57 protein-coding genes and 1 riboswitch are annotated in these 55,117 nt (G+C 65.3%); of the genes, 25 read left to right on the top strand and 32 right to left on the bottom strand.

Features of this window, described 5'->3' with window-relative positions; all coding sequences use genetic code 11:
- The first annotated feature begins 126 nt into the window (after positions 1-126).
- Positions 127-732 (top strand): LPXTG cell wall anchor domain-containing protein, encoded by a 606-nt coding sequence (locus NQJ30_RS14830; protein ID WP_255770738.1) that lies wholly within the window; start codon positions 127-129, stop codon positions 730-732.
- A gap of 106 nt (positions 733-838) precedes the next feature.
- Positions 839-1,285 (top strand): VanZ family protein, encoded by a 447-nt coding sequence (locus tag NQJ30_RS14825; protein ID WP_255770737.1) that lies wholly within the window; start codon positions 839-841, stop codon positions 1,283-1,285.
- Positions 1,286-1,310: 25 nt separating this feature from the next.
- Here NQJ30_RS14825 and galU (NQJ30_RS14820) read toward each other — a convergent pair whose 3' ends face one another.
- The 6 genes from galU (NQJ30_RS14820) to NQJ30_RS14795 form a co-directional block, all read right to left on the bottom strand.
- Positions 1,311-2,201: a UTP--glucose-1-phosphate uridylyltransferase GalU gene (gene galU, locus NQJ30_RS14820; protein WP_255770736.1), complete on the bottom strand. Its 891-nt coding sequence runs from the start codon at positions 2,199-2,201 to the stop codon at positions 1,311-1,313.
- A gap of 81 nt (positions 2,202-2,282) precedes the next feature.
- Positions 2,283-3,194 carry a nucleotidyltransferase family protein gene (locus NQJ30_RS14815; RefSeq protein WP_255770735.1) on the bottom strand — a complete coding sequence of 304 codons (912 nt, stop codon included), beginning with the start codon at positions 3,192-3,194 and terminating at the stop codon, positions 2,283-2,285.
- Between the two features lie 9 nt (positions 3,195-3,203).
- Entirely contained in the window at positions 3,204-4,808 is a 1,605-nt protein-coding gene (locus NQJ30_RS14810; protein WP_255770734.1) for a polysaccharide biosynthesis tyrosine autokinase, read from the bottom strand.
- Positions 4,809-4,838: 30 nt separating this feature from the next.
- Complete coding sequence (locus NQJ30_RS14805) at positions 4,839-6,041, bottom strand: PqqD family protein (protein ID WP_255770733.1); 1,203 nt, start codon at positions 6,039-6,041, stop codon at positions 4,839-4,841.
- A 32-nt stretch (positions 6,042-6,073) separates the two neighbouring features.
- Positions 6,074-6,364: a PqqD family protein gene (locus NQJ30_RS14800; protein WP_255770732.1), complete on the bottom strand. Its 291-nt coding sequence runs from the start codon at positions 6,362-6,364 to the stop codon at positions 6,074-6,076.
- Positions 6,361-6,957, bottom strand: a complete 597-nt coding sequence (locus NQJ30_RS14795; protein WP_255770731.1) for a hypothetical protein — start codon at positions 6,955-6,957, stop codon at positions 6,361-6,363. The genes NQJ30_RS14800 and NQJ30_RS14795 overlap by 4 nt, the downstream gene beginning before the upstream one ends.
- 370 nt (positions 6,958-7,327) lie before the next feature.
- Here NQJ30_RS14795 and NQJ30_RS14790 point away from each other — a divergent pair, with 370 nt between their 5' ends.
- From NQJ30_RS14790 to NQJ30_RS14780, 3 genes are read left to right on the top strand one after another with little or no spacing between them, the layout of a single operon-like run.
- On the top strand, positions 7,328-7,720 hold the full coding sequence (locus NQJ30_RS14790; protein WP_255770730.1) for a cupredoxin domain-containing protein: 393 nt from the start codon (positions 7,328-7,330) through the stop codon (positions 7,718-7,720).
- The gene (locus tag NQJ30_RS14785; protein WP_255770729.1) at positions 7,717-8,124 is read left to right on the top strand and encodes a hypothetical protein; all 408 of its coding nucleotides are present in this window, start codon (positions 7,717-7,719) and stop codon (positions 8,122-8,124) included. Before NQJ30_RS14790 ends, NQJ30_RS14785 begins: the two co-directional genes overlap by 4 nt.
- 23 nt (positions 8,125-8,147) lie before the next feature.
- Positions 8,148-8,852: a CDP-alcohol phosphatidyltransferase family protein gene (locus tag NQJ30_RS14780; protein ID WP_255770728.1), complete on the top strand. Its 705-nt coding sequence runs from the start codon at positions 8,148-8,150 to the stop codon at positions 8,850-8,852.
- Between the two features lie 23 nt (positions 8,853-8,875).
- Here the strand turns inward: NQJ30_RS14780 and NQJ30_RS14775 are convergent, their stop codons facing one another.
- On the bottom strand, positions 8,876-9,661 hold the full coding sequence (locus NQJ30_RS14775) for a DUF4839 domain-containing protein (protein ID WP_255770727.1): 786 nt from the start codon (positions 9,659-9,661) through the stop codon (positions 8,876-8,878).
- A gap of 268 nt (positions 9,662-9,929) precedes the next feature.
- Between NQJ30_RS14775 and NQJ30_RS14770 the strand changes: the two genes are divergently transcribed.
- A complete protein-coding gene (locus NQJ30_RS14770; protein ID WP_255770726.1) occupies positions 9,930-10,154 on the top strand; it encodes a hypothetical protein in 225 nt (74 codons plus the stop codon).
- Here NQJ30_RS14770 and NQJ30_RS14765 read toward each other — a convergent pair.
- Positions 10,151-10,786, bottom strand: coding sequence for a hypothetical protein (locus NQJ30_RS14765; protein WP_255770724.1), 636 nt, complete (start codon positions 10,784-10,786; stop codon positions 10,151-10,153). The two genes, NQJ30_RS14770 and NQJ30_RS14765, sit on opposite strands and share 4 nt — an antisense overlap.
- A gap of 183 nt (positions 10,787-10,969) precedes the next feature.
- Positions 10,970-11,860, bottom strand: coding sequence for a UTP--glucose-1-phosphate uridylyltransferase GalU (galU, locus tag NQJ30_RS14760; protein WP_255770723.1), 891 nt, complete (start codon positions 11,858-11,860; stop codon positions 10,970-10,972).
- Between the two features lie 229 nt (positions 11,861-12,089).
- On the opposite strand from galU (NQJ30_RS14760), the gene NQJ30_RS14755 reads away from it, so the two are divergent.
- The 8 genes from NQJ30_RS14755 to NQJ30_RS14720 all read left to right on the top strand — a co-directional run bounded on the left by NQJ30_RS14755 (position 12,090) and on the right by NQJ30_RS14720 (position 17,818).
- Positions 12,090-12,416 (top strand): ArsR/SmtB family transcription factor, encoded by a 327-nt coding sequence (locus NQJ30_RS14755; protein WP_255770722.1) that lies wholly within the window; start codon positions 12,090-12,092, stop codon positions 12,414-12,416.
- Complete coding sequence (locus NQJ30_RS14750) at positions 12,413-13,132, top strand: cation diffusion facilitator family transporter (RefSeq protein ID WP_255770721.1); 720 nt, start codon at positions 12,413-12,415, stop codon at positions 13,130-13,132. The genes NQJ30_RS14755 and NQJ30_RS14750 overlap by 4 nt, the downstream gene beginning before the upstream one ends.
- Entirely contained in the window at positions 13,129-13,461 is a 333-nt protein-coding gene (locus tag NQJ30_RS14745) for a thioredoxin family protein (protein WP_255770720.1), read from the top strand. Before NQJ30_RS14750 ends, NQJ30_RS14745 begins: the two co-directional genes overlap by 4 nt.
- Positions 13,458-13,895 carry a helix-turn-helix transcriptional regulator gene (locus NQJ30_RS14740; protein WP_255770719.1) on the top strand — a complete coding sequence of 146 codons (438 nt, stop codon included), beginning with the start codon at positions 13,458-13,460 and terminating at the stop codon, positions 13,893-13,895. Before NQJ30_RS14745 ends, NQJ30_RS14740 begins: the two co-directional genes overlap by 4 nt.
- Before the next feature lie 10 nt (positions 13,896-13,905).
- A complete protein-coding gene (locus NQJ30_RS14735) occupies positions 13,906-14,307 on the top strand; it encodes a VOC family protein (RefSeq protein ID WP_255770718.1) in 402 nt (133 codons plus the stop codon).
- 101 nt (positions 14,308-14,408) lie between these two features.
- Positions 14,409-15,341, top strand: coding sequence for an ABC transporter ATP-binding protein (locus NQJ30_RS14730; protein ID WP_255770717.1), 933 nt, complete (start codon positions 14,409-14,411; stop codon positions 15,339-15,341).
- Between the two features lie 3 nt (positions 15,342-15,344).
- The gene (locus NQJ30_RS14725; protein WP_255770716.1) at positions 15,345-16,655 is read left to right on the top strand and encodes an ABC transporter permease; all 1,311 of its coding nucleotides are present in this window, start codon (positions 15,345-15,347) and stop codon (positions 16,653-16,655) included.
- Between the two features lie 38 nt (positions 16,656-16,693).
- Entirely contained in the window at positions 16,694-17,818 is a 1,125-nt protein-coding gene (locus NQJ30_RS14720; RefSeq protein WP_255770715.1) for an alpha/beta fold hydrolase, read from the top strand.
- Here the strand turns inward: NQJ30_RS14720 and NQJ30_RS14715 are convergent.
- Entirely contained in the window at positions 17,802-18,605 is an 804-nt protein-coding gene (locus NQJ30_RS14715) for an IclR family transcriptional regulator (RefSeq protein WP_255770714.1), read from the bottom strand. The two genes, NQJ30_RS14720 and NQJ30_RS14715, sit on opposite strands and share 17 nt — an antisense overlap.
- A 30-nt stretch (positions 18,606-18,635) precedes the next feature.
- Positions 18,636-19,964 (bottom strand): MFS transporter, encoded by a 1,329-nt coding sequence (locus tag NQJ30_RS14710; RefSeq protein ID WP_255770713.1) that lies wholly within the window; start codon positions 19,962-19,964, stop codon positions 18,636-18,638.
- A 271-nt stretch (positions 19,965-20,235) separates the two neighbouring features.
- Here NQJ30_RS14710 and NQJ30_RS14705 point away from each other — a divergent pair, with 271 nt between their 5' ends.
- Genes NQJ30_RS14705 through NQJ30_RS14695 form a run of 3 tightly spaced genes read left to right on the top strand, consistent with a single transcriptional unit; the run spans position 20,236 to position 23,042 of the window.
- Positions 20,236-21,663, top strand: a complete 1,428-nt coding sequence (locus NQJ30_RS14705; RefSeq protein WP_304664161.1) for an FAD-dependent oxidoreductase — start codon at positions 20,236-20,238, stop codon at positions 21,661-21,663.
- Positions 21,657-22,262, top strand: coding sequence for an EthD domain-containing protein (locus NQJ30_RS14700; RefSeq protein ID WP_255770712.1), 606 nt, complete (start codon positions 21,657-21,659; stop codon positions 22,260-22,262). The genes NQJ30_RS14705 and NQJ30_RS14700 overlap by 7 nt, the downstream gene beginning before the upstream one ends.
- A gap of 45 nt (positions 22,263-22,307) precedes the next feature.
- Positions 22,308-23,042: a GAF and ANTAR domain-containing protein gene (locus NQJ30_RS14695; RefSeq protein ID WP_255770711.1), complete on the top strand. Its 735-nt coding sequence runs from the start codon at positions 22,308-22,310 to the stop codon at positions 23,040-23,042.
- Between the two features lie 15 nt (positions 23,043-23,057).
- On the opposite strand, the gene NQJ30_RS14690 is transcribed toward NQJ30_RS14695, so the two are convergent.
- Positions 23,058-23,642 (bottom strand): helix-turn-helix domain-containing protein, encoded by a 585-nt coding sequence (locus NQJ30_RS14690; protein ID WP_255770710.1) that lies wholly within the window; start codon positions 23,640-23,642, stop codon positions 23,058-23,060.
- Between the two features lie 112 nt (positions 23,643-23,754).
- Here NQJ30_RS14690 and NQJ30_RS14685 point away from each other — a divergent pair, with 112 nt between their 5' ends.
- Together NQJ30_RS14685 and NQJ30_RS14680 are read left to right on the top strand one after the other, a co-directional pair.
- Positions 23,755-24,774: an NAD(P)/FAD-dependent oxidoreductase gene (locus NQJ30_RS14685; RefSeq protein ID WP_255770709.1), complete on the top strand. Its 1,020-nt coding sequence runs from the start codon at positions 23,755-23,757 to the stop codon at positions 24,772-24,774.
- A gap of 10 nt (positions 24,775-24,784) precedes the next feature.
- Positions 24,785-25,153 carry a VOC family protein gene (locus NQJ30_RS14680; protein WP_255770708.1) on the top strand — a complete coding sequence of 123 codons (369 nt, stop codon included), beginning with the start codon at positions 24,785-24,787 and terminating at the stop codon, positions 25,151-25,153.
- Between the two features lie 15 nt (positions 25,154-25,168).
- Here the strand turns inward: NQJ30_RS14680 and NQJ30_RS14675 are convergent, their stop codons facing one another.
- The 6 genes from NQJ30_RS14675 to NQJ30_RS14650 all read right to left on the bottom strand — a co-directional run bounded on the left by NQJ30_RS14675 (position 25,169) and on the right by NQJ30_RS14650 (position 32,399).
- Entirely contained in the window at positions 25,169-26,203 is a 1,035-nt protein-coding gene (locus NQJ30_RS14675) for a LacI family DNA-binding transcriptional regulator (protein WP_255770707.1), read from the bottom strand.
- 62 nt (positions 26,204-26,265) lie between these two features.
- Positions 26,266-27,915, bottom strand: coding sequence for a dipeptide ABC transporter ATP-binding protein (locus NQJ30_RS14670; RefSeq protein ID WP_255770706.1), 1,650 nt, complete (start codon positions 27,913-27,915; stop codon positions 26,266-26,268).
- Positions 27,912-28,790 (bottom strand): ABC transporter permease, encoded by an 879-nt coding sequence (locus tag NQJ30_RS14665; RefSeq protein ID WP_255770705.1) that lies wholly within the window; start codon positions 28,788-28,790, stop codon positions 27,912-27,914. Before NQJ30_RS14665 ends, NQJ30_RS14670 begins: the two co-directional genes overlap by 4 nt.
- Positions 28,787-29,740, bottom strand: a complete 954-nt coding sequence (locus NQJ30_RS14660; protein WP_255770704.1) for an ABC transporter permease — start codon at positions 29,738-29,740, stop codon at positions 28,787-28,789. Before NQJ30_RS14660 ends, NQJ30_RS14665 begins: the two co-directional genes overlap by 4 nt.
- On the bottom strand, positions 29,737-31,293 hold the full coding sequence (locus tag NQJ30_RS14655; RefSeq protein ID WP_255770702.1) for an ABC transporter substrate-binding protein: 1,557 nt from the start codon (positions 31,291-31,293) through the stop codon (positions 29,737-29,739). The genes NQJ30_RS14660 and NQJ30_RS14655 overlap by 4 nt, the downstream gene beginning before the upstream one ends.
- A 53-nt stretch (positions 31,294-31,346) precedes the next feature.
- Entirely contained in the window at positions 31,347-32,399 is a 1,053-nt protein-coding gene (locus NQJ30_RS14650) for an NAD-dependent epimerase/dehydratase family protein (protein ID WP_255770701.1), read from the bottom strand.
- A 359-nt stretch (positions 32,400-32,758) separates the two neighbouring features.
- Between NQJ30_RS14650 and NQJ30_RS14645 the strand changes: the two genes are divergently transcribed.
- From NQJ30_RS14645 to NQJ30_RS14635, 3 genes are all read left to right on the top strand, one after another.
- Positions 32,759-33,931 (top strand): Gfo/Idh/MocA family protein, encoded by a 1,173-nt coding sequence (locus NQJ30_RS14645; protein WP_255770700.1) that lies wholly within the window; start codon positions 32,759-32,761, stop codon positions 33,929-33,931.
- Positions 33,932-33,965: 34 nt separating this feature from the next.
- The gene (locus NQJ30_RS14640; protein WP_255770698.1) at positions 33,966-34,745 is read left to right on the top strand and encodes a VOC family protein; all 780 of its coding nucleotides are present in this window, start codon (positions 33,966-33,968) and stop codon (positions 34,743-34,745) included.
- A gap of 164 nt (positions 34,746-34,909) precedes the next feature.
- Positions 34,910-35,659 carry a GAF and ANTAR domain-containing protein gene (locus tag NQJ30_RS14635; protein ID WP_255770697.1) on the top strand — a complete coding sequence of 250 codons (750 nt, stop codon included), beginning with the start codon at positions 34,910-34,912 and terminating at the stop codon, positions 35,657-35,659.
- Positions 35,660-35,775: 116 nt separating this feature from the next.
- Here NQJ30_RS14635 and purU read toward each other — a convergent pair whose 3' ends face one another.
- From purU to NQJ30_RS14565, 14 genes are all read right to left on the bottom strand, one after another.
- The gene (purU, locus tag NQJ30_RS14630; RefSeq protein WP_255770696.1) at positions 35,776-36,630 is read right to left on the bottom strand and encodes a formyltetrahydrofolate deformylase; all 855 of its coding nucleotides are present in this window, start codon (positions 36,628-36,630) and stop codon (positions 35,776-35,778) included.
- A complete protein-coding gene (gene cycA, locus NQJ30_RS14625) occupies positions 36,631-38,130 on the bottom strand; it encodes a D-serine/D-alanine/glycine transporter (RefSeq protein ID WP_255770695.1) in 1,500 nt (499 codons plus the stop codon).
- Positions 38,120-38,953 carry a methylenetetrahydrofolate reductase gene (locus NQJ30_RS14620; protein WP_255770694.1) on the bottom strand — a complete coding sequence of 278 codons (834 nt, stop codon included), beginning with the start codon at positions 38,951-38,953 and terminating at the stop codon, positions 38,120-38,122. Before NQJ30_RS14620 ends, cycA begins: the two co-directional genes overlap by 11 nt.
- A gap of 34 nt (positions 38,954-38,987) precedes the next feature.
- The gene (gene lipA / locus NQJ30_RS14615; RefSeq protein ID WP_255770693.1) at positions 38,988-39,998 is read right to left on the bottom strand and encodes a lipoyl synthase; all 1,011 of its coding nucleotides are present in this window, start codon (positions 39,996-39,998) and stop codon (positions 38,988-38,990) included.
- Positions 39,999-40,011: 13 nt separating this feature from the next.
- The gene (locus NQJ30_RS14610) at positions 40,012-41,424 is read right to left on the bottom strand and encodes an L-serine ammonia-lyase (protein WP_255770692.1); all 1,413 of its coding nucleotides are present in this window, start codon (positions 41,422-41,424) and stop codon (positions 40,012-40,014) included.
- 149 nt (positions 41,425-41,573) lie between these two features.
- Positions 41,574-42,881: a serine hydroxymethyltransferase gene (gene glyA, locus NQJ30_RS14605; RefSeq protein ID WP_308215245.1), complete on the bottom strand. Its 1,308-nt coding sequence runs from the start codon at positions 42,879-42,881 to the stop codon at positions 41,574-41,576.
- The gene (gene gcvH, locus NQJ30_RS14600; protein WP_255770691.1) at positions 42,878-43,261 is read right to left on the bottom strand and encodes a glycine cleavage system protein GcvH; all 384 of its coding nucleotides are present in this window, start codon (positions 43,259-43,261) and stop codon (positions 42,878-42,880) included. The genes glyA and gcvH overlap by 4 nt, the downstream gene beginning before the upstream one ends.
- A gap of 282 nt (positions 43,262-43,543) precedes the next feature.
- Entirely contained in the window at positions 43,544-44,656 is a 1,113-nt protein-coding gene (gcvT, locus tag NQJ30_RS14595; RefSeq protein WP_255770690.1) for a glycine cleavage system aminomethyltransferase GcvT, read from the bottom strand.
- An 11-nt stretch (positions 44,657-44,667) separates the two neighbouring features.
- Positions 44,668-47,532, bottom strand: a complete 2,865-nt coding sequence (gene gcvP / locus NQJ30_RS14590; protein WP_255770689.1) for an aminomethyl-transferring glycine dehydrogenase — start codon at positions 47,530-47,532, stop codon at positions 44,668-44,670.
- Positions 47,533-47,694: 162 nt separating this feature from the next.
- Positions 47,695-47,792: riboswitch (glycine riboswitch) on the bottom strand.
- A gap of 199 nt (positions 47,793-47,991) precedes the next feature.
- Entirely contained in the window at positions 47,992-48,396 is a 405-nt protein-coding gene (locus NQJ30_RS14585; protein WP_255770688.1) for a LapA family protein, read from the bottom strand.
- A gap of 71 nt (positions 48,397-48,467) precedes the next feature.
- Entirely contained in the window at positions 48,468-49,061 is a 594-nt protein-coding gene (locus NQJ30_RS14580) for a histidine phosphatase family protein (protein WP_255770687.1), read from the bottom strand.
- A 108-nt stretch (positions 49,062-49,169) separates the two neighbouring features.
- Complete coding sequence (locus NQJ30_RS14575) at positions 49,170-50,291, bottom strand: cation diffusion facilitator family transporter (RefSeq protein WP_255770686.1); 1,122 nt, start codon at positions 50,289-50,291, stop codon at positions 49,170-49,172.
- Positions 50,288-50,659 carry an ArsR/SmtB family transcription factor gene (locus tag NQJ30_RS14570; RefSeq protein ID WP_255770760.1) on the bottom strand — a complete coding sequence of 124 codons (372 nt, stop codon included), beginning with the start codon at positions 50,657-50,659 and terminating at the stop codon, positions 50,288-50,290. Before NQJ30_RS14570 ends, NQJ30_RS14575 begins: the two co-directional genes overlap by 4 nt.
- A gap of 42 nt (positions 50,660-50,701) precedes the next feature.
- Positions 50,702-51,409 carry a PAS and ANTAR domain-containing protein gene (locus NQJ30_RS14565; protein ID WP_255770685.1) on the bottom strand — a complete coding sequence of 236 codons (708 nt, stop codon included), beginning with the start codon at positions 51,407-51,409 and terminating at the stop codon, positions 50,702-50,704.
- A gap of 276 nt (positions 51,410-51,685) precedes the next feature.
- Between NQJ30_RS14565 and NQJ30_RS14560 the strand changes: the two genes are divergently transcribed.
- From NQJ30_RS14560 to NQJ30_RS14550, 3 genes are all read left to right on the top strand, one after another.
- Positions 51,686-53,845, top strand: a complete 2,160-nt coding sequence (locus NQJ30_RS14560) for a heavy metal translocating P-type ATPase (protein WP_374113274.1) — start codon at positions 51,686-51,688, stop codon at positions 53,843-53,845.
- Positions 53,842-54,360 carry a hypothetical protein gene (locus NQJ30_RS14555; protein ID WP_255770684.1) on the top strand — a complete coding sequence of 173 codons (519 nt, stop codon included), beginning with the start codon at positions 53,842-53,844 and terminating at the stop codon, positions 54,358-54,360. Before NQJ30_RS14560 ends, NQJ30_RS14555 begins: the two co-directional genes overlap by 4 nt.
- 61 nt (positions 54,361-54,421) lie before the next feature.
- Complete coding sequence (locus tag NQJ30_RS14550; RefSeq protein WP_255770683.1) at positions 54,422-55,051, top strand: DUF305 domain-containing protein; 630 nt, start codon at positions 54,422-54,424, stop codon at positions 55,049-55,051.
- Positions 55,052-55,117 lie beyond the last annotated feature (66 nt).

Below are 55,117 nucleotides of genomic sequence, written 5' to 3'. Positions count from 1 at the left end.
CCTTTCGACAGTAGTGGTAACGTCTTTTTGGGATATTTATCCGGGATTTCCGTACAGGTCTCGTGCGGAGAGGAACCTCCTCAAGAAATCGGATACACAAACTTAAACGTCTCCGGGGGGACAACCATGAAAAAAGCACTCGCAGCACTCGCACTCGCAGGCTCACTGGCACTGGTGGGCACCGCGCCGGCCATCGCCGCCAACTACCCGGCCATTCCGCCGCAGGCCGCCGTTTCAGACGGAACTGTTGGCCCGGGCGAATCGTTCGTGTTCCGCGGCCGCGGTCCCTTCGCTGGTGAGACCCTCACCATTCGGGTAACCCCGGGCAACCCGCCTGCCGCCACAGGAGCCGCAGTCGGTAACCGATCAGTGAGCTCGAGGATCAACGTCGTTACCGAGCCGCAGACGCTCAGCACCCAGGCGGACGCCCAGGGCAACTTCTCGGTGCCGATCACCATCACCGAAGCCGGTACCTACTCGATCACCGCCACGGGCAACACCAGCGGTAACACCGTTGGTCCTGTCACCGTTGTGGTAGACCCGGCCTACGCCAATGGCGCTGGGCTGGCCAATACCGGCGGCGCTCCGCTTGCCAACACCGGCGGTCTCGCCAACACAGGCGCTGACTCGGGCCTGATCCTCTGGACGATCGTGGGCGCAGGCGCACTGGCCGCTGGCGCGGCTTCCGTAGTTGTTGTCCGCCGCCGCGCCAAGAATGAGGCTGCCGCGTAACTGCAGCACCTGCAAGTACTAAAGCCAGAGGGTGGTTCTCCGGAAACTGGAGAACCACCCTCTTGCCTTTAATCCGACAGGCTCAACCACCGAACCTTGGAGCTCCTTGAAATACATTGAGAGTTATGGGCTGTGGCGCAAGATCCTCGTCGCCATGTTGGTACCTCTGGCGTTCATTGCGTTTTGGCCCAGCCCCGTGGACCAGCCTGTCCAAGGCGATCTCGCTAGAATTCTGCATTTCCTCCATGACCACGGAATTCCGTCATGGTTCAACTATCAGTTCGTGGAGGCGTCCGCTAACGTGATGCTTTTCGTCCCCCTGGGCGCAGTCTCCTCACTGGCATTTGCCGAGAAACAGTGGTGGCAGATCGGGGCACTCGGTTTGCTGGTATCCGGGCTAATCGAACTCGGCCAGCAACTGTTTCTTCACAACCGGTTCGCGAGCCCGCTGGACATTGTCACAAATACCGCAGGCGCTGTCATTGGCGCCCTGCTGGCCCTAACCACCCTGAAACGACTACAGGCCCGCAGCCTGTCAGCGACGGGCCTGTAGGGGCACTAGAGAGTGGTAGAGGACCTCAGCCCACGAAGCCCTTCAGCCACGTCTTCAGGTCCTCGCCGAACTCCACACGCTCGGAGGCCAGTGTGATGACGGCCTTAAGATAGCTCAGCTTGTCGCCCGTGTCATAACGGCGGCCTTTGAAGACCACGCCGTAGACACCGGAGCCTTCGCCCTCGCCAGCAGCCAGAGTCTGGAGGGCATCGGTCAGTTGGATCTCTCCGCCGCGGCCCGGTGCCGTATTCTCCAGAACACCGAAGACGGACGGGTGCAGTACATACCTGCCGATGACGGCCAAGTTCGACGGCGCCTCGCCAACCGCCGGCTTCTCCACCAAGCTGTTGACCCGGACGTAGTCTTGGCCGTCGATGGCTGTGATGTCCGCGCAACCGTAGGCGCTGATCTGCGAGTGATCCACCTCGATCAAGGCGATCACAGAGCCGCCCGTCTTCTGCTGCACCTCCATCATGGTGGTGAGCAGATCCTCTACCTCGTCGATCAGGTCATCACCCAGCAACACTGCGAAAGGCTCGTCGCCCACGTGCTGCTGCGCGCACAGCACCGCGTGACCCAGGCCTTTGGCCTCGCCCTGACGGACATAGTGGATGGGGCCAAGATCCGAGGCCTCCTGGACCGATGCAAGGCGCTGCCTGTCGCCTTTCAGCTCAAGAGTCCGTTCCAAGCCGGGGGCGCGGTCGAAATGGTCCTCGAGGGCACGCTTGCTGCGCCCGGTGATCATCAGAATGTCGTCGAGTCCGGCTTTGACAGCTTCCTCTACGACGTACTGGATGGCCGGCCGGTCCACCACGGGCAGCATTTCCTTCGGCATCGCCTTGGTGGCGGGCAGGAATCGAGTCCCCAGCCCGGCAGCAGGAATGACGGCTTTTGTAATTGATTTCCCCATTGTCATGAGTGAACCTTACAAAATCGATGGACCATAGCGGCAATCACGGCTGATCTTTACGGGTTTCCACAACGGATTCAGACCGGTTCAACCACCGTGCCGGCGTCGACGAAGGTCCCTCACAATATGGGGTGCCGAATGCAAGAACCGGGACCACCTGGCGCGGTGGGACTTGAGACGACCTCGTAGGGACATGTCAGCGTAAATGTCCCGGGACAGATGCACTTCCGGTGCCGGGAAGACCGCCCGGAACAGCATCCCCGGCTTGTCCTGCCAAGGAGCCTGGGCAATAGCGATCAGCCGGGCACTGCCCGGCTCCTTGGCCAAGACACGGTTCCGCCATTCAGTGGACGCCTCCGGCCACTCGACGGCCACGTTCGGAGCAAGCAGATCCCCGAGGAAGGGACGCACGGCGGCCAGAGAGCCTGTGGCCTGGGCAAGGTCCAGGATGGCGGGAGCGTGCGCCTCACGTTCAGTGAGCTCCGCCAGAAACCTAAGTTCCGCATTGCAGGCCAGCAGGTGTGGCGAGCGCAGTGCATGGAGGGCAAGAAGGAGGATCCCCAGCTCCTTGGCCGGCACCCTTACCCCCTGCCCGGCCAGTCCGAGGACCTCGGTGTTCGCCCACATCACCTCATAGGAATCCTCAGGGGCATTCTCCATGCCGGGAAACCGGTAGTGGACATCGATGCAACAGGGCCACTCTGGGTGATGGACAGTCACCGAGTGCTTCGGAAAGGTCAGGCTGTCCAGATCCACCGGGCGCTCACGCCAGCCTCGTTCCTGCAACCCACCAACCATCGATTCGAGATCGGCCGGGTGCACAAAGACGTCCACATCACCGGATGTCTTGGGCATTCGTAGCCCTTGGACCACACTCGCTGGCCCCTTGATGAAAAATGCCCGGATGCCCAAGCCGTTCGCCACCCGTTGCACCATGGCATGGCCCAACAGGACGGCCTCAGGAATGTTGAGCTGCGTATCCGTACCTTCGTCTTCCATACGGAGGACCTAGACCCGGGCCCGGCGGCCGGACGACACCGATTCGTGGAGGCTTTCCTCCACGCCGTGCCGCTGGGGGCCAACAGTCGTCCAACGCGTGGCAGAGTCCGAGGCAAGCGACTCGATCGCCGCGGGGGCGGGCGCCGACTTGTACGTCCCGTAATAGGAGTAAGAGCCATTTCCCCGGGTGGGCACGTAGTTGAGGACCGCACCCAGGATCCGGCCCTTGACCTTGTCCAGGTTCCCCAGCGATCCTGCCAGCTGCTCCTGCGTGGTCCTGCCCGTCCGGATCACCACGATAGCGCCGTCAGCCGCGCGGGAAAGGACGGCGGCATCCGTCACCGGGAGCAGCGGCGGAGCGTCAATGAGGACTACAGCATTCTCGGCGAGCGTGTTCAGCATGTTCTTCATGGCACGGGACCCCAGCAGCTCACTGGGGTTCGGCGGGATGCGGCCCGACCCCAGGACCGAGAGGTTCGGCAGGGCACCCCACGGCTGGAGGACATCGTCCAGCGTTGCGGTGCCGGTCAGAACGTCGGTGACCCCGGCTCCCGGAACCAGGTTGAAGACGTCCACCAGCGTGGGGCGGCGGAGGTCGCCGTCGACCACTACTACGTTCTCGCCGGCGGCCGCCATGGTGACCGCGAGGTTGGCCGTCACCGTGGACTTTCCCTCTGACTGCACGGAGCTGGTGACCACAATGATGCGCGGCGGCTGGTCCACGTCCAGGAAGCTGAGGTTGGTGCGCAGTTCGCGGAGGGCCTCGGCCATTGCCCCGCCGGCGTCGTGGACGTGAGTGGCGGTCCCGGCGTCCAGGACGGTGCTTCTTTCATCCAGGCGGTGGTCCACGGGGAGGGTTCCGATGACGGGAACCCCGAAGAGCTGCTCGATCTCCACGGCGCCGCGGATCCGGTGGTCCAAGTGCCGGCGGACCAGCGCGTAGGCCGTGCCGAGGGCGAGGCCGACCAGCGCGCCAAGCGCGAGCGAGAGCTTCACGTTGGGCGACACAGGACTGGACGGCAGCACCGCTTTGCCCAACGGAAGCACCCGAACGGCCGACGCAGGGGCGGCACCTGATGCTCCGGCGTCGGGCGTTGCTGAGGTACCTGACTCCACAACAGTCGCGGCGGGAGGTGCCGTTTCGATGGCTTCCACCTGGGCGGCGAGGCCGTTGACCCACGCATCGGCCACACGCTGGGCGGTGGCCGGGTCAGCCGACTGGGCGGTCACCCTGATCTCCGCGGTGTCCAGGGGGACTTTCACACTGATGGAGCCGAGGAGGGCGTCTGCGGTCGTCTTGAGTTGCAGGTCTGCGATGACGCGGTCCGCGACGAGCCGCGACTTCGCCACGGACTCGTAGTTCTTGACCTTCGCCTTGGCCAGGCTGTCGCCGGCAAGGGAGAGGCTGACGTTGTCCGAGCCGGGCGTCACCACAATTCCGCTGGAATCGGAGGAGTAGATCTTGGGCTGCAGGACCGTCCAGCCGAACGCTGCGAGCGTGGCTAGCAGGGTGAACGCGATGATCGCCTTCCAGTACGTGCGGACCACGCGCAGGTAGTCGTTCAGGTCCAGGCCTGCCTGCGCCTCCCCCGGGGTGGCTGTTGTGACGCTCATGGTGGTCCCTATCGTTCAAGTTCGTGTTTGTTAGTTGCTGCCGAGTTCCAAGACTGATTTCGCAATGAGTTGATTGACTGCTTCGGAGACGGCGTCCCGGTAGCCTTCCGGGCGGCCGTGCACCTTGCCGACTTCTTCGGCGATCTGGTCCACCGTTATGGGGCCGGCGGTGGCTTCCCAGATGGCCGGCCCGGTACCGCTCAGCCGTAGGATCTCGTTGTCCAACATGACCAGCAGGTCGTCGCCGATGGTCACGGCGTCCTTGGCCGTCGCCCGGCGGATGTAGCTGGCCGGGATGTGACCGGCTTCGATTTCGAGTCCAGGCGCAGTCCACTCGGGCTGCGTGGGGAGCTGCTGTTTGAACAACGGCGCTATGACTTCGGGCAGATCGGCGGCTTCCGAATACGTCGCCTGCCAGACTCCCCCAACGCTGTCGATCAAGCGGCACAAGGACTGCAGCGGCTGGTCGATTTCCCCTTGCGAGGAGGAATCCGGGATCAGTGCGAGCAGGGCGTCGGCAAGTGGCACCTTGTTCAGAGTCGGGAGGACCGGGTGCGTACCTTCAACCCGGTCGAGCAGCACGATGGACTGGATGAATGGGTTGGCGGGCGCCGGCTGGAGTCCGAGTTCGTCCGGACCCAATTGGAGCTTCGGAACGACGTTCTCCTGCTTCACTGAGAGGGGCTTGGGGTACGGAACGACGGAGCCGTCGGGCCTGATGGCGACGGTCTCGTCCGTCACGTAACCGTAGTTTCCCGCCATCACGGAGGCCGCGGTGGTCTTGCCGGTCCCCGACCTGGCGACAAGCCCCACCACGGCTCCGGTGGACGGATCAGCCACACCGCACGCGTGCAGCATGGTGAGCTCGCCCGCATTGGCCAGAATCGCGGCGATGGTGAGGCGAGAGGTGAGGTCCTCAGCCAGCTCATCAAAGGAAGCGGCCTGCAAGGCAAACGTGCCGACGTCGTTCCTTCCGGAGTCAAAGGTGACGGACGCTGAGAATGGCTGCGAGCCATTGGGTTCCCTCGGCAGTGATGGAGGGTGCGGTGCCCTGTCACTGGCACACCGCGCCCACGCTGAGCGCATTCTCTCCCGCTGCTCCGCAGTCACCCCCCGGCCCCAGCGGACAGTGAACTCAACGCCCAAGACGTTCAGGCACAGCGGGTCCCGTCCGACCGGTATTTCCTCAAACTGCAGTGGCACCCAGGCCACTTGTACGTTGCTATCGCTCATGATTCCCCCCGAATCTGAAGCTGATGTTGTTATTAGCTGGCGGCGCTGGCAGGTTCAATCAGCTGCTGGGCTGCAAGGCTGGCCAGGAAGGCTTCAACCTGGGCATGAATTTGGCCGGTTGCGTCCTCGAAAGTCACTTCCAGCTCAGCGATGACGTCCGACTGGTCGCGCCGGCCGTCGATCAAGTCCCATATGGTCGCTGCCGTACCTTCGAGGACCACCGGCTGGTTTGCGTCGAGGTGCAGCAGGGCAACGCGGTTTGATGAGTGGGTGCGGACTTGGGCGACGTCGGCACTGCGGCGCCAGGCAACGTTAGTGGTCACTTCAGTTGCGGCAGCGTAATAGAAGGGCCCACCGGCTTCAGCTGTTTGGTCGCCGTACCCTGTTGAAACGTAATCAGCGAAGTCACATCGAACGTGCCTGAATCCTGCTTCTTGGCGCTGTAAATAAAGCCGCTCAGGTTGAAGGTGAGCACTGTTGCACCGGCCGGCAACGTGGACGAAAACGTGAAGGTGTTGCCGGACTTGCTAATGGACAGAGACGTTGACCCCACGTGGACCGTGGAAAGAGCGATGGTGCCTATAGCCAGCGCCTTCGGCGTAATGGTGAGTTGAACCTCGACATTGCCAGTTACGCCGACGAGGTCTTTCAAACTCACCGTGGCCGGCACCGTCACGCCTGGTCGATCGTGTGCGCTGCTCACACTGGAAGTAACAAGTTGGGTCCCTTCTGAAATTGACCCGGATGCTGCCGGAGGCGTTGGCGGCGTCGTCGGCCCCGGTGACGCCGACGCGGGCGGGGCCCCGACTGCAGCCACAATGACCGGTACCGTCCATGCCACACCGTTAAACACCCCGCGGCGGCTGACCTCGCCCTCTTCGACGTTTGCGACTTCTGCATTCAGAATCTCAGACAAATTGCGCCCCTAAGAAGTTTTCAACTGCGGCCCCCAGGGCCGCCAAGTGTTCGGCGCGTTGTCGCGACGAACCCACTCTTCCCAACGCGGCCCAAGGTTACGTCAACCGGTTTGCAAGATTCCGTCAAGTTATGCTCTCTTTTTCTTCAAGACGCTTTTGACCTGCGGCGATGCACCGACGCAGGCTGCCCCGCTGCAAACCTGAGCACCGAGGACTGCCCCACGTGGCACCCCGGCAGCCTTTTGAACCGGAAGCGGGCCACCGCCGTCGTACTGTTTACCCACAGGAGCCAAGTTGGCCCGGTGGGAGCACAATGTAGAGACAGGCAGGCCCACTCAGGCCGGCTTCCGGCGTCGAGGACGGTGCACCATGAAGGCGATTCAGTCCCGGTCCGCAGCACTGCTGATGGCAGCGCTCCTCCTAGGCGGCTGCGCCACCGGCGGCGGCAGTTCCGGCACCACCAGCTCCCCGGCGCCCGCGTCCGCATCAGGAGCGGCCGGTGCCACGACGTCGGCCGCCACCATCACCATCAAGGACTTCGGCTACAGCGCGTCCATCACGGTGGCACCAGGGACCGCGGTAACAGTCACCAACATGGACTCCGCGGCCCACACCGTCACGGCGGACCAGGGCCAGGCCTTTGACGCGAGGGTCGCAGGAAGCGGCGGAACGGCCACGTTCACGGCCCCCTCAACCCCGGGCACCTACCCCTTCCACTGCACCTACCACCCCAACATGCACGGGACGCTGACGGTCAAATGAGCATGGCCCTGCGGGTCCTGACAGCCCTCGGCCTGTTCATTGATGCCGGTGTTCATTTCCACCTCGCCCCGGGCTACCAGGCCGCCACCGCCGGCGGGATCGGGCAAGGCAACCTGTTCCTGCTCGAGGGCACCGCAGCGCTCCTGTCCGGGCTGTACGTCCTGATCCGGGGCAGCAGGGCCGCCTACGCCGTTGCCCTGGCCGTGGCTTTCAGCGGTTTCGTTGCCGTGGTGCTGTACCGCTATGTGGATGTTCCCGCGTTCGGGCCGTTCCCGGCGATGTATGATCCCGTATGGTTTTTCGAGAAGTCACTCAGCGCCGTCGCGGAGGGCGCGGCAACCGTCTTAGCCGCCATGGGCCTGGCCCGGTCCGCTCCCACACCACGGACGGTGAGGGCGCCCTGAATACTCTAGAGAGCGGGTCCGCGTTGCGTGCCTCGTCCGACGCGCTGACTGCAGTTGCCGTGTACGGCGCAGCGGGTGCCTGGCTGTCAGGCGTGACCTGGCCGGACCTGGGACTTCAATCTCTGGCGCTGGGCGCCGGCGCCCTGGTGATCGGGAACGCCGCCGCGGCCATCCTTCGCCGCACCCCGTGCTTCTCGACGCCGGCAGACCGGGTCACTCTGCTCCGGGCCGTCCTCGTGGCCCTGTGCGCCGTGCTGGCTGTTCCGGTGCTGCTGACAGGAGACCGGCCCGGCGCACTCCTGGTCATTATTGGTGGCGTTGCCTTCCTCATGGACGCCCTGGACGGGCCGGTGGCCCGGCGCACCGGCACAGCATCGGCGGATGGCGCACGCCTGGATACGTCGACGGACGCAGCCCTGGTGCTGGTACTCTCCGCCGCGACCGCGGTAACGGTGGGCGCGTGGACCCTCTGCATCGGGGCGCTCTACTACCTCTTTGTGGCCGCCGGCCGCCTCTGGCCCCACCTCCGCGGCCCGCTCCCGCCCCGCGCCGGCAGCAAAGTAATCGGCGCCCTGCAGCCCTTTGCGCTGCTCCTTGCCTTGACGCCGGGCATCCCGACGGCGGTTGGCATCGCGGCGTGCGGATTGGCCTTTCCGCTGCTCGTGTACTCCTTTGCCCGCGACGTAGTTGCGCTGGAACGGCTCCGCCGCGTCCCGGTGTCCGTCTAGTGGCAAGAATCAGGCCGACATACTCACCGTACTGTGGTCGAAACCGGCTTCAGAAAGAAAAGGCCTTGAACGCGGTTGAAACCTTCAACGCGAGCAATGATGTGAAGGTTATCTCCTTTGCCAACGCCATCGGGAATGTTCGAACCCGTCAGGTGCAGATCGGTAACTATGTTTACGTCCCTGAACTGGAAGTTAGGTCCTATCGCTGAGGTTGCGCTGTAGTTCCCAGCGCCAATCAAGATGTCGTACCTTGTCTTGTAGTCACCATGGTTGTTCATGTAGGAGATATTTCCATCGAACTCAATGGTTCGATCTTTGTATTTAGTTGCAAAGCCTTCGATACTGTCGTAGTCCGAATCTGACCCGGCAAGCAGAGCTGCAAGTTCCGAATTGTTCTGCACAGTCAGTGTCTGCTCAGCTGCTGACGCCACCGGTGTGGCCTTGGCCGGTTCGCTGGGCTGCGCTTTCTGGCTTGGCGTGTCAGACGGCCCATTTGAGGGCTGTTCGCTCTGCACCACCGGGGCGTTTGTCGGGGACGTGTTCGCCGCCGGGGTGTCATCCCTTTCCCGGGCGGCACCGACGGCCACGATAATGCCGATAAGCACGAGTGCCCCTGCCGCCGCCGGCAAGAGGTACCGGGGCCGCTTCGGCTTCAGGCGGCGGAAGGTCAATTTCGTCCGCAACAGCGGCTCTTGACTTTGGGTGACGAATTCCCAGCCTTCCTTCTCCCACTTCGCCATCGTCCTGGCTTCCATTCCGCGCACCGTCTGCACGGATTTGATCTCGTAGCTTGCGTCTTCGCCAGCCATGAGGCTCCCCCACTCCTTATAGGACCCATTGATTTTGGAGTCTGCCACTCCTAGTGACGACCCGACCCCGCCGCCGCCTTCGACCACGGGGCCCATCGAATATACCCGGATTTGGCCCTACCAATTTCCCCTGGTCGTGAGGTTACGCCGGCGCAGGTTGGAGCCATTCCCCCCACCCCCGTCACAGAAAAATCACCGGCCGGAAACGCCCCGGCAACCTGGCCACGGCATGCTGGGGCCCAAGGGGACAACTAACAGGGGACAAACCATGACAACGCAGCAGGCAGAAACCGCACCGATCCAGGTGGACGACTACATCCAGGCGTGGCACAACGGCAAGCTCTTCCACCAGGGGCGCGTGACCGACGTCGTGCGTTCACTGGAACTGATCTGGATCCTGGACGCGGATACCGGCGTCCGGAAGCTGCTGGATCCGGAAGCGCTGGAGATCGTCCGCGTTGCGGGGCCCCTCCTGCAGGGCCCGCGCATCTAGCTCCGGGTCACCTGCGCTGCCGGCTCTTGGATCCCGGTACCGCCGGCGGTTTCGGGAACGCTCCTCAGCATCCAGACGGCGAGCCCGGTGATGGCCACGGCCAGACCCACCAGACCCAGCTGCAGCACCATTTCCGGAAAGACGGTACGGAGCGCTATGGGAATGACACTCGCGGTGTAGAGGACCACCAGGGCCTTCGGCACGCTTGAGCCGCGCCAGAGCGCCAGCATAAGGACCACCGTCCCGAGCAGGAACAGCATGGAGACGGCGGTCAGGGCGATCCCCAGCGGGCCGGCGCGCAGGGCAGCGTTAACACCGGGATCAACATAGGGAAATACCAGGTTGAGCACAAACTCAACCCCGACCAGGCCCGCGAGCGCCACGACCGAGATCACGGCACCTGCGGCCGCCAGTGCGCCGGCGCGGCGCGAGACCAGCACATAGATCCCGAGCACCAGCCCGATGGCGGCGAGCTGGGCTACGGGTGCAGCCAGCTGGGTGAAAGGTGATGTGGGTATGATTCCTGCCCGTTTGGCGGCGTTCACCAGCAGTATGGCTGCCGAGAGGAATCCCGCGAGGGCGAAGATCTTAACGAAGGCGGCAGGCAGATCAACCTGAATTCTTGAGGACATCAGAGGCTCTTGACTGTGAGGCTATGCACGAAGCGGCGACGGCTGTGGCCCAATCGCCGCGACCCTGGAAGGGTGCCGGGGACACTTCGAAGCTACGGCCGGGCAGGGTGATCGGGCGTCACCACATGGGGTGATTGAGTGGGTGACCCGGCTGCCGGTGCAAGGCCCACGAAAACCGAGGGATCAGTTGACGAAGCCCTTCAGCCAGGTCTTGAGATCCTCACCGAACTCCACACGCTCGGACGCGAGGGTGATCACGGCTTTCAGGTAGCTGAGCCTGTCACCGGTGTCGTACCGGCGGCCCTTGAAGACGACGCCGTAGACGCCGGAGCCTTCGCCCTCACCGCCGGCCAGGGTCTGAAGTGCGTCCGTCAGCTGGATCTCGTTGCCGCGGCCCGGGGCGGTGTTTTCCAGGACGCCGAACACTGCCGGGTGCAGCACGTAACGGCCGATCACGGCCAGGTTGGACGGCGCCACACTGGCAGCTGGCTTCTCCACCAGGCTGTTGACGCGCACGAAGTCCTTGCCCTCAATGGCCGTGATATCACCGCAGCCATAGGCACTGATTGCTGCAGGCTCCACCTCCATCAGCGCGATGACCGAGCCCCCGGTCTCCTGCTGCACTTCCATCATGGTTGCGAGCAGTGTGTCGGCTTCATCAATGAGGTCATCGCCCAGCAGCACGGCGAAGGGCTCATCACCCACATGCCTTTTTGCACACAGCACAGCATGACCCAAACCCTTGGCCTCGCCCTGGCGGACGTAGTGGATGGGGCCCAGCTGCGAGGCGTACTCCACCTCTGCAAGCCGGGCCGTATCGCCCTTGAGCTGCAGCGCGCGTTCCAAGCCCGGTTCGCGGTCAAAGTGGTCTTCCAAGGCCCGCTTGTTGCGCCCCGTGATCATCAGCAGGTCGGTCAGGCCTGACCTCACCGCTTCCTCCACCACGTACTGGATTGCAGGGCGGTCCACCACCGGCAACATTTCCTTCGGCATGGCCTTGGTGGCGGGGAGGAAGCGCGTCCCCAGACCGGCAGCAGGAATGACGGCTTTGGTTACGGCTTTCCGCTTTGTCATAGGTTGAACCCTAAAATCCGTGGAGAACTCAGGCAATCAGACCCGCCAAGTCCTGCGGACTTTCGGCGGTTCCGGTGGATTCGGCGGGCTCTCTCGCTTGGACTCCACAGCAGAAGGGCGCGTCAGGACACCGCAGGAGCTCGCCACCTGTGCCGGGATCGTGGGGGATCGGTGTCCCGGCCATGAGTACACCCTCGCCTGAATACATCATCGGATGTACCATCGTTCCATGGAGACACTCACGCACGCCCCGGTCCTGGCGCGGTTCGGATACGCCGTCTCGGACCCGACGCGCGCCCGGATCCTACTTGCCCTCGCCGACGGGCCCGGCTATCCGTCGGACCTGGCGGACAGCCTCGGCGTGTCCCGGCAGAGCATGTCCAACCACCTGACCTGCCTGCGCGGCTGCGGCCTGGTGGTGGCTGCGCCGGACGGCCGCCGCACCCGCTACGAACTCGCCGATGCCCGGCTGGGCCATGCAGTCAAGGACCTGCTCGGCGTGGTGCTCAGTGTTGATCCCGCGTGCTGCGCCCCGGACGGGACGTGCCTGGTATGACCACTCCCCTCCTGCTCTCCCCCAACGCCGGGCGCCGGGCCGTCCTGAGCCGCCGCATCCGGATCTTCGCCGCGCTGACCATCACCTACAACGTCATCGAAGCGGTGGTGGCGCTGTGGGCCGGCAACATCGCGGATTCGTCGGCGCTGATCGGCTTCGGGCTGGACTCCATCATCGAAGTGGCGTCCGCCGTCGCGCTTTCCTGGCAGTTCGCCGGCGCGGACCCGGAACGCCGTGAACACCTCACCCTGCGGATCATCGCCGTCTCCTTCTTCGCGCTGGCGCTCTTCGTCACTGCGGATTCGGTCCGGTCCCTCGCCGGCGGCGGCGAGGCCCAGCACTCCATGCCCGGCATCGTGATCGCCGCCCTGAGCCTGGCCATCATGCCGGTCCTGTCCTGGCTGCAGCGCCGGGCCGGCCGCGAGCTCGGTTCCAGGACTGCCGTGGCCGACTCCAAGCAGACCCTCCTGTGCACCTACCTGTCCGCCGTGCTGCTCGCGGGCCTGATCCTGAACAGCACGCTGGGCTGGTGGTGGGCCGATGCCGGCGCCGCCCTGGTCATCGCCGGCATCGCCGTCCGCGAAGGCCTCAACGCCTGGAATGGTGACGTCTGCTGCGCAGTGCCGCACGCCGCCGTCGGGCTTTCCCTTGACAACAAGAAGAACGACGGCGGCACGGCGGGATGCTGCGACGGGTGCGGGAGGGAATCCTCATGAAAGTTGAACTCCTGTACATCGAGGACTGCCCGAATTCGGACGAAGCGTACGCACGGCTCCGCGCGGCGGTCAGCGACGTGGCCGGGCCGGGCATTGACGTTGTCCGGACAGTGGTCCTCGACGCGACAGGGGCCCCGGCGTTCGCCGGCTCGCCCACCATAACGCTGGACGGCGTGGACCTCTTTCCCGGCGCGACCCCGGTGAACGAACTCTCCTGCCGCATCTACCAGACGCCGGACGGCCTCGCCGGGTTGCCCACCCAGGAGCAGATCAAAAAGTCCCTGCAGAACCGGGGAGTGTCACCGGGCCGCCGTAGAATGGCGTCATGACACCGCAGGAGATCGCCAACCTGGCGCACCTGCGCCGGGCCCGTGACCTGATCGACCGCGAGTACGCCAAACCGCTGGACGTGCCCACCATGGCCGCCGGCGCGCTGATGTCCGCCGCGCACTTCTCCCGCCAGTTCAAGGCCGCCTACGGTGAGGCGCCGTACAACTACCTGATGACGCGGCGGATCGAACGGGCCATGGCGCTGCTCCGCGCCGGCGCCAGCGTCACCGATGCGTGCATGGAGGTGGGCTCCACGTCGCTGGGTTCCTTCAGCTCGCGGTTCACCGAGATCGTGGGGATGACCCCCAGCGCCTACCGCGCCCGCGAGCACCACGCGGCCAAGGCCATGCCGTCCTGCATCGCCCGGCAGCGCACCCGGCCCGCGCGGAAACCGAGCAGGATTGAAGAAGCGCCCGCGCCCGCGCTGAAATAGCGTGGAACCCATGAACATTTCACTGAAATACGCACAGGTCACCGTCACCGACGTGGACGAGTCGCTCAAGTTCTACCGCGACGCGCTCGGCTTCGAAGTGAGGAACGACGTCGGGTCCGACGGGCAGCGCTGGGTCACCCTCGGCAGCGACGCCCAGCCCGGCCTCGAACTGGTCCTCTCCCCGCCGCACGCCGGCCGCTCGCAGGCCGACGGCGACGCCATCCAGGAACTCCTCACCAAAGGCGTCATGCCCATGTACGTCTTCACCACCGACGATCTGGACGGCGCCTTCGAAAAGCTCCGCGCATCCGGCGCCGAAGTCCTCCAGGAACCCATCGACCAGCCATGGGGCCCGCGCGACTGCGCCTTCCGCGATCCCTCCGGCAACATGATCCGCATCAACCAGGGCTAGGTTCCGCCTCCTCACCAGCGGAAACGTACGACGCCGGCACCCAACTTGGGTGCCGGCGTCGTACGTTCTGCGTGTCAGTGCAAGCGGTTAGAGTGGTGGGCATGACGCTGGACGGTGCGGCCGGGGAGCCGCTTGTGCACATTCAGGACTTCCGGATGGATTTCGGGGACACCACGGTCATCAAGGACCTGTCCTTCGATGTCCGGGCCGGGGAGACCTTCGGGTTCCTCGGCAGCAACGGCTCCGGGAAAACCACCACCCTGCGGGCGCTGCTGGGGATCTACCAGCCCACCGCCGGGACCCTCCACATCGGCGGCCGGCCCTTCACCGCACGCGACGGCGCCCGCCTCGGGTATCTGCCCGAGGAACGCGGCCTGTACAAGAAGGAATCCGTCCTGGACGTGATGGTGTACTTCGGCCGGCTCAAAGGCATGGACAAAACCCACGCCAAGAACTGGTCCCGCGAATACCTGGAACGGGTGGATCTGGCCGACAAGGCGCACATGCGGATGGACAAGCTCTCCGGCGGCCAGCAACAGAAGATCCAGCTCGGCGTGACCATCATGAACAACCCCGAACTGCTGATCCTGGACGAACCCACCAAGGGCTTCGATCCGGTCAACCGGCGGCTGCTGATGGACATCATCGAAGAGCGCAAACACGCCGGCGCCACCGTCATCATGGTCACCCACCAGATGGAAGAGGTGGAACGGCTCTGCGACCGGGTCATCCTGCTCAAGGACGGCACCTCCCGCGCATACGGCACCGTGGAGGAGGTCCAGGAACAGTTCGGCGGCACCGTGTACCGGCTCGCCTACGACGGCGCCCTGCCCGCCTCGGACCTCTACGACATCGTCAGCGCCGGCGGCGGCCACGCGGAACTCTCCCCCCGCCCCGGCGGCGGCGAGTCCACCGTCCTGCGCGAACTGATCGACGGCGGCGTGGCCGTGCGCTCCTTCACCGCGGCCAGGACGTCCCTGGATGAAATCTTCATCCGGGTCTACGGCGAAGACCACCAGATGGCGGAGGCATAACCCATGACACAGCCAACAGCCACCAAGGCCTCCCCCGCTCCCCAGCCGCAGGCCGTCCCGGCGCCGCCGAAGCGCCCGTTCGCGCAGCACAACCTCCGCACCGTGATCGGGTTCGAGTTCACCCGCACCCTGAAAAAGCGCGGCTTCTGGATCGCCACCCTGGCCATCCCCGTGGTGATCGGCATCGTGTTCGCCCTGGTCTACCTGAGCAACTCCTCCACCGCAGCCAGCGCCGACGCCCAAAAGACCGCGGCCCTGTCCTTCACCTACACCGATAGCTCCGGCCTGATCGCGGACAACATTGCCAAGGCCATGGGCGGGGTGAAGGCGGCAGACCCCGGGCTGGCGTTGGAAGACGTGAAAACAGGCAAGTCCGACGCCTACTTCGTCTACCCCGCCGAGCCGGCCACCCAGACAGTGAAGGTCTACGGCATCGACAAGGGAATCTTCGAGAACGGCAAGTACGACGCCGTCGCCAAGCAGCTGCTGACCGCGTCGGCGCAGGCCACCGTGGGCTCGCCGCAGCTGACGGCCGCTGCCAGCGGTAACGTCAAGACCGAGTCCGAGGCCTTCAAGGACGGCAAGGCGACCGGCGGCTTTGGCGCCGCGATCCCGCCGCTGATGTTCCTGGTGATCTTCTACGTCTCGATCATCCTGCTCTCCAACCAGATGCTGAACAGCACGCTGGAGGAGAAGGAAAACCGGGTCACCGAGATGATCCTCACCACCCTGAACCCCACCACCCTGATCATCGGCAAGGTGGCCGCCCTGTTCATGGTGGGCCTGGTCCAGGTCCTGGTCTTCCTCACCCCGATTGTGGTGGGCTACCTCTTCTTCCGGGACAGGCTCTCCATCCCCGACCTGGACCTGTCCACCATCAGCTTCGAGCCCGTAACCATCATCGTCGGGGCGCTCCTGCTGCTGGGCGGCTTCACCGTCTTCACGGGCGTCCTGGTGGCGATCGGGGCCGTCATGCCCACCGCCAAGGACGCCGGCACCATCTTCGGGCCGCTGATGGCCCTGATCTTCGTGCCGTTCTACGCCATCAGCCTGATCATCTCCGACCCGCACGCGCCCATCGTGCAGGTCTTCACCTACTTCCCGCTCTCCGCCCCGGTCACCGCGCTGCTCCGCAACGCCTTCGGGTTGTTGACTCCGGTTGAATCCACCATCGTCATCGTGGAACTGTTCGTCATCGGCTTCCTCATCCTCCGCCTGGCCGTCCACCTCTTCCGCTACGGGTCGATCCAATACTCCAGGAAGCTCTCCATCGCCGGCACCTTCCGGAAGCGGAGCCCGCTGACGGGGAAGTAGTGGGGTCAGCGCCGTGGGGGCGGTACTAAAATGTCGCCATGCCGCTGCGCTTCTTTTCCCGCCGCACGCGTTCCGTCCCGGAGGGTTCAGTCACCGACGGTTCATTGCCGGTGCGGAAAGGCCGACGTCGGGTGCTGCGGTTCTTTGCCATTCTGATGCTGGTGCTGCTCGGGCTGGTGGTGGTGTCAACTGCTGCGAATGTCCTCCTCGAGCGCGTGGAACGAGCCAACGCCATTCCGTACGGGGAACGGGTCCGGATCGATCAGGGCACTATCAACGTCTCCATTTCCGGGGACAGCGGCCCGATGCTGGTGCTGCTCAGCGGGCTGGGCACGGCCGCGCCGGGGCTCGATTTCGCCCCTCTGGTCCGGGCACTGCCCGGCTACCGGACCGTGGTGGTGGAGGGGTTCGGCTACGGCTACAGCGACACCGACGTCAGGCCGCGGACCATCGAGAACATCGCCGAGGAACTGCACTCGGTGCTCTCCGCGCTGGGCATCCATGGCCCCTACGCCCTGGCCGGGCACTCCATCGGGGGCTTCACCACCCTGTACTACGCCAACAAATACCCGGCCGAAGTGTCGGCGGTCATCGGGATCGACCCCACCGTGCCTACGGCCACCACTGCACGGCCCGGAGCCCCGGCACCTGCCGATGCGCCGCCGTCGGGCAATTTCTGGGAGCGCCTCCCCTCCACCCTCGGTCTAGTTCGCTGGGCGGCCGCGCTGGGACTGCTGGATCCGGACGGCAGCGGCTATACGCCGTCGGAAATCACCCAGATGCGCATGCTCACCTCATGGAACTTCGGCAACGCGGCCGTGACCGACGAAACCTCCCGCGTGGGCGAGAACGCCGCGAAGCTGCAGGGGCTCAGCTACCCCAGCCGGATTCCGGTACTGATGCTCCTCTCGCAGGACACCCTGAACAGCCGGCCTGAATGGGTGGACCTGCACGAACGCCAACTGACTCAGGTCACGCGGCACGAGCTTGTGGTCCTCGACGGCCCGCACTACCTGCACTGGACCCAGGCGAAGGCGATGGCGGAGAAGATCGACGAGTTCCTGGCGCCTGTTGCGGGGTCGACTGACTCAATGACCGCGCAGCGCGGCGGGGTTGTCAGGGCCGAAGCGCTCAGGCTTTCCGGGCTCAGGCCTGCAGGCTGAGCCCGGCCGCGCGGATCGCCTGGTCCATCTCCGTCCGGGCCTCGGTGACCAGGGCGAGGGTCCTTGGGTCCCTGAGGACCTCGGCCCGGACGGCCGGCACCAGGACCGCGAAAGACGCGAGCACGCCGCCGTCGGCGCTGTGCAGTGCCATGCCCAGCGCGTGCAGTCCCACTTCGGTTTCTTCCTGGTTGAGCGCGTATCCCAACCGCCGGGTCTCCTCCAGCGTGCGCCCCAGGCGCGCGAACTCCGCGTCGTTGAGGTAACCGCCGGCGAGCCTTGCGGAATTGCTCCTGTACAGCCGCTCCAGAAACGCCTGATCATGTTCGGCAAGAATGGCTTTTCCGCCAGCCGCCAGCCGCGCATCCTGCACAAGTCCCGTCCGGTCCCCGACGCGCAGCGGCTGGCTCCCCTCCAAGGTGGTGAGCACCCGGGTCCGCACGCCCGTGCGGAACATCAGGCTGACGCTCTCGTCGAGGCGCCCGGCGAGGAGCTCCAGGTGCGAACTGAGAAGGGTCTTCAGTTTGCGTGTCCACGGAGAGGGCGACGGCGGCGCGCCCATGGACGGTCCCGGCGCGTAGGCGCGGGACTCATCCTGGACGGCGAAATCGCGGTACACGAGCATGGTTAGCAGCCGGTGCGCCGCCGACGGTGAGATGTCCAGCTCCCGCGCGATGTCGGACAACCTGGCACCGCCGGTGTCGCGCAGGATCTGAATCAGGCGCAGCACGTGATCGACCGAGCTCAAGGCATACCGCGGGCGCTGGTACACATCTTTTTGTTTGGTCATGATGGAACTAGACGATACAGCTTCAAACTTCTAGCGGATTTCGCTCAGTTCGGCGGTGTGGTTTTCCTTGAGCCACCGCACAAACAGCAGTGACATGAGGAGCACCACAACGTTGATGGCGGCGATGAGCCAGAAGTTGCCGGTGCTGGCGATGGCGGCCGCAACAATGGGTGCGGGGGCGGAGAAGATCACCTGGGAGAACGACAGCGACAGCGCTGAGCCCGAGAAGCGCATGTTGGTGGGGAACTGTTCCGCATAGAGGGCTGGCTGCGAGCCGAACTCGAACTGGACGCCGCTGATGGCCACGGTGACGGTGAGGACGATCAGGAAGATGTTCCCCGACTCGGCCGACGGGAAGAAGGACGCGACGGCGATGAGCTGGGCGATGATCGCGATCACCAGCACAGGCTTGCGGCCGATCCGGTCACTGACGAATCCGCCGAGCAGGCCGACGCCGACGGAGATGCCGTTGGCCACGAGGATCATGATGAACGCGTCGCCCTTGCTGAAGCCGGCGTGGGTGGTCAGGTAGTTCAGGCCGTACACGGAGATGGTGTAGAAGGTCACGTTGGAGCCGGCGCGTACCAGCATCAGCTTGATGATGGTCCACGGCATGGTCTTGAGGACCTGCAGACCGCTGATGGATTCGGTGGCGGCTGCCTTTTGTTCCAGGAAGACCGGGGTCTCCTCGAGGCGCATGCGGATGTAGATGCCCACGACGACCAGCAGGATACTCAGGAGGAACGGCACGCGCCAGCCCCAGTCCCGGAAGGCAGCTTCACTCATGGACGTGCTCAGGATGACGAGGGTGACGTTGGCGAGGACCTGGCTGAGCGGGGAACCGATGTTGATGAAGGAGCCCAGGAGCCCGCGCTGGTTGGCGTTGGCGTGTTCGAGGGTCATCAGCTGGGCACCGGTCGCCTCGCCGCCGAGGGAGAAGCCCTGAAGGAACCGCAGGGACACCAGGACGATGGCGATGGTGATGCCCTGATTGCCGGGGAGCAGGCCAATCGCCAGCGAGCTGACCCCCATGAGGATGAACGTGGCCAGCAGAACGGGCCGGCGCCCGTACTTGTCTCCGAAGTGGCCGCAGATGATGGCGCCCAGGGGGCGGGCCAGGAATCCGACGCCGAAGGTTGCGAAGGACGCGATCAGGGCCGCCGCTTCGCCGAGTCCCGAGAAGAAGATCGCGGGAAAGACGGTGGCGGACAGGGCACCGTAGACCGCGAAGTCGAACCACTCGAGCGCCGAGCCCAGCGCGCCGCTGGTGACAGTCTTCGCTTTCTGGGAGCGCTGCGGGGAGGTTTCGGTCGGGTTGCCGCCGGAGGGTGTGGAGGGGGAAAGGGTTTCCCGAGTCATGTTTTAAGCCTTTCACTTCATAGCCAGGTGTTGGCACCGGCGCATCTCGCCTTCGAGACGGATATGAACTTAGTTACAAATTCAGGCAACTCCAACAGTATTTCTGCTATCTGGAAAAGCCACGGCTGCCTTGTGAGGCGTTTATCACGAAGGGGGGCTTGAAGTTCTGTCATGTGGAAAAGAATGTGCGAGGGACGGGCGGGGCCGCCTAGGGTCGCTGTGGCTGCACCGGACATCACAGAATCCGGCGGGCCCAACGAAGGAGCATGGCATGACGGAAGTGTCCTCCCGGGACGTCGTGGTCATCGGAGGCGGGCTGGCCGGCCTGCGGGCTGCCTCGGTGGCCGCGGAAGAGGGTGCCAGTGTCACTCTCCTGGAAAAGCAGGACCGCCCGGGCGGCTCGTCCCAGCTGTCTGCCGGCATGTACTGGACCGCGCCCGATCTTGCTTCCTATCGCCGCCGGATTCCGCAGGGCGACCTGCAGCTGGCCGAGCGCATCATCGGAGACTACGAGCCAGGGCTGGCCGCGATTCGCGCAACCGGCGTTCACGTCGACGCCGAGGCAACGGACGGCGTCATGGGGTTCGGCCGGGGGTATTCCTTCGACGTCAAGACATACCTGCAGGTACTTGAGGAGCAGTTGAGGGTTTTGGGCGGAGAGGTGCACACCGGCGTCCGGATTCGCTCCGTGACCCGGTCCGGCACGCGCCGGTTCCTCCTGAGCGTGGATTCAGCAGACGGCCACCGCGAGATCCACGCCCACGCGATTATCCTGGCCACAGGAGGATTCCAGGCCTCCACGGCACAACGGGCATTCCACATGCCCGCCGTTGGCGCCGACATCCTGCTCCGGTCCAATCCCGGCAGTGAAGGCGACGGACTCGACCTTGCCTTGTCCCTCGGGGGTGCACCGGCCGGTGACCTGGGAACGTTCTACGGACACCTTGTGTCCCACCCCGTCGCCGACTTCACGCCGGACCGGTTCATGCTCTACTCCCAGTACTACTCCAATCACGGCATCCTGGTGGCGGCCGACGGGCGGCGGATCTCCGAGGAATCCCGCGGCGACGAAATCCTCAACCAGGACCTTGCCGAGGTGGACGGGATGAGAGGGTTCCTCATCTTTGACGAAACTGTGCGCTCGACCTACGGGGTATCAGAACCGTTCGCCCATTTCGGGCGGGTGGACCGGTTCGCGTTTGCGGTTGAGGGCGGCGCCCGGCACGCAACGGCCCCGACCCTCGACCAGCTCGTGCACCAGCTCAGCGACCTCGGCGTGGACGGGCCACAGCTGCGGAAGACCCTGCTGGGCGATACCGGGGTGTCGTCACTGGCACGCCGTGTCTCGCGCGGTGAACCGCCCACCGTCCACCAACTGATGAAGCTGCGTACTCCACCCTTCTACGCGCTTGAGGTGCAGCCCGCCATCACCTTTACGCTCGGGGGAATCGCAATCGACCACAGCGCCTCGGTGCTGAACTCCACCGGCGAGAGGATCCCGGGCCTCTACGCTGCGGGCGCCGACCTCGGCGGGTTTTCCAACTACGGCTACGCAGGCGGGCTTGCCCCGGCACACATCACCGGCACCATCGCCGGTGGCAGCGCAGCCCGGTTTGCCGCCGTCGCGCCCCACAGACTGTCCCACAGCCTGCCCCAAGAACAAATGGCACCTGCCATGGAAGGAACTTCATCGTGCTAAGAAAGCGCATCGCATTGCTGCAACGCCGGACCGACATGCCGTTTCAGGACTTCGACCGGCTATGGGCCACCGGGCACGCCGAAATCATCTCGGCGCTGCCCGGCCTGAAAGAGTACGTCCAGAATCCCGTTCATTCTTTCTGGACCAACGGCGACCCCACGGCGACCATCGACGGGATCGTCGAGGTGTGGTTCGATGACGCCGTCGTCTCATCTCCGGAAGACCACACCTCCATGGCCCAGCAGGATGACGAGGTCAGCTTTATCCGCACGCTAACCGCATTCACTGTGACAAACCGCGGTAGCTATGACGCTGAGGAGAAGGTGTGGCTACTTTCGCCCGGACCTCTCAGCGAGCACGACATAGCAGAGCTGACGGCTGGACACCATGTGGCCCCTACCGAGCCGGAGGAAGGCATCCGCCTCATGAAGAGGCCCAGGCTCCTTCAGGAGCCAACCGCACCTGCCACGCTGCTCGTCTATCCAACCCCGGCAGGCGGAGCCGATGAGCTGTTTGATTCCGTTGTCGATAGAGTCTCCGGCGGGTCGATGAGCAGCGGCATCAGGGTTCTGAAGACAGCGTCCCGGCGGGTGCGCTGATCCTGGTGGCTTGTGAGTGTTGACTGTCCCGGCCTAGATTTGGGCATGACCATTTCCCCCGAACACGAGCTGCTCCTTGAGCTGCAGGACCTGATCATCGGCACGGGATCGGTGGCTGAATTCCTGGGCGGACTGTCCGTGATTGCCGCGTCCTCACTGAGCAGGGCAGCCGGTACAACGATCGAGTGCGGCGTCACTCTCAAGATCAACAAGAAAACCACCACTGTTGGCGGCAGCGCGGAGCACGCCATCCACCTCGACAAGATCGAACAGCAGGTGGGCGAGGGCCCCTGCATCGAGGCATTGAAGGTGAAGGCCCCCGTCCTCTTGGCAGACGTCCGCACGGACCCCCGCTGGCCTACCTACCAGCAACGCCTGCTTGAAGAGGGCTGCCTCAGCGCCCTTGGCGTCCCGATGGATCTTAATGAAGGCACCAGCGCCGCCCTGAACTTCTTCGCGCCAAGTACTGGGGTGTTCACGGAGGCGACCATCAGTGAGGCAGCCAAATTCGCCCGGGTGGCCCGCAGCGCCGTCCTGCTCTCCGTCAGGGTGGCTACTGCCGAAGGGGCTGCGGACGACCTGAGCGCGGCCATGGTCAGCCGTACCGCCATCAACCTTGCCTGTGGCATCATCATGGGCCAGAACCGGTGCAGCCAGGCAGAAGCCATGGCCATCCTGGTCAAGGTCTCCAGCCACCGGAACCAGAAACTGCGCGACGTGGCGGAGGAGGTCGTCAAGAAGGTTTCGGGCGAGGAACCCATTACCTACTTTGACAAATAGCCCGGCCTTCTTCGGCTAAGAGGACTTGGGCCGCGCGCGGATGTGCATCCGCTCCCCCTGCTGCCCGAACAGGCTGATGAATTCAACGGGCTTGCCGTCGGCGCTGGCGAACCAGTGGGGTGTGTGGGTATCGAATTCGGCTGCTTCGCCGGCCCGAAGTTCAAAGTCCTTGTCCCCCAGCACCAGGCGCAACCGGCCGTTGAGGATGTACAGCCATTCGTAGCCCTCGTGAACGCGGGGATCTGGCTGGTCGCCGCGGGCACCGCCGTCGAGCACCATTTTGAACGCCTGCAGGCCGCCGGGACGGCGCGTCAGGGGGACGGCCGTCATGCCCGCATGGGTGATGGGGCGGAGGTGGATCCTGGGATCCCCGGTGGGCGGGGCACCCACCAGATCATCGAGGGGAACGCCGTACAGCCTCGCGAGGGGCAGCAGAATTTCGAGGTTTGGCCTGCGCTGGCCCGACTCCAGCCGGGACAGGGTGCTCACCGATACACCGGAGGCGGAAGACACTTCGCCGAGGGTGAGGTTGCGTTCGGTCCGGAGCGCCCGAAGCCGGGGGCCCACCGCCCCGAGAACGTCATCAAGGTCGTTTGCCATCCCACTATTTTGCCATAACGGCAAGATTGTTTGCCAGCTTGAGTTGGTCCGACGGATGCTTAATTGAGCGCCTCCGGTTGGCGGCGGGGAACTTTCGGGAAGGCCAAGCAGCATGGACACCACACGGTATGACGTTGTAATCGTCGGCGGCGGCGCCGCGGGACTCGGCGCGGCCACCACCCTGGCCCGGGCGCTGCGCTCGGTGCTGGTCATCGATGCGGGAACGCCCCGCAACGCACCCGCGGCGGGCGTCCACGGCTTTTTATCCAGGGACGGCGTTAACCCGTTGGAGCTCCTGGCCATGGGACGCAGCGAGGTGCTCTCCTACGGCGGGACGGTGCTGGCCGGCGAAGCTGTTGCGGCACGGCGTACCACCGAAGGGTTCGAAGTCACCCTCGCAGATTCCCGCCGGGTCCTGGGCAGGCGCCTCCTGGTCACCACCGGCCTGACGGACGAACTGCCTGCCATCGACGGGCTGCGGGAGCAGTGGGGCAAGGGCGTGGTGCACTGCCCGTACTGCCATGGCTGGGAAATCCGCGGGCAGCGGATTGGCGTGCTGGGCACCGGCCCGCTGTCCGGCCACCAAGCACTGCTGTTCCGGCAATGGTCCCCGGACATCACCCTCTTCCTCAACGACGCCGTGCAGCCCACCGACGAGGAATGGGAAAAGCTCGCTGCCCGGTCGGTCCGGGTGGTTGAAGGCGCCGTGGCCTCCGTTGACGCTGCGGACGGAGTCCTCACCGGCGTCACGCTGCGCCAGGGGCCGTCCTTCGCGCTGCAGGCCCTGGCCGTCGGCTCACGGATGGAAGCCCGGTCCGCCCTGCTGGAATCCCTCGGGCTGCCCTCCCGGCCGCACCCGTCCGGGGCCGGCCGGTACATCGAGACCGACGCTGTGGGCGGCGCGACGGCCGTCCCCGGCGTGTATGCGGCAGGAAATGTCACCAACCTGATGGCCCAGGTGATCACCGCCGCGGCCGAGGGTGTGATGGCCGGCGCGAGGATCAACGCCGACCTCATCGAGGAGGAAACCCGTTGGGCTGTGGAGGGGCGTTTCGGGCCCTTCTCCGCGGCCTCGGAAGCCGCCGTCGCAAAGACCGTGCTGAGTGAGCGGGCTCATGGCCTGGCAAGGTAGGGTTTCGGACATGGAACTCCGACTCGAGGTTGTACAGGTGCCCGTCTCCGATGTGGACCGCGCCAAGGCCTTCTACACTGACCAGCTCGGCTTCGTGCTCGATCACGACGTTGAACACATTCCCGGGATGCGCGTTGTCCAGCTGACCCCGCCGGGCTCTGCGGCGTCAATCGTCATTGGCACCGGCATGACCGGCATGACCCCGGGCAGCCTCGAAGGCCTGCAGCTCGTGGTGCCGGACATGGCCTCTGCCCGGGAGGAGCTGGTCAGCCGCGGCGCCCCCGTCAGCGAAGCCCAGGACATGGGCGGGTTCGCGTTCGCCCACTTCAGCGACCCTGACGGCAACCGGTGGGTCATCCAGGAGATCCCGGCGCGTTAGGACCCTGGGCGGCTGCTAGGCCACATGCTCCATGGCGGGAGTGGGCTTCGTGGCTGCTGCCCGTGTTGGCGGCGACGTTGATTCCCGCACCACCAGCCCCACAGGAAGCTTGATGGCCGGACGGGGGGCGGCCTGCGGAGCCACAATGTCAAGGAGCTTGTTGACGGATGCCTGGCCAATCTGCCGCAGCGGGGTGCGGACTGTGGTCAGGGCCGGGGACGTCAGGTTCGCGGACTGGATATCGTCGATGCCCACCACACTGAAGTCGTCCGGAACCCGATACCCGCGGCGCCGGAGCCGGGCCATAATCTCCAGCGCCATGAAGTCGTTGAACGCCAGAACGGCCGTAGCCCCCGAAGCCATGGCAAGGTCCGCGGCGGACCCGCCACCACCGAAGCCGGGTTCGAAATGGCCCAGGTCCGTGATCTCCAGGCCCGCCAGTTTGGGGGCGGTGGAGGCCAGGCCCTTCCTGCGTTTCTCATCCGACCAGGAACCTTCAGGGCCGCCGGCGTAGGCGATGCTTCGGTGTCCCAGCGCGTGCAGGTGCTCCACCGCCTGGCGGACCGTTTCGGTGGCATCAAAACCCACGTCCGCAACGCCCGGGCAAACCCGGTTGGACAGCACCACCGGCCCCGCCGTGTTGAGCGCGGAAATGTCCTGCTCCGACATCTTGGACGAACAGACAATCAGCCCGTCCGTTTGGTCCTGCAGCCGGCGGGCCGCGGCAATTTCGTACGACGCATCATTGTCCGAGTCCGCAATCACCACGGAGTATCCCTCCCGGAGCGCCTGCCCGTACACACCCTTGGCAATAGCCGAGTAGCACGGATGCTCGATGTCCGGGACAAGGAGTCCGATGGTCTTGGAACGCCCTGCCACGAGGCCCTGGGCCACCGGGCTGGGCCGGTAACCCAGGTTCTGGGCCACCTCCAGGATGCGGCGGCGGGTCTCAGGTGCCACGAGGTCCTCTGAGGACAGCGCCCGGGAGACCGTGGACGCGGAGACTTTGGCTTCTGCCGCCACATCTCTTACTGTGACCTTGTCAGCCATGACGTCCCCTTCCGTGAATGATTGTCCATGAAACCGTTTGCATTCTTATTTTAGGGTCAACATCACATTGACGCCTGAACGTCGCTGAGTGTTGGCGTGGATGCCACAAGCTGCCGAGTGTAGTCGGCCTCGGGTGACGTGAACAGCAGCTCCGTGGTGTTGGCTTCCACCACCTCGCCATTCTTCATCACGATGGCAGTGTCTGCCATATGGCGGATCACTGACAGATCATGGGAGATGACCACCAGGGACAGCCCGCGGCTTGCCCGCAGCCCCATCAGCAGGTTCAGGATCTGCGCCTGGGATGAAATGTCCAGGGACGATGTTGGCTCGTCGGCCACCAGGATCTTCGGTTCGCTGGCCAGCGCCCGTGCGATGCCCACCCGTTGGCACTGGCCGCCGCTGAGCTTGGACGGCGACTTGTCCATCGCCTCTTCGGGCAGCCCCACCTCGTGGAGCAACTCCCCTGCCTTGCGCAGCGCCGCCCGTTTGGGCAGTTTGTCCCAGCGCAGAAAAACCTCTGCCACGGCCTGGCGGGGCGTGCGCCACGGAGTCAGCGAACCGTAAGGATCCTGGAAAATCATCTGCACCGAGCGGCGCGCCGGGTGCCGCCAATTCACGTCAGCCAGGTTCTGCCCATCCAGCCGGATGTCACCGGTGGTGGGACGCAATGCCCCCACGAGGACCCGCCCCAGGGTGGTTTTGCCGCTGCCGCTCTCGCCCACAATGCCAATGGACTTCCCGGCCCGGATGTCCAGGCTGATGGGAGCCAGCGACGGTGCGTCCGCCCCCGGGTAGGTAACGCTGACGCTCTGTACCGTCATCAGCACGTCCGGGGTAACGTCCCTCGCTTCGGGCTGCTCCGGTTTCCGCAGTTCCCCCGTCTCCCGGTCCAGGACGGTGAGGGTTTGTCCGGCGGGGGTTGCTTCCGGACGTGCGGCCAGCATGGCACGCGTATAGGGATGGCTGGGTGCGGTCAGGACCGCCTCCGTGGAACCGCTTTCAATGAGCCGCCCCTGCCGCATGACGGCAACGCTGTCCGTGACCATGTTCACCACCGCGAGGTCGTGGGCGATCAGCATGAGCGTCATGCCCGTTTCCTCCTTGAGCTCGCGGATCAGGCTCAGGATTCCGGCCTGCACCGTGACGTCGAGGGCTGTGGTGGGCTCGTCTGCGACAATAAGCTCCGGCCGCCCGGCCAGTGCGAGCGCGATCATGACGCGTTGACGCATGCCGCCGGAAAGCTCGTGCGGGTAGGCCTTAAGCAGCGCCTTTGGCCGTGGCAGCTGGACCTGTTCCAGCAGTTCCAGTGAACGTGCCCGGTGATCCGTTTGCGGATCAAGGAAGCGGACCGTTTCGGAAATCTGCTTACCGATCCGGACCACCGGATTCAGGCTCGACAGCGACGCCTGCGGCACTAAGGCGATGCGGCTGCCGCGCAGCTTCTGGCGCTCAGGCGTATCCGCCTGACCGAGCTCGACGCCGTCGAACGTCACCTTGCCGCCCAGGATCCGGCCCCCGATGTTGTCCAGCAGCCCGGTCACGACACGGGCGGTGACAGTTTTGCCGGAACCGGACTCACCCACCAGGGCGAACGCTTCGCCGCGGGCGATGTCGAAGGAGACGTCGTGCAGGACCTGGCGCCCGGCCAGTTCCACCGACAGGCCGGAGACGCTCAGCAGCGGTGAGCTGCCATTGGATACTGCGGTCATGCCGTTGCCTTCTTTCGGGAATCGAGCAGTGAATCTGCCATGAAGCTCAGCGAGAGGCCGGTGAGCGCCAGTACAGCGCCGGGGAACAGCGTGATCCACCATGCCTGGCGCAGGAAGCCGCGGCCTTCGTACATGATGCTTCCCCACTCGGCGGCCGGTGGCTGGACGCCGACGCCGAGGAACGGCAGCGAGGAAAGGATGACGGCCACGAGCACCAGGTCGCCCACCGCCAGGGCCAGGTTCACCCGGGCCACACCGGGAACGATGTGACGCATCACCACGCGCAGCGGGGACAGCCCCGAAACGCGGGTTGCCAGGATGAAGTCCGAGTTCCGCATGGCCAGTGCCTGGCCGTGCGCCATCCGGGCGTAACTGGACCACATCACCAGCATCAGGCCTGCCATTGCCGCGAGGAGTCCGGCCGGCGCGAGGCCGCCCGCCTCCACTTTGCCGAAGACCACCACCAGGGCCAGCAGGAGAATGACCGTGGGGAACGCGATGACGGCGTCCACGAACCTCATGAGCGTGCCCTCCAGCCACCCCAGCCGGGTGGCCCCGGCGAGCGTGCCAAGGGTGGTGCCGATGATGAACACGGATGCGGCTACGACGGCGGCGGCCACGAGGTCGATCCGGCCACCGGCGAAGGTTCGGACGAACACGTCCCGGCCCACGCCGTCGGTCCCGAAGGGATGCGCCAGGCTGGGCGCCTGCAGTGCCCTGGCCACGAGGGCATCCGGGGCATAGGGCGAAAGGATGGGAACGAAGATGCACATCAGGACAATCAGGCCGAAGACCGATGCCCCGATGATGAGGCTCGCCTTCGCACCGACGAGCCTGCGGAGCCAGCCCAGGGCCAGGGGTTTGCGTTTGTTCATGATCGCCTCGCACGTGGGTCGACAAGTGTGTAGGCCAGTTCGGCCAGGAAGCTGCTGAGGACCACGCCGATGGCCGTAATGAGGGCGATGCCCTGGATCACCGGGTAGTCGCGGCTGATGACGCCTTTGATCATCTCCGCGCCCAGGCCGGGCAAACCGAAGACGGCCTCGATGATGATGGCGCCCGTCAACAGGGAGCCGAAGCTGATGCCGACCAGCGTAATGACCGGCATCACGCTGTTGGGCAGGATGTGGCGGAAGGTGAGCACACGCCGCGGCAATCCGCGGGCCATCGCCGCCTCGATGTACTGCTGCCCGCTCACGTCAATGGCTGACTGCCTGACGGCACGGGCGATGACGGGGGCGAGGTGGGCTGACAGTGCCAGCCCGGGAAGGATGAGGAAAGTGAAGTTTTGGGGGTATTTCGCGGCCCAGCCGCCGGCCGGAAGCCAGTCAAGCCGGATGGCGAAGACCAGGATCAGGAGGAGCCCGATAAGGAACGTCGGAACTGCGTAGGACAACATGACCCAGGTCCGGACGGCCACGTCCACACCCTTGCGACGGCTGGTGGCCGCCACCAGTCCCAGTAGGGTTCCCAGCAGCACGGCCACAACGATTGCCGCGAGGACCACGGCGAGCGTGGTGGGCATGGCCTCCCCGATAACACTCGAGACCGGACGTCCCCGCTGGGCGAGGGAGGTGCCCAGGTCCCCCTGGAACAGCCCGCCGATGTAGCTGGCGAACTGTTCCAGAGGTGCCTTGTCGAGGTTGAGCTCTTGGCGCAGGTCCGCTGCAGTTTCCGGGGTGTACTCAATGCCCAGGATGACCTCAACAGGGTCACCCGGGATCAGCCTGGCCAGCAAGAAGACCAGAACGACGATGAATCCGACGGTCCCAATGGATTGGCCTGCCCTGAGTGCCAGCCGCCGCGCTCCTGCGCCCAGTTTCATTTGGTGACGCTGCCGATCTGGCCGCGGGAGTCCTGCAGGCTGAAGAAACCGTCCGGGAGGGTGGTGGCGGCGCCACGGACCCAGGGGGCGAAGATGACGTACGGCTGGTCCTCGGCGAACTGCTTCTCGACGTCGGCAAGCGCCTTGGTGCGCTTGTCACCCAGGTTCTCGCGGACCGTCTTGACGATGTCGTTCATTTTCGGGTTGTTGTAGCCGGTGAACTCAGAGTTGGTGGGTGCCCCGCCAAGGACTGCGTTGTTCAGCAGCGTGTCCGGGTTGTCACCCGTGGACGGCATGGACCCGGGGTACATGTCGTAGTCGCCGGCACGTCCGCGCTTGGTGGCCGTTGCGGCGTCCACCTTGTCCAGTTTGACGGTGATGCCGATTTCGGCGAGCTGGCTCTGGACCAGCAGCGCGAACTGGGAAGCAAACGGGTGGGACTGGTCCTGGTACATCATGTTGACCGTGCAGCCCGTCTTGCAGTTTTCGGTCTGGGACAGGTACTTCTTCGCCGCGTCAAGATCGCGGGGCTTGTTCCGGTCAGCCTCGTGCCCTGGCATGTTGGACGGCCAGAACCCCGTCTGGGGCTCGTTGCCGTCGCCCCAGATGGCGCTGACAATTGCCGGCCGGTCCAAGGCTGCGTTGACGGCCTTGCGCATATTGACGTCCGAGAACGGACCCGACGGGTTCCACAGGCGCAGGTCATAGAAGCCGTTGACGGGCGTGTAATGGACCTTGATCTTATCCGTGTCGCCCAGGGAGTTGAGGAAGTTGGGCGCGAGGTCGCCGGCAAAGTCGATCTGGCCGCTTTCCATTTGGCTGATGGCGCTGTTGGCATCGCTGACGATCTTGATGGTCACTTCCTTGGCCAGCGGCTGCGGACCGTTGTACTGCTCATTGGCGGTGAGCTTCAGCTCGTCGCCGGCCCAAGTGGACTTCACCTTGTATTGGCCGGCTGTAACGTCCAGTTTGTTGAAGTAGGAGTCGACGCCGGCCGCGAGGGCTTCGGAGGGATACACGCCGAATGATCCCAGCGGAAGGAATGTCTCAAAAGATGGGTAAGGGGTGCTGAAGTTGAACGTCACCGTGGTCCCGTCGGTGGCCGTCACCGACGAAATCGGCGTCAGGTAGGACGCCAGCGAGCTGCCCTTGGCGGTGCGTGCGAAATCAAATGACGCGGCCACGTCCTCCGCTGTCAGCGCCGAGCCGTCGGAGAACTTAAGGTCCTTCTGCAGCGTTGCTGTGCCCTGGGTGTAATCCGCGTTGAATTTGAAGTCCGTAGCAAGGCCCGGCGTGACCTTGCCGTCAGGGGCCAGGGTAAAAAGGGTGCCGTTGGTGAGTTGCTGCTGGATCCTGTCCGTGGGCGACTGCGTTGCCGCCGGGTTCAGGCTCTGACTCGCCGCCGGCATGGCGACGACGATGCTGTCGCGCTGCGCCAGGGGTCCTGCCGGTTCTGCGGTGCCGGCGGTACCGCCGCCGCAGGCAGTGAGCGCCACCACCGAGGCGGCGACAATGCCGGCCTGGTAGATCCGCAATGAGCGTTTTGCGTTCATGCTGTTTCTCCTTGGTTCGTGCCTTAACTGATGGCCGTATCTACGGCCAGGGGTTATGTGGGTTGGAACGTGGATATGGCGCGGTCTTCAGCGCCGTAATCGAACGGGTCCGAAGTCCCGCCGAAGAATGTCCGGACACCGAGGCCCGGGTTGCCGAACTTGCTGTCAGCCAGCCGTTCGTGGAAAGCGCCGGAAGCCACGTCCCGCAACAGGGACTCGACCGTCAGTGCCACTCCGGCGGCGTAGGTAAGGGCAGGTTCGTAGCCGAGCTGAGTACGGGCCGCTTCCGTGTCCAGAAAGACCGGTGCCGGCAGTGACCATGGTGAAGCAACCGGCGGCTGGCCCGGGACCAGTACGAACTCCACGCTGACGTTCATTGCCTCGGCAATGCCGGCGGCAATGTCGCGCTCAGTCGGGGAGCCTGGATCCCCCGCGTTCAGGATGCGGTGCCCGGGGTTGCGTGCTGCCAGCCGGATCATTTCCGCGAGATTGCCGGTGGAAACCGGGTGATAGCTGCCCTGTCCGTCGAAGCCGAGAACAAAGGTCCTGCGCCCGTCCAGGATGCGGCGCAGATAGAACCATTCCCTGGCCTGCGGCGTGTTCGGGCCATGCACAGTTGCAGGACGGATCACCGTGGCGGGAACCGGCCCGTTGGCCAAGGCAAGTTCCACGGCGCGCTTGCGGCTGGCGTAGGTGCCGGTCCCGGTCCCTACCGTCCGGGCCGACTCGGGGACCGGCCCGTTGAACCGCGGGCTGCTTTCAAGGTCAGTTATCGCTTCGAGCGCCCGGCCCTGCGTGTCCACATAGAGGCCCCCGGTGGAGATGGCCACGATGGAGCCGATGTCACCTGCACGGCGCGACAACTGGTCAACGTGCTGCGGATCAAACGCCACCACGTCCACCACCACATCGAAGCACTCCTTGAGGATGGCGTCCATGCTTTCGTCGTCGGCGCGGTCCACCTGGCGAACGTGGGCGCCTACCGGCGGGCTGGCCTTCCCGCGGCTTGCCACCGTGACGTCCCAGCCGTCCTCGAGCAGCCGCGCCGCGGCGGCCTGCCCGATCTGGCCGGATCCGCCGATGACCAGGGCCTTGGATGCAGTCACCGTGAGACCGCGGCGAGCGGGAGCTGAGGTGAGGGAGGGAAGGCTGTCATGTGCACTGCTCCTGAATCATGAGGCGGGATGTTTCATGTGACTCGTAACACAATGAATTGTTGCGGCTTAGATTGTCAAGTGTTGCGAAACAACTTTCGGATTTGCTGCAACGAGTTGGCACTCCGGTCCGGAAAACCGTTGCTCTGAGAGGGATAAGAACGAATGAAACACGTTGACAGTCTGTTGCGGTCTGTTGCAGACTGATTCACGCCGGGTCATCCGGCATGAATTCCATCACCACCCCGGCGATGGAAAAGAGCGCTGATTCAGGCGTCCGGAATCACCAGCACACAAGGGAGTCAGCAGCAATGGGATCAGTTTCGGTGGGTATCGTCGGATCAGGATTCGCTGCTGGCCTGCACGTGGACGCCCTCAAGCGCGTATACGGGGTGGACGTGAAGATCCAGGCCGTGGCCTCCAGGAGCCGGCCAAGTGCCGATGCGTTTGCGCGCCGGCACGGCATTCCAAACTCCTATGCGACCCCCGAGGAACTTCTCGCCGATCCGAGCATCGACGTCGTTTCCATCTGCACGCCCAACGCCATGCACGGCAGCCTAGTCATCGAGGCAGCACAGGCCGGCAAGCACGTCATCTGCGAAAAACCGCTCACCGGCTCCTTCGGCCCGACCAAGGACCAGGGCCTCATGCGCGCCATCCGGGAGCGCGAAGAAGCCCAGGCATCCCTGGCCGCCATCAAGGACGCGCTGCAGCGAGCAGGGACCCAGTTCCTGTACGCCGAAAACTGGATCTACGCTCCTGCCACCACCAAAACGAAGGCGCTCATGCGCACTTCAGGTGGATCCGTCGTCGACATCCGTGCGGAACAAAGCCACAGCGGCTCGCACGCCCCGGCCACCCGCCGTCGGGAAACAGCAGGAGGAGGGGCCCTGCTGACCCTCGGCGCCCACCCCATTGCGACAGCACTGCACCTCAAAGCGTTCGAGGGCGAGCTCCTGTGCGGGAAGCCGATCCGGGTGAAGTCCGTGACGGCGGAAACCGCGGCCCTGTACGCGAGTGCGGCCGTCCGCCGGTCCGGGAGCCGCAACTGGCTCGTCAATGACTGGAAAGACGTGGAAACATGGGCCAACCTCGTCATGAATTTCGACGACGGGACGAAGGCAGTGGTCAACGCCTCCTTCGCCATGCTCGGCGGCATCAAAAACACCTTCGAGGTATACACAACCAATGCCGTCTTCCACAACAACATGACGCCCAATTCGTCCCTGCAGGTCTACACCCCCGACCATGCCGCGTTCGGCGACGAAGCGCTGCACGAAAAATTGGAGAGCCGGACCGGCTGGATCTCGGCATCCCCCGACGAAGGCTGGGCCAAGGGCTATCCCCAGGAAATGCAGGACTTTGTGGAATGCGTTGCCGAAGGACGCCAGCCCGTCGCAGGCCTTGAACTCGCCGGCGACGTGGTGCAAGTGATCTACGCAGCCTACGAATCCGCCGAAGTCGCCCAGCGCGTCAAGTTGTAAACCACAGTTTCCACCACCACCAAGGAGCAGAACCATGATTTACGAACTCAACCACTTTGGCATTTTCGTCGAGGACATTGACAAGACCCTCGACTTCTACGCCAAGCTGGACGCCAAGAAGGTCTTCCATCACACCATCGAAGGCCCCCAGGTCCAGGTTGTGTACCTGCAGCTGGCCGGCGGCATGATTGAACTCGTCTTCAACCCCAACGCCCCGGCCGGCTGGAAATACGGCATCGACCACCTGGCGTTTATGACTGACGATTTGGAAGGTGACTACCAGCGTCTGATCGACGCCGGCTGCACCGGGGACGAAGCCCCCAAGAAGGCCGGCACGGGCAAAGGCACCCTGGCCTTCCTGCGCCGTCCGGACGGCGCGCGCATCGAACTCCTGGAACGCGACGTTGACTTCCGCATCGCCGACTCGGGCGACGGCATCATCAAGGGCTTCGACCACTACGCCTACGGTGTGGACGACCTCGACGAGGCCTCGGAGTTCTTCGCCAAGACGATGGGCATGGCGCATGTTGTGAACATCCCCACCGGCGGGGGCACTCCCACCCGGTCTTTCTACAACATTGGTTACGACGTCCTGGGCCTCCGGGTTGCCGAGGAGGGCTCCGAGCGCTTCCCCCACTTCGCCCTGCGGGTGGACAACGTGGACGAAACCCTTGCCGTACTGGCTGACCGCGGCGTGCAGCCTGTTGTTGCGTCCGCTGCGTCAAAGTCCGGCCTCGGCCGCAACGCCTACTTGGCCGATCCGGACGGCGTCCGGATCGAACTGCTCGACAGGCCGGAACTCAGCACACTCTAAGCTTCTACGCGCTGGCGCCGCAGTCTGGACCTTTCCGGTTCGGCCTGCGGCGCCCCTGTATGTCCGCTGGCACACCAGCTGAGTCGGAAACCGAGTACCGGCTGCTCTTGTCCTCGCCGCGCTGTCTCCCTACCATGATGCATACCGACTCTGGGGGTTTGGGCATGCTAATTGAACAGCACTTGACCTGGCGTGGTTCCGGCGCGGGAGCCCTGCTTGATATCCACGGCCATTCGGAGGCCGCCCTGGCGGGCTCCCTGGCACAGCTCGTTGCGACATCACTCAGCGATCTGTCCCGCTGGCCGGTGGAAAGCACCGTGACTCTGGTGAGGCCGGACGGGACGCCGCGCCTCGGCACAAGTACTGAAGGCGCCGCCGTCGACCTTTCCCGCTGGGATCAGCGCACCGGTGCGGGACCCACGGCGCGCGCCCTCCGCGGCCGGCTGTCCATCATCCTCAACGACCGCGCCCCGGACCCACGCTGGCCCGAGTACTGCGCGAGCCTCACGGCGGCCGGTTACCGGTCCGCCGTCGCAATCCCCCTGCCGCTGGAAGGCGGCCACAGCGCCGCCCTGACCCTCTACTCCAGGACGGCGAACACGTTCGCGCCGGGTGTCGCCACCAAGGTCCTGGTCTTTTCCGGCATCGCGGCCAAGAGCCTGCGGCTGGCACTGAAGCACCGCGCCGACCTTGCCCTGTCCGCGGAGCACCGCGCCGCCCTGGCCAGCAGCACCGCGATCAACACCGCCTGCGGAGTGCTCATGGGGCAGAACAACTGCTCCTACGAGTCGGCTCACCGGCTGCTGCTGCAGGAATCCAAGCAGCGGAACCTCACCATCCGCGAAGTGGCCGAGGGCCTCCTGCAGGTCCTGCCCGGCGGGATCCCCGCCAGCCACTTCACAGCCCGCGCCTGACGCCGGTGCGCGTCCCCGCCCCGCATCCCCCAAAAAGTAGGTCGCAGCAGATGTCGTTCTGAGGCCTCAAAACGACATCTGCTGCGACCCAGTTGGGCGGGGACGCGCAGGGACGGTCAGCGCAGAATGACTGTCCGCCCGCCGTCGAGCATGATCCGGCCCTCACAGTGCCACCGCACCGCGTTGCTGAGGGCCTTGCACTCGGCGTCGCGGCCCACGCGGACCAGGTCCTCGGCCGTGTGCGTGTGGTCCACCTCGATGACCTGCTGGGCGATGATTGGTCCCTCATCGAGCTCGGCGTTGACGTAGTGCGCCGTGGCGCCGACGGTTTTCACGCCGCGGTCGTAGGCCTGGTGGTACGGCTTGGCACCCTTGAAGGACGGCAGGAACGAGTGGTGGATGTTGATGGTTTTGCCCGTCAGCTTCGCCGACAGTTCGTCGCTGAGGACCTGCATGTACCGTGCCAGGACCACCAGCTCCACATCAAACTCGTCCACCAGTTCCAGCAGCCGCGCCTCCTGCGCCGGCTTGGTCTCCTTGGTGACCGGCAGGTGGAAGAACGGGATGTTGTGCCACTTGACCAGGTCTTCGTGGTCCAGGTGGTTGGACACCACGGCCACGATTTCCACCGGCAGGTCCCCGGTGCGAGCCCGGAACAGCAGGTCGTTGAGGCAGTGCCCAAACTTGGACACCATGATCAGTACCCGGCGTTTGCGGCCGTTCGGCTCCAGCTGCCAGTTCATGGACCACTCGGCGGCCAGCGGCTCGAAGTCCCGGCGCAGTTCCTCGGTGCTGAAGGCCTTCTTCCCGGCGGCGAAGTGCACCCGCATGAAGAACTGCTGCGCCTGCCGGTCACCGAAGTGCTTGGTGTCGATGATGTCGCAGTCGTGGTCCAGCAGGAACCCGGTGACCGCGTGGACGATGCCCGGGGACTCGGCGCAGTTGACGGTAAGGACGTGTTCGGTTTCCACTTAGTGCTCCTGGTGTGCTTTCGCGTGGGCGCTGGCCTTCGCCTCGGCGCTGGCCTTCTCCTCCGCAATGACCTTCTCGTTGTCGAGGTCCTTCTGGAACTGGGCGTAGCGGGCCAGGTGGGTGGGCCGCTTGCGCAGGACGAACCAGGCGACGCCGAGGATGACGAACCAGATCGGCGTCACCAGCAGTGCCACGAACGTGTCCGGCTGCGTGGTCAGAGCCCACAGCACGAAGGCGAAGAACGCGAAGACCACCCAGACCATGGGGATGCCGCCGGGCATCTTGTACTTGGAGGCCTCGTGCAGGTGCGGACGGCGTGAACGGAACTTCAGGTAGCTGGCCAGGATGATGGACCAGACAAAGACGAAGCAGACGGCGGACACGGTGGTCACCATGTCGAACGCCTTGGCAATGTCCGAGCCGGCGTACATCAGGATGACGCCGGAGAGCAGCAGGACGCAGGAGAGGAACAGGGCGTTCTGCGGGACCTTGCGGCGGGACAGGCGGCTGAACACGTTGGGTGCATCGCCCTCCTGGGCCAGGCCGTAGACCATGCGGGAGGTGGAGTAGATGCCGGAGTTGGCCGAGGACATGGCCGAGCTGAGCACCACGAGGTTCACGATGGTGGCCGCGGCGCCGAGGCCGGCCAGGGAGAACATGGCGATGAACGGGCTGTGGCCGGCCTGGAACTGGGTCCACGGGGTGACCGACATGAGGATGATGAGGGCGCCCACGTAGAAGAGCAGGACGCGGATGGGGATGGAGTTGATGGCCTTCGGCAGGTTCTTCTCGGGATCCTTGGCCTCGGCGGCGGTGGTGCCCACCAGTTCAATGCCCACGAACGCGAACACGGCGATCTGGAAGCCGGCAACAAAGCCCATGAATTCGTTCGGGAACATGCCGCCGTGGCTCCACAGGTTGGAGAAGGTGGCAGGGCCGGCGTCGGACTGGAAACCGCTGAAGATCATGAACAGGCCCACGATGATGAGCGCGGCGATGGCGATGATCTTGATCAGCGCGAACCAGAACTCGGTCTCACCGAACGCCTTCACGGTGGCGAGGTTGAGGACCAGGAGGATGATGACGGTGGCAATGCCCGGAATCCACAGCTGAATGCCCGGCCAGAGTTCCTGGGAGTACCCGGCGATGGCGATGACGTCCGCAATGCCGGTGATCACCCAGCAGAACCAGTAGGTCCAGCCGGTGAAGAAGCCCGCCCACGGTCCCAGCAGGTCCGCGGCGAAGTCGCTGAAGGACTTGTAGTTCAGGTTGGAGAGCAGCAGTTCGCCCATGGCCCGCATCACGAAGAACAGCATGAAGCCGATGATCATGTACACGAAGATGACGGACGGGCCGGCCGCGGAAATGGTCTTGCCGGAACCCATGAACAGGCCGGTGCCGATGGCGCCGCCAATGGCGATCAGCTGGATGTGCCTGTTGCTGAGCTGCCGCTCCAGGTGGGGCGGCGTGCCCGGGGTGTTGACGGTTTTAGTACTCACGTGCTGCTCCTCGAATAAGTGCTGGCTGGAGTGCCGTTGGGGAAGACGCGGGACCCACTTCATCGGGGACCGCATCGAGGTTGTTGAAGCTGTAAAGATGGATCCCTGCGAGGCCGGGCTGACTTTCGAGCGCGGCCACCAGGGACTTGGGTGAGTAACGGTCCCCGCTGAGCAGCTTGCGCGCCAGCGGGCCTTTGCGGCTGAGGAATTTCAGGGAACTTCCGACGCCGATCTGCGTGGCCAGGTTGACCAGCTTGGTCCGCGGGACGGACCCCGCCACGCCCGCCCAGACGGGCAGGTCAACGCCCTCACGGCGCAGGAGCGCCGCGAAGTCGAGGATTTTCGGGGCGGAGAAACACATCTGGGTAACGATGCTGGTGGCCAGGTGCTGCTTGGCCATGAGCTCGTCCACCAGGTCAAGGGCGGCCACCGACGGGTGGCCTTCCGGGTAGCCCGCCACGCCTGCGCGCATGCGGCCCCCGGTGTACTGGGCGATGTCTTCGAGCAGCGGCAGGGCCGACTCGTACGGGCCGGCCGGGTTCTTCCGGTCGCCGCCGATCACAAACACTTCACCGATGCCGGCGACGTCGCAGTCGCGCAGGGTATCGGTCAGCTGGGCCCGGCTCGGCATGCTGCGCGCGGCCAGGTGCGGGATGACGGTATAGCCAAGCATGCTCAGCTCCACCGACACCCGCATGGTCCGTTCGATCCCGTGGTGCGGCAGGCACGTCACGGTGAGCGCGGTGGTCAGCGGAACCAAATTCTGGACCTGGTCCACGATCCCCGGGGAGGGGATGATCTCGATTCTGGTAGGGAACATCATTGGTCCTTATCTAGATTTCCGGAGGTTCCCGGGCTCAGCTCGCGTGGGCTGCCAGCAGTGAGCTGGCTTCCTGGCGGGTGCTGCCTGAGGACTCGATGTGCGCGAGCTCGGCGGGGATTTCCCAGCCTTTCTTCCGCATCGCGGTGGCCCAGAGCCGGCCGGCACGGTAGGAGGAACGGACCAGCGGGCCGGACATGACGCCGAGGAACCCGAGTTCGTCCGCCTCGTGCTGGAGGTCCACGAATTCCTGCGGCTTGACCCAGCGGTCCACCGGCAGGTGCCTCTCGGACGGGCGCAGGTACTGGGTGATGGTGATCAGGTCACAGCCGGCCTCATGCAGGTCGCGGAGGGCTTCGGAGATTTCCTCGCGGGTCTCGCCCATGCCCAGGATCAGGTTGGACTTGGTCACCATGCCCAGCTTCCGGCCCTGCGTGATCACATCCAGGGACCGTTCGTAGCGGAACGCGGGCCGGATCCGCTTGAAAATCCGGGGCACGGTCTCGACGTTGTGCGCGAAGACCTCGGGCTTGGAATCGCAGATCGCCGCGATGTTCTCGGGCTTGCCGGAGAAGTCCGGGATCAGCAGCTCCACGCCGGTGCCGGGGTTCAGTTCGTGGATCTTCCGGACCGTCTCGGCGTACAGCCACACGCCCTCGTCCTCGAGGTCGTCGCGGGCCACGCCGGTGACGGTGGCGTAGCGCAGCTGCATGGCCTGCACGCTCCGGGCCACCTTGGTGGGTTCGAACATGTCCACCGGGGAGGGTTTGCCGGTATCGATCTGGCAGAAGTCACAGCGCCGGGTGCACTCGGAGCCGCCGATCAGGAACGTGGCTTCCTTGTCTTCCCAGCACTCGAAAATGTTCGGGCAGCCGGCCTCTTCACAGACCGTGTGCAGGCCCTCTTTTTTGACCAGGTTCTTGAGCTGGACGTACTCAGGACCCATCTGGACCTTGGCCTTGATCCACTCCGGCTTCCGCTCCACGGGGACAGCCGAGTTCCGCTGCTCAACACGCAGCAGCTTCCGGCCTTCTGGTGCCAGTGTCATCAGTACTCTTTCCTTAGCATTCCACCACGTTGACGGCGAGGCCGCCCATGGCTGTTTCCTTGTATTTGGAGCTCATGTCCTTGCCGGTTTCCCGCATGGTGACAATCACTTCGTCCAGCGACACCCGGTGGGTACCGTCGCCCCAGAGCGCCATCTTGGCCGCGTTGATGGCCTTCGCGGCGGCGATCGCGTTCCGCTCGATGCAGGGAACCTGCACCAGCCCGCCGATCGGATCGCACGTGAGGCCCAGATTGTGTTCCATCGCGATTTCCGCGGCGTTTTCCACCTGTTGGGGTGTGCCGCCCATGACCTCCGCGAGCCCTGCCGCCGCCATCGACGACGCCGAGCCCACCTCGCCCTGGCAGCCCACCTCGGCGCCCGAAATGGACGCCTGTTCCTTGTAAAGCACCCCGATGGCACCGGCGGTGAGCAGGAACTTGACCACAACGTCGTCGCGGTCTTCCTGCGTTGCCTTGTCCATCCCGGGTGCGAAATGCAGTGCGTAATACAGGACCGCGGGGATGATCCCGGCCGCGCCGTTGGTGGGCGCGGTGACCACGCGGCCGCCGGATGCGTTCTCCTCGTTGACCGCCAGGGCGATCAGGTTCACCCATTCCTGCCAGTATTTCGGGTCCCGGTCCTTGTCCTCCTTGAGGAGGCGTTCGTGCCAGTCAGGCGCACGACGGCGGACCTTCAGTCCCCCGGGCAGCAAGCCTTCGCGCTTCAGGCTGACGTTGACGCATTCCTCCATGACGGAGTAGATGTGCAGCAGGCCCTCGCGGATCTCCTCCTCGGTGCGGGAGGCGCGTTCGTTGACGAACATGATCTCGCCGATGGACAGGCCCTTGGACTGGCACCGGCCCAGCAGCTCCGCCGCGGTGCGGAACGGCAGCGGCAGTTCCTTCTTGGACTCGTCGAGTTCCTTCAGGGCTGCGTCTTCTTCGCCTTCGCGGACAATGAAGCCGCCGCCGACGGAGAAGAAGGTGGCCTTGTGAAGCTCTTCGCCGTTTTCGTCGGAGACCGAGAAGGTCATGCCGTTGGTGTGGCGCGGCAGGACGGTCAGCGGGCGCAGGATCATGTCCTTGACGCCGTAGGGAAGCTGTACGCCCCCGCCTTCACCGGCGCCGGCAAGCTGCAGCATCCCGGTCTCGGCGATCGCGGCGAGCCGCTCCTCCACCTCATCCGGCAGGATCTTTTCGGGGTGGTACCCCTCCAGGCCCAGCAGGATGGCCGTCATGGTGCCGTGGCCGTGGCCAGTTGCAGCGAGCGACCCGTAAAGGTCCACCCGCAGCCCCGCGACCCTGTCCAGGACCCCGGAGCTTTTGAGCTCCTCGGCAAACACAGCAGCGGCGCGCATGGGCCCCACCGTGTGCGAGCTCGACGGTCCGATCCCGATCGAAAAAAGATCAAAGACTCCAACAGCCATGACGGTTCCTAACTAACTAATTCTTCGTGATGCGGCACCGCAGTAGACGGTGCCGCACGGGGTGCCGGCGGGACTGGCATCCGGCAGCGTGCGTCAAAGCGAGGAACGAGCTAGCACGCAGAGGATGTCAGTCCCACCGGCCCAGAGGGCTAGAGGCCCGGGTACAGCGGGTGGGCTTCGGCGAGTGCCTCGACCCGGTGACGGAGACCGGAAAGGTCCGCGTCGACGTCGGCAATCAATGCCTCGGCGATGATGTCCGCAACTTCACGGAACGCTGCCTCGCCGAAGCCACGGGTGGCCAGGGCGGGGGTGCCGATGCGGAGACCGGAGGTGACCATCGGGGGGCGCGGGTCGAAGGGCACGGCGTTGCGGTTGACGGTGATGTCAATCGCGGCCAGGCGGTCTTCGGCCTGCTGGCCGTTGAGCTCGCAGTTGCGCAGGTCAACCAGGACCAGGTGGACGTCGGTGCCGCCGGAGATCACGGAGATCCCCTTGGCGGTGACGTCCGGCTGGACCAGGCGGTCGGCCAGGATGCTGGCACCCAGCAGGACGCGCTGCTGGCGTTCCTTGAACTCGGCCGAGGCCGCGATCTTGAAAGCCACAGCCTTGCCGGCGATGACGTGCTCCAGCGGCCCGCCCTGCTGGCCCGGGAACACTGCCGAGTTGATCTTCTTGGCGATGTCGGCGTCGTTGGAGAGGATGATGCCGCCGCGCGGACCGGCGAGGGTCTTGTGCGTGGTGGAGGTGACAACGTGGGCGTGCGGCACCGGGCTCGGGTGCAGGCCAGCTGCAACCAGGCCGGCGAAGTGCGCCATGTCCACCATCAGGTAGGCACCCACCAGATCAGCGATCCGGCGGAACTCGGCGAAGTCCAGCTGGCGGGCGTAGGCGGACCAGCCGGCAACGATCAGCTGCGGCTTGGTCTCCAGCGCCAGGCGCTCCACCTCGGCCATGTCAATGGTGTGGGTGTCTTCGCGGACCTGGTACGGGACCACGTTGTAGAGCTTGCCGGAGAAGTTGATCTTCATGCCGTGCGTCAGGTGACCGCCGTGGGCCAGGTTCAGGCCCATGATGGTGTCGCCCGGCTTGATGAGCGCGTGCATCACCGAAGCGTTGGCCTGTGCACCCGAGTGCGGCTGCACGTTGGCGAACTCGGCGCCGAACAGTGCCTTGACGCGGTCGATGGCCAACTGCTCGATGACGTCAACGTGCTCGCAGCCACCGTAGTAGCGCTTGCCCGGGTAGCCCTCGGCGTACTTGTTGGTCAGGACCGAGCCCTGTGCCTGCATGACGGCGACAGCGGTGTGGTTCTCCGAAGCGATCATCTCAAGGCCGTCACGCTGGCGGCCCAGTTCGTCGTTGATTTTGACGGCGATTTCCGGGTCCAGCGCGCTCAGGTCCGCGTCCAGACTCGGGGAGACTACCTGCTCGAAGGTGGTTTCCGCTGTGGTGCTCACAGTTCGCCGCCGTTTGCCTCGGCGTATTCCTGTGCGGACAGCAGCGGGCCCTCTTCGGTCACGGTGACCTTGAAGAGCCAGCCGGCACCGTACGGGTCAGAGTTGATCACTGCGGGATCGCTGACGGCGCCGTCATTGATCTCGGTGACCTCGCCCGTGACCGGGGAGTACAGGTCGGAGACGGACTTGGTGGACTCGATCTCGCCACAGGTTTCGCCTGCGGTCACGGTGGCGCCTACCTCGGGCAGGTCCACGTACACAATGTCGCCCAGTGCCTCAGCAGCTACAGCGGACACGCCAATGACGGACGGACCTTCGCCGTCGGTGGAGATCCACTCGTGCTCGGCGGAGTACTTCAGTTCAGCGGCAACCTTGGCCATGTTGTGTTTCCTTAAGTTCGGTATCGAAAGTGAGAGAGCGTTCGCCCAAACACCACATCAAGTGAGAGAGCGTCCGGTCAAAACGTGCAACAAGTGAGAGAGCGTTCTGGGGTGGTTGGGGTTCGGCCCAACCACCGGAGTTGGGGTGGTGGGCTCGAGGGGCCGGCAGCCCGGGGTTCGGCCCACCCACCGGAGTTGGGGCTGGGGCTGGCATCCGGCAGCATGCGTCAAAGCGAGGAACGAGCAGCATGCAGAGGATGTCAGCCCCAGCCCCCGGAGGGCTTACTTTTGGCGCTTGTAGAACGGGAGGGCGATGACCTCGAAAGGCTCTGCCTTGCCGCGCAGGTCGACGTCCAGGGCGGTGCCGAGTTCGGCGTGCTCGACGTCGACGTAGGCCAGTGCAACCGGGTAGCCGAGGGTGGGGCTGGGCTGGCCGGAGGTCACTTCGCCTACGACGTTGCCGTCCTTGAGGACCGGGTAGCCGCCACGGCCGGCGCGGCGTCCGAGGCCCTTCAGGCCCACGAGCTTGCGCTTGGAACCGGCTTCCTTGGCTGCTTCGAGGGCGGAGCGGCCCACGAAGTCGCCTTCCTTGGACTTGAGCGCCACCACGGGGCCCAGGCCGGCGTCGAACGGTGAACGCTCGAGCGAGAGCTCGTTGCCGTAGAGCGGCATGCCGGCTTCGAGGCGCAGCGAGTCGCGGGAGGCGAGGCCGCACGGGATGATGCCGAACTCTTCGCCGGCTGCGGCAACCTTGGCCCACAGGTCAGCGGCGTCGGCGTTCGGAATGAACAGTTCGAAGCCGTCTTCACCGGTGTAGCCGGTGCGGGCCAGGATGACGTTGTGGCCGGCGATGGTCAGCTCGTTGAACGCGTAGTACTTCAGGTCGGTGACCAGCGCGTGCTGGGCCTCGTCCGTCAGCTTCAGCAGGATGGCCTCGGCCTTGGGACCCTGGACGGCGATGAGGGAGGTCTCCGCGGAGGCGTCCTCCACCTTCACGTCGAAGTTCGCTGCGCGCTCGGCGAGGGCGGCGGCGACGGTAGGTGCGTTGCCCGCGTTGGGGACCACGAGGTACTTCTCGTCACCGAAACGGTAGACGATCAGGTCATCGATGATGCCGCCGTCGGCGTTGCAGATCAGCGAGTACTTGGCCTTGCCGTCCGCGATGGCGGAGAGCTTGCCCACCAGGGCGTAGTCCAGGAACGCGCCGGCCGCGGGGCCGGTGACCCAGACTTCGCCCATGTGGGAGAGGTCGAACAGGCCGGCTGCGTTGCGGACTGCGTGGTGCTCAGCGAGCTCGGAGCTGTACTTCAGGGGCATCTGCCAGCCACCGAAATCGGTGAAGGAGGCGCCGAGTTTCTTGTGCTCTTCGTAGAGCGCGGTGTACTTCTCAGTCATGGTCGGAATCCTTAGTCTTCAAACTCGGAAAGCGGCGGGCAGGAGCAGATGAGGTTACGGTCGCCGCCGGCGCCGTCGATGCGGCCTACCGGGGCGAAGTACTTGTCCTGCTTGAGGTGGTGGACCGGGAACACGGCCTGCTCACGGCTGTAGCTGCGGTTCCAGTCGGAATTTACGACGGCGGCAGCGGTGTGGGGTGCGTGGCGCAGCATGCTGTCCTCCACCGTGAAGTCGCCGTTGGCAACCTGGTCGATTTCCTTGCGGATGGTGATCATCGCGTCGATGAACCGGTCGATCTCCACCAGGTCCTCGGACTCGGTGGGCTCCACCATCAGGGTGCCCGCAACCGGGAACGCCAGGGTGGGGGCGTGGAAGCCGTAGTCGATGAGGCGCTTGGCCACGTCCTCGGCGGTGACGCCGGTCTTCGCGGTCAGTGCGCGCAGGTCCAGGATGCACTCGTGCGCAACCAGGCCGCCCTCGCCGGTGTAGAGGACCGGGAAGTGCTCGTTGAGGCGGGCCGCAACGTAGTTCGCTGCGAGCAGCGCGCTCTTCGTGGCTTCCTTCAGGCCTTCGCCGCCCATGAGCTTCACGTACGCCCAGGAGATCGGGAGGACGCCGGCGGAACCGAAGTTCGAGGCGCTGATAGCCACGCCGGTTGATACGGCGGAGCCGGTCTGGTGTGCCGCCTTGTTGGCGTCGCCGGGCATGAACGGTGCCAGGTGGGCCTTGGCTGCGACCGGGCCAACGCCGGGTCCGCCGCCGCCGTGCGGGATGCAGAAGGTCTTGTGCAGGTTCAGGTGGCTGACGTCGCCGCCGAACTTGCCCGGCTGTGCCAGACCCACCAGGGCGTTCAGGTTGGCCCCGTCAACGTAGACCTGGCCGCCCGCTGCGTGGACAGCGTCGCAGATCTCGGTCACGTCAGCGTCGTACACGCCGTGGGTGGAGGGGTAGGTGATCATGATGGCCGAAAGGACATCCTTGTGGGCCTCGATCTTGGCGAACAGGTCCGCGTGGTCGATCGTGCCGTCGGCAGCGGTGGCCACAACGACCACCTTCATGCCCGCCAGGACGGCGGACGCGGCGTTGGTGCCGTGGGCCGAGGCCGGGATCAGGCAGATGTTGCGCTGGGTGTCACCGTTGGAGCGGTGGTAGCCGCGGATGGCGAGCAGGCCGGCGAGCTCGCCCTGGGACCCGGCGTTCGGCTGCAGGGAGACCTGGTCGTAGCCGGTGATCTCGGCAAGGTCAGCTTCCAGGCCGCTGATCAGTTCGCGCCAGCCCACGGTCTGGGACTCCGGAGCGAACGGGTGGATGGAGGCGAACTCCGGCCAGGACATGGCTTCCATCTCGGCGGTGGCGTTCAGCTTCATGGTGCACGAACCCAGCGGGATCATGGTGCGGTCCAGGGCCAGGTCACGGTCGCTCAGCTTGCGGATGTAACGCAGCAGCTGGGTCTCGGAACGGTGCGTGTTGAACACCGGGTGCTGCATGAACTCGGAGGTGCGGAGCACCTCTGAGGGCAGTTCGAAGCCCTTCGCGTCCGCTACCGGACCGGCACCGAAGGCGACGGCGATCGAGGACAGGACATCCGTCGTCGTGGTTTCATCCACGGAGACGCCGATGGTGTCCGCGTCGATGTGGCGCAGGTTGATCCCGCGTGCTTCGGCGGCGGCGATGACCTTGTCGGCCTTGCCCGGGACGGACACCGTGAGGGTGTCGAAGAAGGTCTCGGTGGCCAGTTCGCGGCCGGCAGCCTTCAGCGTGGTGGCGAGGGTGCGGGCGTGGGTGTTGACGCGCTCGGCGATCGCCTTCAGGCCGTCCGGGCCGTGGTAGACGGCGTAGAAGGAGGAGACGATGGCCAGCAGTGCCTGCGCGGTGCAGATGTTGGAGGTGGCCTTTTCGCGGCGGATGTGCTGCTCGCGGGTCTGGAGTGCCAGACGGTAGGCGGGCAGGCCGGCGTCGTCCTTGGACACACCGACGAGGCGGCCGGGCATGGAACGCTCCAGGCCCTTGGCGACGGCCATGTAGGCGGCGTGCGGGCCGCCGAAGAACAGCGGCACGCCGAAACGCTGGGTGGAGCCGACGGCGATGTCAGCGCCCTGCTCACCGGGAGGGGTGATCAGGGTCAGGGCCAGCAGGTCAGCGGCGACCGTGACCAGCGCGCCGCGTTCCTTGGCTTCCTTGATGACTGCGGACTGGTCCCAGACACGGCCGGAGACGCCGGGCTGCTGCAGGACGATGCCGTTGATGTCGCCCTCGGGCAGGCCCTTGGACAGGTCGGCGACCTCAACCTCGAAGCCCAGGGCCTCGGCGCGGCCCTTCACGATGGCGATGGTCTGCGGCAGGACGTCGGCGTCCAGGACGGTCTTGCCGTCGTGCGCGGCCTTGTTCTTGTTCGCGCGGCGCATCATCAGGACGGCCTCGGCGACGGCGGTGGCTTCGTCCAGCAGGGAGGCGTTGGCGATGGGCAGGCCCACGAGGTCCTGGACCATGGTCTGGAAGTTCAGCAGTGCTTCGAGCCGGCCCTGGGAAATCTCGGGCTGGTACGGCGTGTACGCGGTGTACCAGGCCGGGGCTTCGAGGATGTTGCGGCGGATCACGGCGGGCGTGATGGTGTCGTAGTAACCCTGGCCGATCATCTGCACGGCCATCTTGTTCTTGCCAGCGAGCGTACGCAGCTCGGCCAGGACCTCAACCTCGCTGAGGGCGGCATCGAGGGCCAGGGGCTTGGCCTGGCGGATCGAATCGGGGACGGCAACGTCAACCAGGCCGTCAACGCTGTCGTAGCCGACAGCCTTGAGCATGGTTTCGATGTCGGCCTGGCGGCGGGCACCGATATGCCGGTCGGCAAAGTTGGTGGGGGACGACTGAACAGTCATGAAAGGAACTCCATAATTCAGGTGGCGTCCGCTGGGTACGCCACATTGATTCGGGTTCCTCTCCGCTCTGTATTGGACCTGAGAGTTTCCGCTCCACCTGCTTTTACAGGATGGCGCTTGCACCGTCGGTGAGCCCGTTGCCGGACTGCTTTCCAGAGTTGCCTAACCGCGGCGGTACGTGGGCCTGAGAGATTCCCGGAGAGGATTTGCTCCTACGGCGCCTGCTTAACGTACTGGCAGGACTCTCCCGCCGCAGATCAATAGCTGTGTCACAAAAGTCCGTGACACGCCTCACAGCTTACCGCGTCCTGGTTCCGCTCGCAATTCTCCGGACCGCGACGGCCGTCACAGCCCGCCACCCAACCAACGCGGGGTCACTCTACGCCCGATATTTACACATTATCGGGCTTAGGGTGACCCCGCGTTGCTGTGAAAAGGCCGACGACGGTCTGAGCGTGTCTACGCGTCGGTGCTCTTCCGCCGTCGTCGTTCGTTGCGGCGCAGCTGCAGGATCCGCGCTCCGCCTGCGATGGCTACGAGGATCCCGCCCCCGACGGCTGCGATGAAGAAAGCCACACCCTGCGCAAGGCTGCCCTCCCAGCCGAGAAACCTGACTGCGACCATGTCCTGGTTCTGGATAAAGAAGATGATCAAGAGCACCAACACCACGAGGCTGACTGCCACCGCACTCCAGATGACGGCGGCCCGGGTTGTGCGGGTCCTGTCGGTGGCACTCCCCTGGGCTGGAGAAACAGGCGCGGTGGGCCGGACTGCGGGCTGAGCCGGCGGGTTGGCTAAGTTCTCCGGCTGAGCAGGCGGGGTGGGCGGCGCGTCTGAAGGTTGCAGCGGTTCTTCTGTGCTCATACCGTCATTGTCCGCCTCCAGGGGGGCTTTCGGGGGCAACCGGGCCGTTCAGGCCGAAGGAGTTGGGCAGGTCAGGCCGGGGCGTCGGCCGTCAGCCGCTCACCGTTGTAGAACTCAAGCTGCCAGCCGTCGTCGATGTGGTGGTGGGCGAGGTTGAGGACGGCGTTGTCGATGCTGTGCAGGGTGCGGCCGATGGCGCGGCTGAGGCTTACCCGCAGCAACGTGCCGTGGGCCACCACCAGGACGCGCTGGCCCCGGAATTCCTCCGCCAGGGCCTCCAGCGCGGTGAGGCCCCGGATGGCTGCTTCCTCTTCGCTCTCGGCGCCCTGGAAGCCGCCCGGAATGCGCAGGGCCTCCAGCTCGGGACCGGCCTGCATGCCTTCCGCCTGGCCGAAACTGCGCTCCGTCAGTTCCGGGACGTGGCGGGCCACGGTCAATCCGAGCCCGTCGGCGATCAGGCCGGCGGTTTCCGCCGCACGGCTCAGCGGCGAGGACACCACCGCGTCCCACTGGTGACCGGAAAGATTGGCGACGGCGTCGCGCGCCTGTCCGCGGCCGACGTCGTTCAGGGGAATGTCGGTGGCTCCCTGGAGCCGGCGCTCGGCGTTCCAGTCAGTCTGGCCATGGCGTACGAGGGCGAACGTCGTGAAGGTCATGCCTTCCATTGTCCCCGACGGCGGGACGGTGGCGGGCCGGGCGTGACGGGCCCCACTCCCACCGGTCAACTGGTCATCAGCGGGCGGCCAGCCGCCCCATGCGTCGAACCTAATGCACTAGCGGGCGCCGCCGGCCGGACCGCTTCCCACCAGCGGCACCACCGTGACCGAGCCGAGGTTGCGCAGCGAGGCCCGCGCCTTCGCTTCCAGGCCATGCGCGACGGCGGCGAACTCGCCCAGGTGCGTGGCGGCGTCGGCCGGGACGGTGATTTCCGCGTGCAGCCGGTGCCCGCTCCACCGCAGGCGCGAGGAACTTCCCTCCGGCGCGTTCTCGGCGACCAGCGCCGCGAGCCGGTCCGTCAGGGCAGGATCGACGCCGTCCAGCAGCCGTCGGCCGACGTCCCGGACCGTGCCCCACAACAGGACGCCGATGGCCGCGGAGATGAGCAGCCCGACGATGGGATCAGCCAATGGGAATCCCAGCCAGATACCCACCACTCCGGCGACCACGGCCAGCGACGTGAACCCGTCCGTCCGGGCGTGAATGCCGTCCGCCAGCAGGGCGGCCGAGCCGATTCGCCGGCCCACCCGGATCCGGTAGATGGCCACCAGCTCATTGCCGGCAAAGCCCACCAGCCCTGCCGCCAGTACCCAGCCGAGGTTGTGCACGGGCTGCGGTTCAAAGAAGCGGCGAATGGATTCGACGGCGGCAACAACTGCCGAAAGGGCGATCATGGCCACGATGAACAGGCCGGCCAGGTCCTCGGCTTTGCCCAGGCCGTAGGTGAAGGTCCGCGAGGCCGGCCGGCGGCCCAACACAAACGCGATCCAGAGCGGTACCGCGGTGAGGGCATCGGAGAAGTTGTGGACCGTGTCCGCAAGTAGGGCCACGGATCCGCTGATCAGGACGATGACCAGCTGGAAGACGGAGGTGGCGCCGAGGCCGAGCATGGAAATCTTCACGGCCCGGATGCCCTGGGCACTGCTCTCCAGTGCATCATCCACCGAGTCCGCGGAGTCGTGGGAATGCGGGACGAACAGTTCCTGCAGCCAGCCCTTGAACCCCGAGGCGTGGTGGTGATCGTGACCGTGGTGGTGCTCGTGATCGTGCCTGTGGTGGTGGCCGTCATGGCTGTGCTCGTGTTCGTGGTGGTGGTGCGTCTCCTCCCCGTGGTGAGGCCCGCCGTCGGCCGTTTCCGGGTGCAGGTGCTGGCCGGTCTCGGCCTGCTTGTGGCTCATTCCGCGGCCCCCCAAGAAGCGTGAGCTGCCATGCCATGGTTTGGAGCTATCCCCAAGGTGTGCTCGGCCTGATGGATGGCGTCCGCCACCAGCTGCCAGGCGTGGCCATTTTGCAGGTGGTAAAAGACCTTGGTTCCCTCCTGGCGGGTGGCGACCAGCCGCGCCAGCCGCATCTTGGCCAGGTGCTGGGACACGGCGGCGGGCGTCTTTCCGGCGATTTCTGCGAGCGCATTCACGGGAAGCTCGCCGTCACGGAGGGCCAGGATCAGCCGTACCCGGGTGGCATCGGCCAGCATCGCAAAGACTTCCACCGCCAGCTCGACGTATTGGCTGTCGGGGGTCAACCCTACAGTCTGGCTATCAGGCATCAGCTCCAGAGCCTTCGTATCTGCATTCATACGCAGATACTTTCATTTCCGGGGTGCCGGTGCAAGGCGGGGCCGGCCACGGAACTCACGGACCTTGCCTGAAGGGGCCACAGCACGCGCCTGCATCTCGCGGAGGAGAATGTCCAGCCCTGACGGCCCTTCCGGCAACTGTGCCAGCCGCAATATTTCGGCGGCCACCGCAGCGAGTTTGATGTTGCGGTGACTACTGTGGGCAACGAGCATCTGAAAGGCATCGTCTGAACCCACTAGCAACCTGCCCATCAGGATGCCCCGGGCCTGGTCGATAGTGCCGCGCGTGGCGGTGGCCGCCACCACAGCCTCCCGGGTGACCTCCTCCGTCTCCCGGCGCAGCGTGGTGGACACATCAAGAAGGATGCCCTCCAGCGCCGTCACCGTCCCGTTGCTGTCCACGATCGCATCGCCGGAGGTCAGGACATGGCGGGTGTATAACTGGGCATCGATCACCCGGTGATACATGCAGAAATAGCCGCCATGACGGAGCACCTTCGCCACGATCTCCTGGCACCGCTGCCTGTCGTCGGGATGCTTATGGGAGTACAGCAATTCCAGGGTGGGCACCACCTCGCCCCGCCCATAGCCGTGGATCCGGTACATCTCATCGGACCACTGGAGCGCCCCGGAAGGAAATTCTGCCCGGAAAGTGCCTGCCAGGCAGAGGCCGTCGCCGAGGGCGCTGGAGTAGGTCATCGGGCTGTTGAGATTAGCCATCGGGGGACGCCTCCAAACGATATCCGGCCACCGCCATTGGAAGCCAGCATCCCTCCAGTATGGACTCGGCGCTGTTCGCAGTGACAGTCAGTGGAGCCTTCGTTGCGGCTCCCGGTGGCGGCGGGAGACGGTTAAAGAGCTTGACCGCTATACCCCCTGGGGGTATATTAAAAGTGTTGTCAGTGAAGTGGTATGTCCAGGCAGGTGCCCCGCACCGCCGTCACAGCCGTTCAACCCCAGCGCCCATCACCACGTCGCGAAGGAAGAGAACCAGACATGTCTGCAACCGGGAATGACTCTCACAACCAGCGTCCCGGCGGAGTAGGCGTGCATGGCCACGACACTCCGGGCCACACCGCCCCAACCCCCGAAAGCATGGCCCACACGCACACGGACCACGCCGCACACAAGCACGGCGCCGACGACGACCACACCGTCCACACGCACGGCCAGCATGCCGGCCACAGCACGGCCATGTTCAAGAACCGGTTCTGGCTCACCCTGGTCCTCTCGGTGCCCGTCGTCTACTTCAGCCCCATGGTGGGACACCTGCTGGGCTACATGCCTCCGATGTTCCCCGGCTCGGCCTGGATCCCCGCCGTTCTGGGAACAGGCATTTTCTTCTACGGCGGCCAGCCGTTCCTGAAGGGCGGCGTCCAGGAACTGAAGAACCGCCAGCCCGGAATGATGCTGCTGATCGCCATGGCCATCACCGTGGCGTTCGCCGCGTCGTGGATCACCACCCTGGGCATCGGCGGCTTCGACCTGGACTTCTGGTGGGAACTGGCATTGCTGGTGGCCATCATGCTCCTCGGCCACTGGCTTGAAATGCGAGCCCTCGGCTCGGCCCAGGGCGCCCTCGATGCGCTCGCCGCGCTGCTGCCCGATGAGGCGGACCGCGTCACCGCCGACGGCACCGAGACCGTGCCCGTGTCCGAACTCCGCGAAGGCGACACCGTCCTGGTCCGCTCCGGGGCCCGGATGCCGGCCGACGGCACCGTGGTGGACGGCCAGGCCGAGTTCGACGAATCCATGATCACCGGCGAATCCAAAACCGTCCCGCGCGGCGTGGGCGACAGTGTGGTGGCCGGAACCGTGGCCACGGACAACAGTGTCCGCGTCCGCGTCACCGCCGTCGGGGACCACACCGCACTCGCCGGGATCCAGCGCCTCGTCGCCGAAGCCCAGGCGTCATCTTCGAAGGCGCAGGCCCTGGCCGACCGGGCCGCAGCATTCCTGTTTTACTTCGCGGCCGGCGCCGGCGTGATCACGTTCATTGTCTGGACCCTGCTGGGCAGTGTGCCCGAGGCCGTCACGCGCACCGTCACCGTGCTGGTGATCGCCTGCCCCCACGCCCTGGGCCTGGCCATTCCGCTGGTGATCGCCATTTCCACCGAACAGGCAGCCCGGGCCGGCGTCCTCATCAAAAACCGGATGGCCCTTGAACGCATGCGCACCGTGGACGTGGTCCTCTTCGACAAGACCGGGACCCTGACCACCGGCGAACCCGACCTGAAGGACATTGCCGCTGCCCCGGGCGTCGACGAGGGTACCCTGCTGGCCCTGGCGGCCGCCGTCGAGTCCGACAGCGAACACCCCGTGGCCCGCGCCATCGTCCGGGCCGCACGCCAGCGCGGCCTGACGCTGCCGGCCGCACGCGACTTCAGCTCTCTGACGGGACGCGGCGTCCGCGCCACCGTGGACGGACGCGAGGTGCACGTTGGCGGACCCGCGCTCCTGCGCGAGCTCGGCGTCGTCGAGCCCGAATCCCTGGCGCTGGCCACCCGCGGGTGGATGGACCGCGGCGCCGCGGTGCTGCATGTAATTGACGACGGCGGCCGCGCCCTGGGTGCCGTGAGTCTCGAAGATGCCGTGCGGACGGAGTCGCGGCAGGCCGTAGCGGCGCTGCAGAACCGCGGTGTCCGGGTGGGCATGATTACCGGCGATGCCCGGCAGGTAGCCCAGGCCGTGGCGGAGGAACTGCACATCGACGAGGTATTCGCCGAGGTCCTGCCTGCGGACAAGGACAAGAAGGTGGCCGAGCTGCAGGCCCGCGGACTGAAAGTGGCGATGGTGGGCGACGGCGTCAACGACTCCCCGGCGCTCGCCCGTGCTGAGGTGGGAATCGCCATCGGCGCCGGAACCGACGTTGCCATGGAAACAGCGGGTGTGGTCCTGGCCGGAAACGATCCCCGGGCGGTGCTGTCCATGCTTGACCTCTCCCGGGCCAGCTACCGGAAGATGTGGCAGAACCTGGTCTGGGCGACCGGCTACAACGTCCTGTCAGTGCCGCTGGCCGCGGGCGTCCTGGCCTTCGCCGGCGTGGTGTTATCGCCCGCCGCCGGTGCGGTACTGATGTCCGTTTCCACCATTGTGGTGGCACTCAACGCCCAGCTGCTGCGGCGCGTGAAACTCAACCCCGCGGACGTACGTTGACCCTCCAACGCTCTCTCACTTACCGCAGGTTTTCGGCCAACGCTCTCGCGGATCCTGCAGGTTTTCGCCAGACGCTCCTGCGCTGTGCTCTTCTCCTGGGGCTTCTGGCAGTGATCGCCGGGATCTTCGGCATGCACGTGATGACCGGCGGACATGCTGCGCACGGCTCCGGCTTCGCCAACAGCACTGTCAGCAGCCACCCCAGCACCGGCACCGTTTCCACGGGCGCCGCGGCCGCCGTCGGACATTCCCATCAGCACACGGAACCTCTTGCCGGGCACGCCGAGAAGCCATCCGCGGCGGCCGGCTCCTGCGGCGGTTCGTGCCACAGCATGGTGACGTCTGCCGCGTCCTGCACGCCCTCGGCCAAGACCGGCACCCTGACGGTCTTTCCGCCACCCGCCGGCGGGGTCATCGTCCACCCGGACCCGCACTGGTCCGGCCACCCCGCACGCATTTACCCTTACCGACCGCCGGGTCCAACGCCCTGCGAACTGTCCATCAGCCGGACGTAAACCGGAACTGCGCCATCCAACCCCATCGCAGTTCCCACCATCGTTTTGAAGGACACTTTCCATGAACACCAAGATTCGCACCACCGTGATCGCTGCGGCCCTGACAGCCTCCCTGGGCCTGGCCGGCTGCGCAGCCGAGTCCACCCCCGCCGGCGGGATCACCATGCCCGGGATGCACGGCGCCAGCTCAGGCCCCATGTCGGGCATGATGCCGGACGCTGACGACGACCATAACCAGGCGGACATCATGTTCGCCCAGATGATGATCCCGCACCATGCCCAGGCGGTGGAGATGAGCGACATCATGCTCGCGAAGCAGGACATCCCGGCAGACGTCACCACCCTGGCCACCAAAATCAAGGCAGCCCAGGCCCCCGAGATTGAACTGATGACCGGCTGGCTGAAGGCCTGGAACCAGCCCACCGGCATGACGGGCTCAACCGTGCCCGGCCATTCGATGGGCGGCATGGTGGACGCGGACGGCATCAACAAGCTGAAGTCAGCCCAAGGTACCGACGCCGTCCGGCTGTTCCTCCAGCAGATGATCGGCCACCACGACGGCGCCATCGACATGGCCCAGCAGGAAATCCGCACCGGCAAGTACCCCGCCACAATCCAACTGTGCCGGGACATCGTGACCTCGCAGGGGGCGGAGATCAAGGAGATGAAGGCGCTGCTGGCCGGCCTCTGACCCCATCCCGGGCTGAGAGAGCGTTACGGGAAAACCCACATCAACTGAGAGAGCGTCGGATCGGGC

The organism is Pseudarthrobacter sulfonivorans (assembly GCF_024391045.1).
Classification (GTDB): domain Bacteria; phylum Actinomycetota; class Actinomycetes; order Actinomycetales; family Micrococcaceae; genus Arthrobacter; species Arthrobacter sulfonivorans_B.
Note: the sequence above shows the minus strand (reverse complement) of the source record. Positions and strands in the feature narration are given on the sequence as shown.

What these genes read in the sequence shown, in the direction of transcription:
- NQJ30_RS14830 (WP_255770738.1), top strand. Translation starts at nt 127, where the DNA reads ATGAAAAAAGCACTCGCAGCACTCGCACTCGCAGGCTCACTGGCACTG.
- galU (WP_255770736.1), bottom strand. Translation starts at nt 2,201, where the DNA reads ATGACAATGGGGAAATCAATTACAAAAGCCGTCATTCCTGCTGCCGGG.
- NQJ30_RS14815 (WP_255770735.1), bottom strand. Translation starts at nt 3,194, where the DNA reads ATGGAAGACGAAGGTACGGATACGCAGCTCAACATTCCTGAGGCCGTC.
- NQJ30_RS14810 (WP_255770734.1), bottom strand. Translation starts at nt 4,808, where the DNA reads ATGAGCGTCACAACAGCCACCCCGGGGGAGGCGCAGGCAGGCCTGGAC.
- NQJ30_RS14805 (WP_255770733.1), bottom strand. Translation starts at nt 6,041, where the DNA reads ATGAGCGATAGCAACGTACAAGTGGCCTGGGTGCCACTGCAGTTTGAG.
- NQJ30_RS14790 (WP_255770730.1), top strand. Translation starts at nt 7,328, where the DNA reads ATGAAGGCGATTCAGTCCCGGTCCGCAGCACTGCTGATGGCAGCGCTC.
- NQJ30_RS14785 (WP_255770729.1), top strand. Translation starts at nt 7,717, where the DNA reads ATGAGCATGGCCCTGCGGGTCCTGACAGCCCTCGGCCTGTTCATTGAT.
- NQJ30_RS14775 (WP_255770727.1), bottom strand. Translation starts at nt 9,661, where the DNA reads ATGGCTGGCGAAGACGCAAGCTACGAGATCAAATCCGTGCAGACGGTG.
- NQJ30_RS14770 (WP_255770726.1), top strand. Translation starts at nt 9,930, where the DNA reads ATGACAACGCAGCAGGCAGAAACCGCACCGATCCAGGTGGACGACTAC.
- NQJ30_RS14765 (WP_255770724.1), bottom strand. Translation starts at nt 10,786, where the DNA reads ATGTCCTCAAGAATTCAGGTTGATCTGCCTGCCGCCTTCGTTAAGATC.
- galU (WP_255770723.1), bottom strand. Translation starts at nt 11,860, where the DNA reads ATGACAAAGCGGAAAGCCGTAACCAAAGCCGTCATTCCTGCTGCCGGT.
- NQJ30_RS14755 (WP_255770722.1), top strand. Translation starts at nt 12,090, where the DNA reads ATGGAGACACTCACGCACGCCCCGGTCCTGGCGCGGTTCGGATACGCC.
- NQJ30_RS14750 (WP_255770721.1), top strand. Translation starts at nt 12,413, where the DNA reads ATGACCACTCCCCTCCTGCTCTCCCCCAACGCCGGGCGCCGGGCCGTC.
- NQJ30_RS14745 (WP_255770720.1), top strand. Translation starts at nt 13,129, where the DNA reads ATGAAAGTTGAACTCCTGTACATCGAGGACTGCCCGAATTCGGACGAA.
- NQJ30_RS14740 (WP_255770719.1), top strand. Translation starts at nt 13,458, where the DNA reads ATGACACCGCAGGAGATCGCCAACCTGGCGCACCTGCGCCGGGCCCGT.
- NQJ30_RS14735 (WP_255770718.1), top strand. Translation starts at nt 13,906, where the DNA reads ATGAACATTTCACTGAAATACGCACAGGTCACCGTCACCGACGTGGAC.
- NQJ30_RS14730 (WP_255770717.1), top strand. Translation starts at nt 14,409, where the DNA reads ATGACGCTGGACGGTGCGGCCGGGGAGCCGCTTGTGCACATTCAGGAC.
- NQJ30_RS14725 (WP_255770716.1), top strand. Translation starts at nt 15,345, where the DNA reads ATGACACAGCCAACAGCCACCAAGGCCTCCCCCGCTCCCCAGCCGCAG.
- NQJ30_RS14720 (WP_255770715.1), top strand. Translation starts at nt 16,694, where the DNA reads ATGCCGCTGCGCTTCTTTTCCCGCCGCACGCGTTCCGTCCCGGAGGGT.
- NQJ30_RS14715 (WP_255770714.1), bottom strand. Translation starts at nt 18,605, where the DNA reads ATGACCAAACAAAAAGATGTGTACCAGCGCCCGCGGTATGCCTTGAGC.
- NQJ30_RS14710 (WP_255770713.1), bottom strand. Translation starts at nt 19,964, where the DNA reads ATGACTCGGGAAACCCTTTCCCCCTCCACACCCTCCGGCGGCAACCCG.
- NQJ30_RS14705 (WP_304664161.1), top strand. Translation starts at nt 20,236, where the DNA reads ATGACGGAAGTGTCCTCCCGGGACGTCGTGGTCATCGGAGGCGGGCTG.
- NQJ30_RS14695 (WP_255770711.1), top strand. Translation starts at nt 22,308, where the DNA reads ATGACCATTTCCCCCGAACACGAGCTGCTCCTTGAGCTGCAGGACCTG.
- NQJ30_RS14690 (WP_255770710.1), bottom strand. Translation starts at nt 23,642, where the DNA reads ATGGCAAACGACCTTGATGACGTTCTCGGGGCGGTGGGCCCCCGGCTT.
- NQJ30_RS14685 (WP_255770709.1), top strand. Translation starts at nt 23,755, where the DNA reads ATGGACACCACACGGTATGACGTTGTAATCGTCGGCGGCGGCGCCGCG.
- NQJ30_RS14680 (WP_255770708.1), top strand. Translation starts at nt 24,785, where the DNA reads ATGGAACTCCGACTCGAGGTTGTACAGGTGCCCGTCTCCGATGTGGAC.
- NQJ30_RS14675 (WP_255770707.1), bottom strand. Translation starts at nt 26,203, where the DNA reads ATGGCTGACAAGGTCACAGTAAGAGATGTGGCGGCAGAAGCCAAAGTC.
- NQJ30_RS14670 (WP_255770706.1), bottom strand. Translation starts at nt 27,915, where the DNA reads ATGACCGCAGTATCCAATGGCAGCTCACCGCTGCTGAGCGTCTCCGGC.
- NQJ30_RS14665 (WP_255770705.1), bottom strand. Translation starts at nt 28,790, where the DNA reads ATGAACAAACGCAAACCCCTGGCCCTGGGCTGGCTCCGCAGGCTCGTC.
- NQJ30_RS14660 (WP_255770704.1), bottom strand. Translation starts at nt 29,740, where the DNA reads ATGAAACTGGGCGCAGGAGCGCGGCGGCTGGCACTCAGGGCAGGCCAA.
- NQJ30_RS14655 (WP_255770702.1), bottom strand. Translation starts at nt 31,293, where the DNA reads ATGAACGCAAAACGCTCATTGCGGATCTACCAGGCCGGCATTGTCGCC.
- NQJ30_RS14645 (WP_255770700.1), top strand. Translation starts at nt 32,759, where the DNA reads ATGGGATCAGTTTCGGTGGGTATCGTCGGATCAGGATTCGCTGCTGGC.
- NQJ30_RS14640 (WP_255770698.1), top strand. Translation starts at nt 33,966, where the DNA reads ATGATTTACGAACTCAACCACTTTGGCATTTTCGTCGAGGACATTGAC.
- NQJ30_RS14635 (WP_255770697.1), top strand. Translation starts at nt 34,910, where the DNA reads ATGCTAATTGAACAGCACTTGACCTGGCGTGGTTCCGGCGCGGGAGCC.
- NQJ30_RS14620 (WP_255770694.1), bottom strand. Translation starts at nt 38,953, where the DNA reads ATGATGTTCCCTACCAGAATCGAGATCATCCCCTCCCCGGGGATCGTG.
- lipA (WP_255770693.1), bottom strand. Translation starts at nt 39,998, where the DNA reads ATGACACTGGCACCAGAAGGCCGGAAGCTGCTGCGTGTTGAGCAGCGG.
- NQJ30_RS14610 (WP_255770692.1), bottom strand. Translation starts at nt 41,424, where the DNA reads ATGGCTGTTGGAGTCTTTGATCTTTTTTCGATCGGGATCGGACCGTCG.
- gcvH (WP_255770691.1), bottom strand. Translation starts at nt 43,261, where the DNA reads ATGGCCAAGGTTGCCGCTGAACTGAAGTACTCCGCCGAGCACGAGTGG.
- gcvT (WP_255770690.1), bottom strand. Translation starts at nt 44,656, where the DNA reads ATGACTGAGAAGTACACCGCGCTCTACGAAGAGCACAAGAAACTCGGC.
- gcvP (WP_255770689.1), bottom strand. Translation starts at nt 47,532, where the DNA reads ATGACTGTTCAGTCGTCCCCCACCAACTTTGCCGACCGGCATATCGGT.
- NQJ30_RS14585 (WP_255770688.1), bottom strand. Translation starts at nt 48,396, where the DNA reads ATGAGCACAGAAGAACCGCTGCAACCTTCAGACGCGCCGCCCACCCCG.
- NQJ30_RS14580 (WP_255770687.1), bottom strand. Translation starts at nt 49,061, where the DNA reads ATGGAAGGCATGACCTTCACGACGTTCGCCCTCGTACGCCATGGCCAG.
- NQJ30_RS14575 (WP_255770686.1), bottom strand. Translation starts at nt 50,291, where the DNA reads ATGAGCCACAAGCAGGCCGAGACCGGCCAGCACCTGCACCCGGAAACG.
- NQJ30_RS14570 (WP_255770760.1), bottom strand. Translation starts at nt 50,659, where the DNA reads ATGCCTGATAGCCAGACTGTAGGGTTGACCCCCGACAGCCAATACGTC.
- NQJ30_RS14565 (WP_255770685.1), bottom strand. Translation starts at nt 51,409, where the DNA reads ATGGCTAATCTCAACAGCCCGATGACCTACTCCAGCGCCCTCGGCGAC.
- NQJ30_RS14560 (WP_374113274.1), top strand. Translation starts at nt 51,686, where the DNA reads ATGTCTGCAACCGGGAATGACTCTCACAACCAGCGTCCCGGCGGAGTA.
- NQJ30_RS14550 (WP_255770683.1), top strand. Translation starts at nt 54,422, where the DNA reads ATGAACACCAAGATTCGCACCACCGTGATCGCTGCGGCCCTGACAGCC.